Below are 55,499 nucleotides of genomic sequence, written 5' to 3'. Positions count from 1 at the left end.
CGACAGCGCCTTGGCCACATAGAACGCGCCATGGATCAGTAGCACATAGCGCAACTGCACCGCGCCGATGCTCAGGGATTTGCCGTGGGGGCGCAGCAAAAAGCTGGCGCGCAGGGTCGGCAACGCCACCAGCAGCGACTGCACCGCCAGCATGGCTTTGGACCAGGAAGGGGCGGCCGGCAGCATCAGCATGCCCAGCCAGACCACCAGCATCAGCAACCACAGCAGCGACAGCCGTGTTTGGGTGAACCGCGCCACGCCCAGCAAAAACAGGAAGTGCGCGGTCACCAGCAAGCCGTTGGCGAACCAGATGCCAATCGTCAGGTAACCATTAAGGCGCAGCAGGGCCAGGGTGGAACCGACAGTGATGGTGGCGAAACCCGCGCTCCAGCACAGCAACGAGGGTTCGCGCACGCTGCGCCATTCAACGGCCAGGTACAGGGCGGCAGCGGCTGCCAGGGCAACGGTGAGTGCCAAAATCGTAGGAGGGTCGAGCGTCATTTCTTGCCGGGTCTGCCTGGTGTGCGTTTAGAACCGGGATTGTAAGCGCACACGCAGGTTTTTCAGAGCATTCCGTGTGATGGCACACGGCCAGGCGATGATCGGCAGGTCAGGCGCCCTTGGTCGAGGGCAGCAAGATCGTCAGGATGCCCACCAGCGGCAGGAACGAACACAGCTTGTAGACGTACTCGATACCGTGGGTATCCGCGAGCAAACCGAGCAACGCTGCGCCAATCCCGCTGAATCCGAACATCAGGCCGAAGAAGATCCCGGCGATCATGCCCACGTTACCCGGCACCAGTTCCTGGGCGTACACCACGATGGCCGAGAAGGCCGACGCGATGATGAACCCGATCACCACGCTCAATACTGCCGTCCAGAACAGGTCGACGTAGGGCAGGGCCAGGGTGAACGGTGCCGCGCCGAGGATGGAAAACCAGATGACTTTCTTGCGCCCGATCTTGTCGCCGATCGGGCCGCCCGCGAAGGTGCCGACGGCCACGGCGCCGAGGAACAGGAACAGGTACATCTGGGAGCTTGCGACCGACAGCTGGAATTTTTCGATCAGGTAGAAGGTGAAGTAGCTGGTCAGGCTGGTCATGTACCAGTATTTGGAGAACACCAGCACGGCCAGCACCACCAAGGCAAAGGTCACGCGGCCTTTGGACAAACCATGGGTGGCTTTGCCGCCTTGCTTGAGCTTGAACAGGTTGAGGTGATGGCGATACCAGCGGCTCAGACCGTAGAGCACCAGGATGGCGAACACGGCGAATAGCCCAAACCAGGCGATATGGCTCTGACCGTAGGGAATGATAATCGCGGCCGCCAGCAAGGGGCCGAAAGCGCTGCCGGTGTTGCCGCCGACCTGGAAGGTCGATTGCGCCAGGCCGTAGCGACCGCCCGAAGCCAAGCGCGCAACGCGGGAGGTTTCCGGGTGGAAGGTCGACGAGCCGACGCCCACCAGGCCTGCTGCGAGCAGAATCGCCGGGAAGGTGCCGACAAACGCCAGCATCAGAATGCCGATCAAGGTGCAGACCATGCCCGCCGGCAACAGCCACGGCTTGGGATGACGGTCGGTGTGATAGCCGATCCACGGTTGCAGCAGGGATGCGGTCAGCTGGAAGGTCAGGGTGATCAGGCCTACCTGGGTAAATGACAGGCCGTAGTTGGCCTTGAGCATCGGGTAGATCGACGGCAGCACGGCCTGGATCAGGTCATTGATCAAATGCGCCAGGGCGCAGGCGCCGAGGACGCGCATGACCAACGGGCTGGCTTGGGGGGTCTTGGTTGCAGCGGCGGGTGACGCGGTGAGGGTCGACATGCAGGCATTCCATACAAGGCAGCTAATCAGAGGCGGCAACTTCTTAAGGTCGCCATCCATTACAAAATGATTCGGCGTTCATGCTAGATTCGTCGGGAATGCCTGTCTCGCGTAATTAGGGCGACAACTATTGCAAAAAGGGCGAAATGATCAAACCACTCAACGAATTCCTCCAGGAAATCAACGAAGGTGCCTGGGCGGTCATCAGTTCCGCCACGGATTACCCGGAAAACTGGGTGATCCCCGACCACAGCCACGAAAAGCACCAACTGCTCTACGCCATCGAAGGCGTGATGGTGGTGTACTCGGCGCTCAACCAATGGACGGTGCCGCCCAATCGCGGGATCTGGATGCCTGCCGGGCAGGTGCATTCCCTGCGGTGCGTGGGTACGTTGAAGATGCGCAGCGTGTTTGTACGCCCGGATCGCTTCCCGAACATGCCGGGCGAGCCGAAAACGGTGAGTATCTCGCCGCTGCTGAGCGAGCTGATCAAGGCGTCGGTGAGCTTGAAACCGCCGTATGCCGAGGATTCACGGGACGCGCGGATCATGCACCTGATCCTCGACGAACTCGCTATCCTGCCGGCCCTGCCACTGTCCTTGCCGCAGCCCGCCGACCCGCGCCTTCAGCGCATCTGCCTCGCGTTGCAGGAAGAGCCCGGCGATGCCTCTACGGTCGCCCACTGGAGCGAGCGCTTGAACCTGGACCAGAAAACCATCCAGCGCCTGTTCCGCAAGGAAACCGGCATGACCTTCGGCCAGTGGCGCCAGCAGGCGCGGCTGCTGCTGGCCTTGGAGAGGATTGCGGTGGGGGAGAAGGTGATCGATATCGCCCTGGAGCTGGGCTATGAAAGCCCGAGCGCCTTTACCAGCATGTTCAAGAAACAGTTCGGCAAGACGCCGAGCCATTTCTTCAGGTAGGGCTACTGATCCGTGGAGGTCAGGTTGGCGTAGAAAATACAGCCGATCAGCCGTGCGAACAGGCTGAGGGTTTCCGGCAGGTTCGGGTCGTCAAACAGCATGGCGCGCGAGTCCAGCGCACACAACGCACCGTACAAACGGCCGTCGGGCAGGAAGATTGGTGCACCGGCGTAGCTTTCGATCTCGTATTGCTTGACCACCGGGCGCGTGGCAAAACGGCCGTTCTTGCTGATCTCGGGGATGAACAGCGCCTGGGGATTGATGCAGAACTCGCTGCACAGCGTGGTTTCCAGGTCGAGTACATCGTGGACGTTGATGCCCATTTGCAGCGGGTCGTAGACCGAGCACACCACCCATTCCAGGTCGGTGAACTTGGCGATACCGGCGAAGCGCATCCCGGTCAGGCGCGTGACCAGGTGCAGGATGCTGGTGGTGGCTTCGATTTCGGCGATGGCGGCGCGTTCATCTGCGCTGAGTAACGAGGCTGCGGTAACGCTTGGAACCATACGTGAACACTCCTATGGCGTGGCGGCCTCGGCCGCCACGCAGGGTCAGGGCTTAGTTGATACGGGGATGCTGCTCGACCAGGTTTTTGCGCTTGGCTTCCAGTTCGGCAATTTCGGCATCGATGTCTTCGATCTTCTGCTCGATATTGTCGTGGTGTTCCTGCAGCAATTCCTTGGCTTCTTCCATGTCCGAAGCGGCCGGCGCTGCGCCGCGCAGTGGCTTGTTGGCGGTTTCCTTCATGGTCAGGCCGGTGATCAGGCCGACCACGGCAAACACCATCAGGTAGTAGGCGGGCATGTACAGGTCGTTGGTGCTTTCTACCAGCCAGGCCACGGCGGTCGGGGTTACGCCGGCGATCAGCACCGACACGTTGAACGCACTGGCCAACGCGCTGTAGCGCAGGTGCGTCGGGAACATGGCGGGCAACGTCGAAGCCATCACGCCGATGAAGAAGTTGAGGATCACGGCGAGGATCAGCAGGCCCGCGAAGATCAGGCCGATCTTGCCGCTGGTGATCAACATGAACGCCGGGATGGACAGGAACAGCAGGCCGATACTGCCAGCGATGATGAAGGGCTTGCGGCCGATCTTATCGCTGATAAAACCAATGAACGGCTGCACGAACAGCATGCCGACCATGATCGCGATGATGATCAGCACGCCGCTGTTTTCTTTGTAGTGAAGGTTGTGCGACAGGTAGCTCGGCATGTAGGTGAGCAGCATGTAGTAGGTCACGTTGGTCGCCGCCACGATGCCGATGCAGGTCAGCAGGCTGCGCCAGTGCTTGGTCGCCACTTCCTTGAACGAAACTTTCGGGCCGTGGGTCAGGCCTTCGCGGTCGCCTTGCTCCATTTTGTCCATGTGCTGCTGGAAGGCTGGGGTTTCCTCCAACGCATGACGCAGGTACAGGCCGATAATGCCCAAGGGCAGGGCAAGGAAGAACGGCAGGCGCCAGCCCCATGACTCAAAGTCGGCTTCGCCCAAAATGCTTGAGATCAGCACCACCACGCCCGCACCCAGTACGAAGCCGGCGATGGAACCGAAGTCCAGCCAACTGCCGAGGAAGCCGCGCTTGCGGTCCGGGGCGTATTCGGCGACGAAGATCGACGCGCCGGTGTATTCACCGCCCACCGAGAAACCCTGGGCCATTTTGCACAGCAACAGCAAAATCGGCGCCCAGATGCCAATCGAGGCGTAGGAGGGGATCAGGCCGATGGCAAAGGTGCTCAAGGACATGATCACGATGGTGGCGGCGAGGACCTTTTGCCGCCCGTATTTATCGCCCAGTGCGCCGAAGAACAGACCACCCAGGGGACGGATCAGGAATGGCACCGAGAACGTACCGAGTGCAGCGATCATTTGTACGCTGGGCGAGGCGTCGGGGAAGAACACCTTGCCGAGCACATAGGCGACAAAACCGTAGACGCCAAAGTCGAACCATTCCATGGCGTTGCCCAGGGCGGCGGCGGTGATTGCCTTGCGCACCTTGGTGTCGTCGACGATGGTGATGTCTTTTAATCCGATGGGCTTGACGCTTTTCTTACGTAATTTCATGCGGGACACTCTAAAGCAGAACAGGGGAGGTGCCATCGTTGCGATGGCACCGCTCTGTCAGTTCAGATACAAGCGGACATGAAATAATTCACCACTATTTGTGTTTTTTTGCAGATGGCTTGAACTTTACAGATTCACAGGGGAGTAATTCGCATGTCCGCCGTCGCCTCACGTTTGACCTACCGCCGACCACACGCGAGTGACGTGCAGCGATTGTTCGCGATCTACGGCGATCCGCAGACCAACCTGTTCAACCCCGCTGGCTCCATGGCCAGCCTGGAGGTTGCGCAACGCCTGCTCGATCACTGGCTTGCACAGTGGGCATCCCAAGGCTACGGCTGGTGGGCGATTGCACGCGTCGAAGCACCGGATTACATCATTGGCTTTGGTGGCATCGCGCCGATGGACTACCTGACCGACAGGCGCTTAAATCTTGGATATCGGTTTGCGGTGGAAGCTTGGGGGCAGGGCTACGCCACCGAGTTGGGCCGGGATGCATTAACGCTGGCCTTCGAAACACTCGGCTTGCCTGAAGTGTTCGGGCTGGTACGACCGGATCACGCGGCGTCCATCCGCGTGCTGGAAAAGATCGGCATGCAGCCTTTCGGTACGCTTGACGATGTGCCGGGTAAAGCACCCAGCTTGGTACTACGCGTTCGTCGTCCTACAACTGCTTTTGCCTGACATTTCACATACCCGCGCAATACCTCGATAAACGGCAATCTTTCAGATTGACAGCGTTCTGGCGTCCCGATATAAAAGCGACAGTTGTACGACGACATATGACGTTACATATGTCCTACCTAACAAAAATAAAAAGTGATGCCATGAACTTGAACGAGCCCATCAACGCACACCGCGTTGGCCAAGCGGTAGGCAACTATCGCTGGACCATCTGCGCGATGCTGTTTTTCGCGACCACCGTCAACTACCTTGATCGCCAGGTGCTCAGCTTGCTGGCGCCGCAGCTGTCTACGCAATTTGGCTGGAGCAACACCGACTACGCAAACATTGCGGCAGTCTTCCAGTTTGTCTACGCGATCTCCATGCTGTTTGCCGGGCGCTTTGTCGACAAGATCGGCACCAAGGCAGCCTATGTAGTGGCGATTGGCATCTGGTCCACAGGCGCAATCATGCATGCGTTCTCGGTGCCGATGGGCGAGGGCATCGCGGCCATCAGCGGGGCGATTGGCCTGGCGGTGATCCCGGTGTCGATTGCCGGTTTCATGCTGTCCCGTGCGGTACTGGCGATTGGCGAGGCAGGCAACTTCCCGATTGCGATCAAGGCGACCGCCGAATACTTCCCGAAGAAAGAGCGCTCGCTGGCCACCGGTATTTTCAACTCCGGCGCGAACGTGGGTGCGATCCTGGCGCCGATCTGCGTGCCGTTGATTGCCGGTTTGTGGGGGTGGGAAGCGGCGTTTATCGTGATTGGCGGGTTGGGTTTCGTGTGGGTGGCGGTGTGGATCGCGCTCTACAAGAAACCGGATGAGCAAAAACGCCTGTCGCCTGAAGAACTGGCGTATATCCGCAGCGACCAGACGGTGCAGCCTTTCACCCCTGCACCTGCTGGCGCCGTGGAGAAGAAAGTTTCGTGGTTCAAGCTGCTCACTTATCGCCAGACCTGGGCCTTCGCCTTCGGCAAGTTCATGACCGACGGCGTGTGGTGGTTCTTCCTGTTCTGGCTGCCCACCTACCTGTCGGCGCAATACGGTATGAAAGGCGCCGATATCGTTATGCCGCTGGCGGTGCTGTACAGCATGACCATGGTGGGCAGTATCGGCGGCGGCTGGTTCCCCAGCTACTTCATGGCACGCGGCGATGCGCCCTACGATGGCCGCATGAAAGCCATGCTGGTGATCGCGCTGTTCCCGCTGGTGGTGTTGCTGGCGCAGCCGTTGGGCTACATCAGCTTCTGGGTGCCGGTATTGCTGATCGGCGTGGGCGCCTCGGCGCACCAGGCGTGGTCATGCAACATCTTCACCACCGTGTCGGACATGTTCCCGCAGAAAACCGTGGCCTCGGTGGTCGGTATCGGCGGCATGGCCGGCGGCCTGGGTGGCGTGGTCATGACCAAGATCGGCGGTTGGGTGTTCGACTACTACAAGTCCGTCGGCGACATCCACACCGGCTACATGATCATGTTCGCCATCTGCGCGCTGGCCTACCTGGTGGCCTGGAGCGTGATGAAGACACTGGTGCCGCGTCACAAGGAAATCACGGACCTGTAAGGTCCAACGTCCCGCGCCGCAACGGCGCGGGACCGCTTCACAGCGTGAGCGCCCAGGTCTGGCTGACCAGGGATTTGCCGAAGCTGTCTATCGTTTCTTCCTCGATCAACTCGAACCCGGCTTTCTGATAAAGCCTGCGCGCATCGCTGAGGATGTCCACTGTCCACAGCTGCATGCGTTGGTAGCCGACCTGCCGGGCAAAGCGCACGCACTCATCCACCAGGCGTTGGCCGATGCCCATGCCGCGCGCACTGGCGTCCACGTAGAGCATGCGCAGCTGGGCCGTGGTGTCGCCGTGACGGATCACGAACACCGAGCCCACCACGTCGCCGTCCTTTTCTGCGATCCAGCAACGCTCGCAGGTTGGATCAAACGCTCTCAAGTACTTGGCGACCGTCTCCGCCACCAGCGCTTCGAACTCCCAGTTCCAGCCATATTCACGGGCATACAACGCGGTTTGTTGTTGCACCACCACACCCATGTCGCCCGGCTGTGGGTCGCGCAGCAGGTAGCTGGGCGCCGTGCCTTGCAGCAGGGCCTGGATGCGCTTCATGGCGTCGGTGAGTTGCCGCTGTTGGGGTTCCGGCAGGCTGTCGAGCAGGGCGATGACTTCGCTTTGGGTCTGCTGTTCCAGGGGCGCCAGCACTGCACGGCCATGGTCGGTGAGGTGCAGTTGCACCGCGCGGGCGTCGGTGGCGGAGCGGACTTTCTGGATCAGGCCCTTCTTTTCGAAACCGCTGGTCAATCGGCTCAGGTAGCCCGCGTCGAGGCTGAGCATCTGGCACAGGTCGGCGCTGGTGAGATCACCACGGGTAGACAACTCGTACATCACGCGGATTTCGGTGAGCGAATAGTCGCTTTGCAGCAGGTGTTCCTGCAGCACGCCGATCTGGTGGGTGTAGAAGCGATTGAAGCCGCGCACGATGCCGGCGCGTTCGACAAGCAGGGGAGTGGACATGCGGGGATGCTCGAATGGTTGCCTGAAGCAATTATATTGTTGCTTAAGGCAACCATGTCAAACATTTTGCTTAGCGGTTACGCGTCACCCGCCAAAGGGTATTGGCCAGGTCATCGGCAATGATCAGCGCACCTTTGGGGTCCACCGTCACACCGACCGGGCGCCCACGGGTCTTGCCGTCGTCACCCCGAAAGCCGGTGGCGAAGTCGATCGGCTCACCGGACGGCTTGCCATTGCTGAACGGCACGAAGATCACCTTGTAGCCCACCGGGTTGTCGCGGTTCCAACTGCCGTGCTCACCGACGAATACGCCATCAGCGAACTGCTCGCCCATTTGCGGGATGGAGAAGTCCACGCCGAGCGCTGCCACATGGGAGCCCAGGCTGTAATCCGGCTTGATCGCGGCGGCGACCTTGGCCGGGTTCTGCGGTTGGGCGCGCGGGTCGACATTCTGGCCCCAGTAGCTGTAGGGCCAGCCGTAGAAAGCACCTTCACGCACCGAGGTCAGGTAGTCCGGCACCAGGTCGGGGCCCAGTTCGTCGCGTTCGTTGACCACGGTCCACAGTTGCCCTGTGTCCGGCTGGATCGTCAGCGCCGTCGGGTTACGCAGGCCTGTGGCATACGGCTTGTGCGCGCCGGTGGCGGCGTCGATCTGCCAGACCATCGCGCGGTCGATCTCCACTTCCATGCCACGCTCGGTGACGTTGCTGTTGGAGCCGATACCCACGTAAAGCTGGCTGCCGTCGGCACTCACCGCCAGGGACTTGGTCCAGTGGTGATTGATCTGCGCCGGCAGGTCGGTGACCTTGGTGGGCGGGCCAGCGGCCTTGGTCTGGCCGTCGGCGTAGTCGAAGCTCACCAGCGCATCCTGGTTGGCCACGTAGAGCTTGCCGTTGGCAAACGCCAGCCCGTACGGCGCGTTGAGGTTGTCGGCGAACACCGTCTTGAGCTCATAGGTGCCGTCGCCATCGGCGTCACGCAGCAAGGTCAGGCGGTTGCCGCCCTTGACCTTGGTGTTGCCCTCGGCCTTGATCAGGCTGGCGATCACATCCTTGGGTTTGAGCTTGGCCGCGCTGCCGCCACGGCCTTCGGCGACGAGGATGTCACCGTTGGGCAGCACCAGGGTCTGGCGCGGGATCGCGAGGTCAGTGGCAATCGCCGTGACGCTGTAGCCTTGCGGCACCTTGGGTTTCTGATCGCCCCAGGGTGCGGGCTCGGCAATCTTCATGCTCGGCAACAGGCTGCTTTGTTGCTCCGGCAGTTTGGGGTCGGGGCCACGGGCCTGAGTCTTGTCGCCTTCACCGCCGCAAGCGGTCAGCAGCAGGGCGGCGCTCAATAGCGTCAATGTGCTGGACGTTTTCATTTAACACCTCCCGCGCGCAGGCCGGTCCAAGTGGCCGCCAGCGTCAGCAGCAAGACAATCGCCGACAGGATCAAGCCGCCGGGCATCGACGCGTAGGCGTCCTTGGCGTGTTGGAAGGCATTGACCAGGCCGAGTATCCAGGTGGCCAACAGCAGCAGGACATAACGCGTTGGCTGCCCGGCCTTGCGCTCGGCACGGAGCAGGTTGACCAACGCAAACAAAAACGCGAAGCCGGCGAACACCAACGCGCCGGCAATCAGCCAGGCCGAGAAGTTGGCCCATTGAATCTGGTAGGTCTGGGTGTAGGCAATGTCGCTGAGCAAGGCACCGAGAAACAACGGCACGGTACCGGCGAGCAAGGTCGCATGCAGCGGCCCTGGGCCGTATCGGTAGACGGGAAGGGTAGTCATGGGGTGGCGGCTCCTTGTTGTATAACGCCCCTGGACGGGACAGCGCATAGGAAGTGAACGCGTCACGTGTGAGAAAGTTCAGCGTGAAACGTTTCGAAATAGTGGGAACCCTCTAGGGCCGCCCCGGCCTAACGCCGTATCATCCCGTCCTTTTCTCTCGCCAGGCGCCTCCATGACTCAACCTCGCATCGGCTTTGCGTGCCAGTACAAACATCCTGAGCGCCTGCTGTCCGCCAGTGCCTTGAAGCTGATTGAGGGCCCGTTTAACCCACGCACCACCACGTTGCGCTGGATGGACAGCGTCACCCCGCAAGTGGCCCGCGACAAGCTGGTGGAAGTGGTTACGCATAACCTGGCCGCCCAGTTGCGCCTGTTGGCGTATGTGGCCGAGTTACCGCTGACCCTGCGCATGTTGCGCCTGAGCAGTGACCTGCTGCCTTTCTACAGCCACCCGAAAGTTGCCGCCGTGTACCGAGACCCGTCCATCGAGCGCCTGTTGGTGGAAGGGTTCGCCGCCATCGGCGAGTTGGCGCGTGCGTCGGATATCCGCCTGTCCTTCCACCCCGGCCAGTACTGCGTGCTGGGTTCGGAGAACCCTGGCGTGGTGGAGAACAGCCTGGCCGAGTTCGAATACCACGCCGACATGATCCGCATGATGGGCTACGGCCGTCGCTTTCAGGACCTCAAGTGCAACGTGCACATCGCCGGCCGCCTTGGCGTGGAAGGCACCCGCGCGGTGTGGTCGCGCCTGTCGGAGGTGGCGCGCAACTGCATCACCTTCGAGAACGATGAGAAAACCTACGGTCTCGACCATTGCCTGCAAGTCGCTGACCTGGCGCCAGTGGTGTTGGACATCCATCACTGTTGGATCAACGAAAACGACTATATCGACCCCCACTCGGAACGCGTCGCCCGCGTGATTGAAAGCTGGCGCGGCGTGCGTCCGACTATGCATTACTCCCAGCCCCAGGAGAGCTTGCAGGAGCTGGGTTTCGACGCCGAGCACAAGCTTGAAATGGATGCGTTGTTGCAGGTGGTGTCCAAGCGCGACCTCTACGCCCACAGCGCCCAGATGTGGAACCGCTGGACCAACGACTACGCACTGCAGTTTCTCGACCGCTTCGACATCATGCTTGAAGCCAAGGACAAGAACGTCGCCAGCCTGGCGTTCTATGAACACTGGAAGCGGCACAGTGCCTGAATCGCGTCAGCCTTTGCCAGCCAGCGGAATGACCAGGGACAGCCACATATTCCAGCCGTCCGGGCGGTTCTTGGCGTCGAATTCGTAGTAGCCCTTGATATTGGCGTACCACAGCTCATCACCCACCTTGAAGAAGTGCCCGGCCTGGGGCCCGATCCCGGCCACGCGCGACTTGAAATCCCCCAGCACCGCGCCGCTGCCACTGTCGCCGGTGACTTGTCGGAAGTAATAACCCACCAGTCCGGCGTGGGTCTGCGCGGTGAAGAAGTGCGAGGCGCTGAGGTCGATGTGTGCATCGATGCCGTTCTGGTAGTGGGTGTCGCGGTTTTCCCAGTTATAGGTCACGCCCGCCACGGCGGAGAACTCGTTGGTCTTGTCAAAAAACGTGTAGCCGCCGCCCGCATCCAGGGCGGCATGACCCAGGCCGATATTGACCAGGCGATCCGGGTCATAGGCGCCCACGGGTAGGTTGCCCATGGAATAAGCCATAAAGTTGTGCACGCCGTGGTTCCACTTCAGCGTTCCGAGCAGATACAGATCGCTGGCACCTTTGAGAGCATCGTGGGTACCGCCGGAAAACGAGCGCCCGCGTGGGCCGGTCACGGTGGCATCGACACTCGCCTCGGAACGCCCCACGGCCGCCACCGCCGAAATCGCCGCCTGGGCACCGCCCAATACCGGCGTGGCGAAGGTGTAGGTCGGGCTGGCAAACAACAGATCGGCCTTGGCATCCAGCCCCACCACCGTGCGCCCGCCACGCGGGGTGGCCGAGTGCCGACCGTCGCTGGCATTCACATGGTAGTAAACCAGCGGCAGGCTCCAGCCCGGCGTGGTCGGCGCAGCGGCGAGGGCACCGAACTGGCCGGGCAGCCAGAAGCTGATACCGCCGTCGTCGGCCTGCGCCATCGCGATGGGCAGCAGGGTGAGCAGGCTTAAAACGCGGGTCGTTGGGTTCATAGGACTTCCTATCCAATTGGCCATACTGTGCGTGCTGTCAGGGGCCGCTTGAGCATAGTCCAAGGATTGAAGGTCGTTGCGCTGTCAGCCCCTTGCCCGTCATGCTTGCCGGTCTGACTCAAGGAAACAGTGCCCCGTGAATTCATCGCAACCTACTGGTGTCGACGCCCAAGGATGTGTCCTGGCCGTGACCGATTTGCCCCTGCAGCCTGAGTTCCAGCCGTTGCTCAGCGATGTTTGCGCCACCCTTTCACCGGCGCAGTGGGGGCTGGACGGCATTTATGTGTATGGCAGTGTCGCCAGGGCGGAGGCCATTTCTGGTGAGTCCGATCTGGATCTCACGTTGGTATTTCGTGAACTGCCTCAACCCGAATTGCTTGAACAGCTGGAACTGACACGCCTGTCCCTGGAACAGCGGCATCCGGAAGTCACGAAGATCGACTTCGATATCGGTCATTGCGCGCAGGTGCTGTCACCCGAGAACAAAGATCGCTGGGGGTTCTGGCTCAAACACCATTGCCGTGGTGTGTGGGGCAATGATCTTTCGGCGTGTTTCGATGCGTTCCGCCCATCCCGTGAGATTGCCTGGGCGCTGAACGGTGACTTTGAAGCGGTGCTCAAGGGCTATCTCTTGCGCATCGACCAGGCCCGGACTGACGAAGCGCGGCTGCGTTTGCAGCGTGAAGCATCGCGCAAGCTGGTGCGCTCAACGCAGCTGTTTTGCCCGGTCCAGGCTTTGATGTGGCCGCAATCGCTTGAGGACCACGTCAAGCTGTTCCTCCAGCATTACCCGGCGATGGTTGCCCAACTCGCGTTCTTTTTGTTCGAGGCACGCAACCCCAGCGCGGAGGGCGATAAATTCTCCGTTCGACTTCAGGCCTTTCTCGACTGGATGGTTTCCCAACAAAATTAGATAGGTATATTGGCGCTAAACCGCTGATTGCATACGCCAAGCCTATGGAAACGCCATGATCAACTTCCGCCTTATCCGCCACCTCTGGCTGTTCCTTGCCGTCGCCGAAGAACAGAACTTCGGCCGCGCCGCCAAGCGCCTGGGCATGTCGCAGCCGCCGTTGAGCGAGCAGATCCAGGTGCTGGAACAAGCGCTAAAGGTCCAGCTGTTCGAACGCTCCCGGCGGGGCGCCAAGTTGACCCCGGTGGGCGCGGCAATCCTGCCGGCGGTGCGCAAGTTCGCCGAGCAGCTTGAGCGCCTGGAACTGGCGGTGGAAGAGGCGGTGGCGGGGCAGTCGGGCATGCTGACCATCGGCGCGATTTCCACGGCGATGTTTGATGTGTTGCCGGGCCTGATCGACCAACTCAAGCAGCAATACCCGCACCTCACCGTGTCGGTGCGCGAGATCGACAGCGTCGAGGCGCTGCCGGCGCTGGAAGCGGGGGATATCGACCTGGCCTTCGCCCGGCTGGACGGCGACCTGGGCCCGGCGATCCAGTCGTTGCCGGTGCGCGAAGATCGCCTGATGGTGGCGTTGCCGAGCGATCATCCGTTGGCTGCACGTTCGCGCATCAGCCTGTCGAGCCTGGCCAGCGAGCCGCTGGTGATGTTTTCGCGCAAGGTCAGCCCGGTGTATTTCGACAACCTGATCGCCACCTGCCGCGCCAGCGGGTTCTCGCCACGGGTGCTGCATGAAGTGCGCTCGGTAGCCTCGCAGATTGCGTTCGTCAGCTGCGGCCAGGGCATTGCGCTGGTGCCGGCGTCGCTGAAGAAGCTCGCGCCGGACAACGTGGTGCTGCGGCCGCTGACCCAGAAACTCAATGTGGTCACCACGGCGGTGGCCTGGAACAGCGAGCGCCCCAACCCCTTGGTGACCGAGCTGGTCGCGCAATTCCAGGCTCATACGATTGGCGTATGACAACCTTCCGTTATCCGTCATTTACACCGCGCGGCTAACCGCTGAAATTGGCACCTTTTTGGCCAAGGAACTCTTGCATGTCGTTCGTTCATTCCATTATCCCGCTGACCGTAGACGGCACCGCTGTAGAGATAGCGGCGATCCACCGCGACGGTGAGCGGGCGCCCATCCTGTTCCTGCACGGGTTCGGCTCGACCAAGGAAGACTATGCCGATATCGTCCTGCACCCGGCGTTCGACGGGCGTGCTTTTATCGCCTACGACGCGCCCGGCTGCGGTGAGAGCCAATGTGCCGACCTGGCGACCATCAACATCCCCTTCCTGCTGGAAACCGCCTTGCAGGTGCTTGCGCAGTTCAAGGTCGAACGCTTCCACCTGGTCGGCCACTCCATGGGCGGCCTGACTGCCTTGATGCTGGCCCATCGTTTTCCGGAGCGCGTGCTGAGCTTTACCGACATTGAAGGCAATATCGCCCCCGAAGACTGCTTTCTCAGCCGCCAGATCGTGGATTTCCCGACAGAGGATCCCGAGGCGTTTTTCAGCGCCTTCATCGCGCGCACCCGCCAGGCACCCGCGTATGCCAGCGCACTTTACTCGGCAAGCCTGCGCCACAAGGTGCGTGCCGGCGCCGTGCGCGGGATCTTCCAGTCGATGGTCGAACTCTCTGATAGCGCCGACCTGATGGGCAAGTTCCTCGGGCTGCCGTGCCCCAAGATGTTCATGTACGGCGAGCAGAACGCCGGGCTTTCCTACTTGCCGCACATCCAGGCCAACGGCGTGCGCCTGGCGCCGATTGCCCAGTGCGGGCATTTCCCGATGTATTCCAACCCGGTCGCGATGTGGCAGCAGCTCGCTGACTTCCAACAGGGTGCTGTTCATCAGGGTGCGACCACGGCGGCGGTGATCTCTGTATGATCGGTTGATCAACGTATGAGAAGCCCCCATGGACACCACTCCCCACCTCATGGGGCAATCCCCTTTATGGCAACGCCTGCTGTCCGCCCAACGCGAAGCGCTGGAAATGGCGATTGCGCGCAAAAGCCTGGATGAACTGCTGGGCTTCCTGGCACGGGCCGGGAGTGAACACCTGGGTGGGCGTTCGGCGGTGTTCCTGGTCGACCAGAACCGCGAAACCCTGCTGTACGGTGCCTCTTCCGGCCTGGATGCCGGTTACATCACCGCGATCCACGGCTTCGAGATCGGCCCTCATTCGCCGTCCTGTGGTACGGCCGCCTATACCGGCGACCTGGTGATTGTCGGCGATGTGGCCAGCGACCAACTGTGGGCACCGTTCCTGGCATTGGCCAATCAGCACGGGATTGCGGCGTGCTGGTCCAAGCCGCTCAAGGATGCCAACGGCGTGGTCCTGGGGACTTACGCGATCTACCATAACGCCCCACGTCTTCCCTCTGACGATGACCTGGAAGCCATCGAGTTGCTGGCCCACACCGCTGCGCTGATGATCGAGCGCTCGGTGGCCGACGCCACGCTGCAAAAGACCCTGGACGCGCTGCAACGCAGTGAGTTGGCCACCCGCGAACTCAGCCACCGCGTGATGAACACTTTCCATGTGTTCGAAGGCCTGCTGTCGGCCAAGGTGCGCTCCCTGCTTGATCCCGAGGCCAGGGCCGCCACCGCTGAAGCCTTGGAGCGGATCCGCGCGATGTCCCTGGTGCACCGGAAGCTGTTCGCCCTGACCCAGCACAGCGCAGTCGACCTGGACGCCTCGGGCTTCCTCGACGACCTGGTCAATGAGCTGGCCCGCGCCTTCGCCGGTGACAAGAACCTGCGCCTGATCATGTCCAAGGAAGTCGGGATCACGCTGTCCGCCGAGCGCTGTGCCTCCCTGGGCCTGCTCGCGGTGGAGCTGGTGCTCAATGCCATCAAGCATGCGTTCGAGGACGGGCAGGCCGGCATCATCACGGTGACCTTGCACCGTGATGTGGAGTCGGTGGTGTTCTCGGTGCGTGACAACGGCAAGGGCTTGCCCGAAGGGACATTGGTCGGCAAGCACAAGCGCTTGGGCACACGGCTTATTCATTCGTTCGTGGCCGACCTGAAGGCCGATTTGCAGGTGCAGAACCTGGCAAAGGGCGCCGAGTTTTCGGTGCGCTTCCCCTGTTCTGCCTGACCCTTAGGACTTGAAGCGTCCTACCAACCCATTCAACTCATCCGACAGGTTCGACAGCCGCCCAGAATCGTCCTGCGCCGAGTTGGCCAGGCTTTCCACCAGGCGCGCTTCGTCGTAGATCTGTTGGATATGCCGGTTGATCTCTTCGGCCACGCTGTGTTGTTCCTCGGCGGCGGCGGAGATCTGCAGGTTCTGGTCACGGATCTCGTTGACCGAGGTCTGGATCCCTTCAAAGCTGTCCCGCGCGCTTTCGATGGAGGACACACTGGCTTTCGACAGGTCCAGGCAACTGCCCATTTTCTGCGTGACTTCCTGGGTCTTGTTTTCCAGGGTGCCGAGCAGTTGCTCGATCTCGCCGGTGGAGTCGGACGTGCGCTTGGCCAGTGCGCGCACTTCGTCTGCCACCACTGCGAACCCACGGCCCTGGTCACCGGCACGGGCGGCTTCGATGGCGGCGTTGAGCGCCAACAAGTTGGTCTGTTCGGCAATCGCACGGATGGTGCCGAGGATCTGGTTGATACTGCGGCTGCCGGCTTCCAGTTCGACCATGGCCTGGGATGACTCGGTCAGGCGGCGCCCCAGGCGGTTGACGTTGTCGGTGGTGACTTCGATCTGCTGCTTGCCCTCGGCCACGCGGCGGTGCCCGTTCTCGGCGGACTCCGCCGCGCCGCTGCAGGAGCGTGCGACTTCGTTGGCGGTGGCGACCATTTCGTTGAACGCCGTAGAGACCAGCTCGACCGCCTCACGCTGGCGACCGGCCGCCTCGTTCATGTTGTGCGCCACCTCGCTGTTGACCTTGGAGGCGTTCTGCAAATTGGCCGAGGCTGCGCCGATGTGCTGGATCAGTTGGCGGATCGCCGCCAGGAACTTGTTGAACCAGCCGGCCAGTTCGGCGGTTTCATCCTTGCCCTGGACCTGCAATTCGTGGCGCAAGTCGCCTTCGCCCTGGGCGATGGACTGCAAGCCGGTGCTGACCTGGCCGATAGGCTTGACGATGACCTTGGAGAACGCCGCCGCGATCAGCCCGAAGATCAGCACCAGTACCGCGACGATGATGGCGGTGAGGTAGGTCATGCGCGTGGCTTCGGCCATCACTTCACGGTGCTCGATCAGCCCGATATAGCGCCAGCCGAGGCCGGGGGAGGTCCACACGTTGGCCATGTAGCGCACGCCGTCGATCACCACTTCCGTGGGGCCCTGTGCGGTGTCGGCCAACGGCGCATAGGCTGTGCCCAGGTCCTTGAGCGGCTTGAAGTTGTGGGCGGCGTTGCGCGGATCCACCAGCACCACGCCGTCCTCGACCAGCATCACGTAGCCGCTTTCGCCCAGCTTGATGCTCTTGACCAGTTCGGTGAGGTTTTTCAGTGAGACGCTGACCACGAACACGCCCTTGGCCTTGCCGTTTTCCAGCAATGCGCGTGCGGTGCCCACCAGGGCGACGTCGTCTTTGTCGTAGTAATACGCGGGGGTGCGCACGGTCTTGCCGGGGCTGGCCATGGCCGCTTTGTACCAGGGGCGGGTGCGCGGGTCGTACTTGGCCAGTTGCGGGTCATCCGGCCATTTGGCGTAGGTGCCGTCTTCCAGGCCGATGGACAGGATCGCCGCCGCCGGGTGGGTGGCGCCAAAGCGCGCGAAGCGGTCAATCACGGTTTGCGCCTCTGCAGGCATGGGCTGGCTGGCCGCGTCGGCAGGCTGGTAGTTCTTCAGCGTGTTCACGGAGGTGTATACAGGATCGGTGGCCATTTGATCGACGTTTTGCAGCGTGCCGTCGAAGAACTGGCGGATGTTGCCGTCGATCTGACGGATTTCCCGGGTGCTGCCGTCGATGAACTGCTCCACCGCCTGGGTCCGCGTGTTCATGACCGAAATCACGGCCACCAGGCTTACCGGGATGAAAGCAACGGAGACAAATGCGAGTACCAGCTTATTTTTTATTTTCATCGAGACGACCATCATCGTGAAGGGCGGCCAAATCGTCGCGCCTCTCTATGAGGATTGCGGCGATTTGCTATCACTGCTGTTTCGGCCCGACTTCGATAAATCTTTAGGGTTTTTTGTACACAATACAAAGTGCTTATTGTTCTGTATCCAATCAATACACATCACGCAGATAACGCTTCTGCTCACTCAGCTGCCGCCAGTACTCCACGGCACCCTCGACGCCAAGCCCGCCGTGGGTTTGCGCGACTTGGCGCAGGGCCTGGTCGACATCTTTGGCCATGTGGCTGGCGTCGCCGCAGATGTACAGCCTCGCGCCGTCCTGCAACCAGCGCCACAGCTCGGCCCCCTGTTCGCGGATGCGGTCCTGTACGTAGACCTTCTGCGCCTGGTCGCGCGAGAACGCCAGGCTCAAGTGGTTGAGCAGGCCGTCGCGCTGCATGCCTTGCAGTTCGTCTTGATAGTAGAAATCGCTGGCGGCGTGCTGTTCACCGAAGAACAGCCAGTTGCGCCCCTGATGACCCAGCGCGCGACGTTCCTGCAAGAACGCGCGAAAGGGCGCGATACCGGTGCCGGGGCCGATCATGATCATTGGCACGTCGCCGTCAGTGGGCGTGCGGAAGTGTTTGGACGGCTGGATGAACAACGGCACCTCGCCGTCGCCGACCCGGTCAGCCAGGAAGGTCGAGGACACGCCTTTACGTTTGCCGTAACGCACGGCGGCCACGGTGAGGTGCACTTCCTGCGGATACGCCTTGGCGCTGGACGCGATTGAATACAGGCGCGGTTGCAGGCGCTTGAGGGTGCCCAGCAGTTCATCCGCCGAACACTCGATGGGGTATTCCAGCAACACATCCGCCAGTTGCCGGCCCCAGAGCCAGTCATTCAGTTCGGCCTTGTGTTCGGGGTTGAGCAAGTGCTTGAGGCCAGGGTTGGCGCTGCGCTCGGCGATGAACGCCAGGGTGTCGCTGCTGGGCCGGGCGATTTCGAAGTGCTGGGTCAGGGCCTGTTGCAGCGGCACATCGCCGAAGGTGTCGATGTTTACGCTGGTATGGGCGTTCAGGCGGGTGAGGTCGAGCAACTCGCTGACCAGTTCGGGGCAGTTGCGCGGCCGCACACCCAATGCATCACCGGCTTCGTAGGTCAGCCCGGAGTCGGTCAGGTCCAGGGCAAATTGGCGGGTTTCCTTGTGGACGCTGTGCGGGTTCAGGTGTCGGTTGAGCAGCAGGCGTGAGCCGTACAGCTTGGTTTTCCCGGCGGGGGTGGCGGGCGCGACGGGCTTTGCCGGGGCCAGGGTTTGCTGGAAACGCACCAGCCAGGCATCGGCCAGTGCTTCGAATTCGGTATCGCAGTCAACGCGCTCCAGCAGGCGAGTGGCGCCCAGTTCCGACAGGCGCTGGTCGAGTTTTTTACCGTGGTTGCAGAACTGCTCGTAGTTCGGGTCGCCCAGGGCCAGCACTGCGAAGCGCAAGGATTCCAGGCGCGTCTCGGCGGTGCTGAGGCTGTGCCAGAACCCTTCGCCATTGTCCGGTGGGTCGCCGTCGCCAAAGGTGCTGCTGATCAGCGCCAGGGTGTGGGTACTTGCCAGTCTGCTCGCCGGGAAATCCGCCATCGCGCTCAGTTCCACGGTCATACCAGCGTCGTGCAGGCGCTGGGCAAAACGCTCGGCCAAGGCTTCGGCGTTGCCGGTTTGCGAGGCCCACAACAAGGTGACGGCTGGGGAGGGCGCCGCGAGGGATTGCGTATGGCTGTACAAACCGCCGAGCAAGCCGTTCAACCACAGCCGTGACGTATCGGCCAGCGGTGCATTGGCGGGCAGGGTCGGCACGTCTACGGCCTGGCGTGCGGTATTGGCTTGCAAGCCGCTGAGGAAGCCGGCGAGGTAGGTACGCTCACCCTCACTCAGTGGCGGCGCGGGGAGGTTGCGGATGCCGGCGATTTCGGCGAAGGCGTCGAGGCGCGACATGGGAGTGTCCTCAGCTACGGGGGAAGGGCGGTCCAGGAATTGATGGTCGATCAGCTCGACGCGGGCCAGGGCGACGGCGCAGTGCTTGAACTCCGGCTGCAAGGAGATCGGGTCCACGGCGTCGTTGGTCACCGCGTTGATGGCCAGGTGTTCACCGAACACATCGTTCCAGTGGAACGGCGCAAAACAATTGCCTGGCCGCACACGGTCGGTGACCACAGCGGGCAACACGGCGCGGCCGCGCAGGGAGCGTATCTCGACCTGATCCTTGTTTTTGATGCCCAGCGTTGTTGCGTCTTCGGGGTGCAATTCCACAAAGGGGCCGGGGTTGAGCTTGTTCAGGGTGGCGACCTTGCCGGTCTTGGTCAGGGTGTGCCATTGGTGCTGCACGCGGCCGGTGTTGAGCACGAAGGGGAACGCGTCATCCGGCATTTCTGCGGGTGGCATATAGGGGCGGGCGAAGAACTGGGCTTTGCCGTTTTCGGTGGCGAAGGCGAGGGTGCCTGTGTCCAGGTAGCGAATCGGGTTGCGGTCCGCGCCATCCTCCGATGCGCAGGGCCATTGCAGCGGCTGCTCACGCAGGCGCGGGTAGCTCGCGCCACGAAGGTCGTAGCCAGTCTTGGGGTTCCAGGCGCGTTTGATTTCTTCAAACACGTCGGCGGCGGATGCATAGGTGAACGCGTCGGCAAAGCCCATTTCACAGGCGACCCTGGCGATGATCTGCCAGTCGGGCAGGGTCTCGCCAGGCGCGTCGACGGCTTTTTGCATCAAGGTCAGGTTGCGCTCGGAGTTGATCATCACCCCCTCGGCCTCGGCCCACAGCGCGCCGGGCAACAGGATGTCGGCGTAGCGGTTGGTCTCGGTGTCGAGGAAGGCATCCTGGGTGATCACCAGCTCGGCGGTTTGCAGGCCTTTGATCACGGTTTGCCGGTTAGGCACGCTGGCGACCGGGTTGGTGCAGATGATCCAGCAGGCCTTGATCTGCCCGGCGGCCATCTGTTCGAACATCGCCACGGTGCCGTTGCCGGCCTGGCGCGGCAGGCTGTCGTGGGGGATTTGCCACAGCTCTTCGATAAAGGCGCGGTCGGCCTCGACCAACATCGAACGTTGCCCCGGCAGCCCTGGGCCCATGTAGCCCATTTCGCGCCCGCCCATGGCATTGGGTTGACCCGTGAGGGAAAACGGCCCGCTGCCCGGACGGCAAATGGCGCCGGTCGCCAGGTGCAGGTTGCACAGGGCGTTGGTGTGCCAGGTGCCGTGGGTGCTCTGGTTGAGGCCCATGGTCCAGCAGCTCATCCACTCGGCGGCCTGGCCGATCCAGTCGGCGGTTTGGCGGATATCGGCTTCGGCCAGGCCGGTGATAGCGGCGACGTGCTCTGGCGAATAGTCCTCGAGGAATTCGGGCATCGCCTCCCAGCCTTGGGTAAAGGCGGCGATAAAGGCAGGGTCGTTGTGGCCGTTTTTGACCAGCAGGTGCAGCAGGCCATTGAGCAACGCCAGGTCGGTGCCGGGTTTGATCGGCAGGAACAGGTTGGCCTTGTCCGCCGTGGCGCTGCGCCGGGGGTCGACCACGATCAGCTTCGCCCCGGCCTTGACCCGGTCCATCAGGCGCAGGAACAGGATCGGGTGACAGTCAGCCATGTTCGCGCCGATCACGAAGAACAGCTCAGCGCGATCGAAGTCTTCATAGGACCCTGGCGGGCCGTCGGCGCCGAGGGAGAGTTTGTAGCCACTGCCGGCGCTGGCCATGCACAGCCGCGAGTTGGACTCGATGTTAGCAGTGCGGACGAAGCCCTTGGCCAATTTGTTGATCAGGTACTGGGACTCCAACGACATCTGGCCTGACACGTAGAAGGCCAAGGCGTCCGGGCCGTGGGTGTCGAGGGTGTGACGCAGGCGGTGCGCGGTTTCGCGGAGGGCGTTGTCCATGCCGATACGCACCGGGTCATGCTCGCGGGCCTGGCGTACATAGGCGTTTTCCATGCGCCCGGAGTCGGCGATGGCCTGCCCGCAGGTGGTGCCCTTGGTGCACAGGCGTCCAAAGTTGGTGGGATGGGCCTTGTCGCCGATCACCTTGACCACTTTGTTGTCTTGCACCTGCATGACGATGCCACAGCCCACGCCACAATAGGGACACACACTGCGTATGCTTTGGTTGGCCATCTGAAACCTGCGTAAACAAAAAAGGCGCCTTGCAACCCTCCGTTCAGAACGGGGATTACACGGCGCCTTTGTCGTGAGAGGGCAGTCAGCGTTGACTGCTTGGTTGATGTGTTCCTAGCAAGTCACGCGCCAGGTTTTTCAACTGCCCCTTGATACCGAGGCGCCCTCGGCGCGGGGCAAGCCCGCTCACCACAGAAAACCATTCATTCATGGCGAGTCATGCACTTTTATGACGCGAGACGCACCAGTTGGAGGCGCTGGAGGGGGTGCTTGGCATTGCCGACTCACCTGTTGAGCCGTGAACACAGGCCTTGCATCCGCTTGGCACAGACCCTGCAAGCACCCCCTCAACCCACTTCGGTCAACGACGATCGACACCGGGGCATATAGCGGTGAATCCGGCGCAGTCGCCCGATCCGAACCCGCATAAGAACAGGCAAAGACGCCTGGAACCGCAAGGTTTCAGGCGTTTTTTTTTGCTTTTTTTAAAACCGTGATGAGCGTTGTCGGGTGCTAACTATGAACCATCTCAAAACCTTGATCGTCGTCGGCAATGGCATGGTCGGCCACCACTGTGTGGCGCAATTGATCGAGCGCGGCGCGCTGGATCACTTCCGTTTGCATGTGTTCAGCGAAGAGCCGATGCGCGCCTATGACCGGGTGCACCTGTCTGAATACTTCACCGGTCGCGATGCCGAGTCGCTGGCCTTGTCCGACGCCGCGTTGTACCAGACGCCAGGTGTGACCCTGCACCTCGGCGTACCGGTGCTGGAGATCGACCGCGCGCGCTGCGAAGTGATCACCGCCGACGGCTGCGTCGCCTATGACAAGCTGGTGTTGGCCACCGGTTCGTATCCGTTCGTGCCGCCTATCGAAGGCGCCGAAGGCGATTCGCGGCTGGTGTATCGCACCCTTGAAGACCTGGACGCGATTCGCAAGGCCGCCGCCAATGCAAGACGCGGCGTGGTAGTGGGCGGTGGCCTGTTGGGCCTGGAAGCCGCCAACGCCCTGAAAAGCCTCGGCCTTGAAGCCCATGTGGTGGAATTCGCGCCGCGCCTGATGCCGGTGCAACTCGACGACTTTGGCGGTCTGGCGCTCAAGGCGCAGATCGAGCGACTGGGCGTGGGCGTGCATTTGTCGCGCGCCACCCAATCCATCAGCGCGGGTGAGCAGTACCGCTACCGCATGAACTTTGCCAATGACGAGTTCCTTGAAACCGACCTGATCGTGTTCTCCGCCGGTATTCGCGCCCAGGATGCGCTGGCCCGCCAGGCCGGCCTGGACATCGGCCCGCGTGGCGGCGTGGTGATCAATGACGAATGCCAGAGCATCGACCCGAACATCTACGCGATTGGCGAATGCGCGTCCTGGAACGGCAGCCTGTTCGGCCTGGTCGCGCCGGGCTACCAGATGGCCCGTGGGGTTGCCGCGTTGCTGTGCGCGCAAATCGCCGAACCGTTTGTGGGCGCCGACATGTCGACCAAGCTCAAGTTGCTCGGCGTCGACGTGGGCTCCATCGGCGACGCCCATGCCCACACGCCGGGCGCGCGCAGCTATCAGTTCATCGACGAAGCCAGCGCCAGCTATCGGCGCCTGGTGGTGGATGCGTCAGGCAAACACGTGATCGGCGCGGTGTTGGTGGGCGACAACAGCTACTACGACACGCTGCTGCAATACATGCAGAACAGCATCGCGCTGCCGTCCGAGCCGGCCAGCCTGATCCTGCCATCCTCCAGCGGCGCACCGACCCTCGGCCCCGGCGCGCTGCCGGAATCGGCCACCGTCTGCTCCTGCCACAACGTGACCAAGGGCGCGATCTGCTCGGCCATCGACGGCGGCTGCAGCGACCTCGGCCTGCTCAAAGCCCAGACCAAGGCCTGCACCGGTTGCGGCGGCTGCGCCGGTTTGCTGAAACAGGTGTTCGAACATGAACTGATCGCCCGTGGCGTCAGCGTCGACAAGAGCCTGTGCGAACACTTCGCCTACACCCGGCAGGAGTTGTACGCCCTGGTGCGCGTAGAAGGCATCCTCACCTTTGACGAATTGCTGGCCAAACACGGCCGTGGTCATACCGGCTGCGACGTGTGCAAGCCGGCGGTGGGCTCGATCCTGGCGTCGTGCTGGAACCAGCCGATCATGGACGCGTCCCTGGTGCCGTTGCAGGACACCAACGATACGTTCATGGCCAACATGCAGAAAAACGGCACCTACTCGGTGGTGCCGCGTATTCCAGGCGGCGAGATCACTGCGGATAAGCTGATTGTGATCGGCGAAGTGGCGAAGAAATATGAGCTCTATACCAAGATCACCGGCGGCCAGCGCATCGACCTGTTTGGCGCGCAACTGCACGAACTGCCGGACATCTGGAGCGAACTGATCGCCGCCGGGTTTGAAACCGGGCATGCCTATGGCAAATCCACGCGCACAGTGAAGTCCTGCGTGGGCAGCACCTGGTGCCGTTACGGCGTGCAGGACAGCGTGAAAATGGCGCTGTTGATCGAGGATCGCTACAAGGGCCTGCGCTCGCCGCACAAGCTCAAATTCGCTGTGTCCGGCTGTACCCGCGAATGCGCCGAAGCCCAGAGCAAGGACGTCGGCGTGATCGCCACCGAGAAGGGCTGGAACCTCTACATCGCCGGCAACGGCGGCATGCGCCCACGCCATGCGGAGCTGTTCGCCACTGACCTGGATGACGCCACGCTGATCCGCTACATCGACCGCTTCCTGATGTTCTACATCCGCACCGCCGACAAGCTGCAACGCACCTCGGTCTGGCGCGAAAGCCTCGAAGGCGGCCTGGATTTCCTCAAGGACGTGATCCTGCACGACAGCCTGGGCCTCGGCGCAGAGCTGGAAGCGCAGATGCAACTGGTGGTCGACCGCTACGAATGCGAATGGGCCAACGCCCTCGCAGACCCGGAAAAACTCAAGCGCTTCCGCACCTTCGTCAACGACAAACGCCCCGACCCGGACATCCACTTCGTCCAGGAACGCGGCCAACGCCGGCCGATCATGGCCGCCGAACTCAACCTGATTCCCGTCACCGAGGAGATTGCCTGATGAGCCAAACCAACCCACAACGCAACCTGGCCACTTGGAAAAGTGTGTGCAACGAGACCGATTTGGTGAGCAATTCCGGCGTAGTGGTGTGGCTGGACGGCGCGCAAGTGGCGCTGTTCTACCTGCCGGGTGCGCAGGACCAGACGTTGTTCGCCATCGACAACCATGACCCGGAATCCGGCGCGAATGTGATCGGACGCGGCTTGATCGGTAGCATCAAGGGTGACCTGGTGGTGGCGGCGCCGATCTACAAGCAGCATTACCGGCTCGAGAATGGGCAGTGCCTGGAGACGCCTGATCAGAGACTGCGGGTTTGGCCGGTGCGGTTGAATGCTGGGGTGGTGGAATTGGCATTGGATTGATGCTGTGTGGCAAGCGGGCTTGCCCCGCTTGCCACAGGAAACGTGCATGGCCTTAGGAAATGCCCTTCGTCGCACGCACCGAGTCATCCTTGATATCCTCGGCAAACTTGCGCATCAGCCGCACCAGATTGTCGAAGTCGCCTTCATCCCAGGTGGAGAAGATCGACACACCGATCCTCTCCCGCGCGTCGTCGACGCGGTCAGTCATGGCTTTGCCTTTCTCGGTAATCACCGACTCGCGTACGCGGCGGTCGACTGCGCTTGCCTGGCGCAGAACCAAGCCCAGGCTTTCCAGCTTCGCCACCTGCCGGCTCACGGTGGTGTAGTCACGGCCCACGCGGTCAGCCAGTTCGACTACGCCGATCGGCCCCAACCTTTCCACCAGCACCAGCAGCGGAAACAGGGCGCGATCCAGTGAAATCCCGGCTTCGCGCACCATCGCTTCGTCGCGCTGCGGGCGGTTCATCACCCCCACGATCTCAACCAATGAACCATGCAGGTCACGCAGTTGGGCGGATATATGTGCGCTTTGCACATTTTTAATTGACACGGTGTTCGCCTCTCTTAATATGTGCGTATTGCACATATAGGTGATCCAGTATGAAAGCGCAATTCGCTGTCGATGTACTGATTTGCGGTGCCGGTGCCGCCGGCCTGACCTTGGCAATCGACCTGGCGAGAAGGGGTATCACTTTTCGGCTGATCGAAAAAAATGCGCATCCCTTCCAGGGTTCACGCGGCAAAGGTATCCAGCCAAGGTCTCAGGAAGTGTTCGAAGACCTGGGGATGCTCGACCGTCTGATGGCAGTGGGTGGAGTCTATCCGACTGACCGGCGCTACCGCGACGATGGCAGCTACAGCGAAACAGAATTCACAGAATCCAAGGCGTCGATGCCCGCCGAGCCTTACCGACAACCGTTGATGGTGCCGCAGTTTTTGACCGAGCGCGTGATGCGCGAACGTCTGCTTGAGTGGGGGCATCAGCCTGAATTTGCTTGTGAACTGGTAGGGTTTGAGCAGGACGGCAACGCAGTCACCGCACGGCTGATCGGCAACGCAGGTGAAGAGCACATCCGTGTGCGTTGGTTGGTGGGTGCTGATGGGGGGCGCAGTTTTGTTCGACATGCCCTGGATATCGGCTTTCCCGGCAAGACCCTTGGCGTACGCGCTTTAGTGGCGGATGTCGAACTTAGCGGCCTCACGCGTGATGCCTGGCACCGTTTTGGCGACGGCGATATGCAGCACCAGATTGCAATATGCCCCCTGGCCGGCACCGAACTGTTCCAGATTCAGGGGCCGATTCCCGCGGATCTTGACGTCGATCTCAGTGCCGAGGGGCTCACCGCAATCATCGCCCATCGCACCGGTCGCGCCGATATCCAGGTGCACGCGGTGTCTTGGTCGTCGGCCTACACCATGAATGCTCGCCTGGCGGATCAATACCGCGTGGGGAGAGTGCTGCTGGTGGGGGACGCCGCCCATATCCATCCGCCCACCGGCGGCCAGGGTCTGAATACCAGCGTGCAGGACGCTTACAACCTTGGCTGGAAGCTGGCGGCGGTGGTACAGGGGGCGTGTGATGATTTACTGGATAGCTATGAAGAGGAGCGTCGGCCTGTCGCTGCTTCCGTGCTCGGTCTGTCCACCCGACTGCTGGATGAGATGAAGAACGGTGAACTGCGTCGGGGCAGGGAAGTGCATCAGTTGGATATTGGCTATCCCGCGTCCTCGCTGGCGCTGGCACACCCTGTGCGCATCAACGTTTCCCCAGGGAATCGAGCACCGGATGCGCCCGTCCGAGGCGCCGCTGGGCAAGTAGTGCGGCTGTTCAACCTGTTCAAGGGAACGCACTGGACGCTGCTGGGCTATGGCGTAACGCGGGATTCAGTGCAGGCACGGCCAGGCATGCGTGTCCACATCGTTGGGTCAGGGGGTGACCTGCTCGACGACCAGGGTCACTTTCAACAGGCCTACGGGCTGGCAATTGGCGATTGGGTGCTGGTGCGACCTGATGGCTATATCGGCGCGATTGTATCGTCAGCGAATGTCGAGGTCCTGGACGCTTACCTAGAGAGGGTTTTGCAGTGTGCGCACGGCTGACTCCAGCCCGGCTATTGCACTGGTGAGGGGGCGCGGGCCCAAGGTGACATAGCGCGCGGCATCGCTCATTGAGGCCTGTGCCAGCGCAACCACATCCGCGCCATGCTCATAGGCTTGATCAGCAGATTTGGCGATGGCTGCCAGGTAGCCGTCAATGTCACCTGCCTTGAACAAGGTCCATGCTCCCGCCACCAACTGTATATCGATCACTGCATTTGATCGCCGTGCAGCCGTGTGAAAAAGCTGCGAGGTTGGCTCTAAGGTGGTCTCGACGGCGCACAACACCACGACCTTTTTGCCAGCCCCCAGCGCCGTCGCCGCCAGCGCTTCATCAGCTCTCAAGATAGGCACTCGAACATCAGGCGTGATGCTCTCGATCGATGGACCCAAGGTCGAACAGGTCAGCACCACCACCTCCGCGTGTTGGGCGAGGGCGAGCAGTGCCGATTGGGTTGACTCGGCAATCTCTTCGGTGAGGCGACCGGCGTGTTCTGCTGCGGCCAGCAGGTCGGCACGGACTGTATGGTGGATCACGCCTGGGTCGATACCCAAGGTGCTCGCGGCCGTGTCAAACACGCCGATATTGCTGGTTGCGGTGTGCAGGCAGGCGATTCGCATGGAATAGGTCCGGTGCTGTAAGAGCGTTAAGATGCCGCCTGGACTCACTCAGATCAAGGACAATGCATGCCGCTTATCATGGAACGCGTCGCGTTGGCCCGCAATGGCGCCAACGACAAAGTCATCTGCCGCATGGCCTCGGGCTGGGCGGTCATGGGTGATGTACAGTTTCTCCCTGGTTACTGCCTGCTGCTGCCTGACCCGGTCGTTGCCAGTCTGAACGACCTCGATACCGAGGCCCGCACTGCCTACCTGCTGGACATGGCCCGCCTGGGCGATGCGGTGTTGCAGGCCACTGGTGCGCTGCGTATGAACTACGAGATTTTGGGCAATTCCGAGCCGGAACTGCATTGTCACATCTTCCCACGCTACGCCTCGGAGCCGGACGACAAACGCACGATGCCGGCTTGGTTTTACGATTGGAAAAACGCGGTGTTGTATGCGGAAGATGAGCATGGGGCGTTGCGTAAAAAGATTGCGGCTCTGTTAAGCGAGCATCAGCCCGTCGTGAGGTGAGAGAGGATCTCGTCAGTCTCTACGACACGGGCATAGTCCATCGCCAGGTTGCTCAGCGACAGTGCGTGCACGTCTTCAGCAGGCCACAGGCGCCCGGACAAATCGGTTTGATCGAAGGTGTAGCAGGCATCTGAAACCACCGTCACCGTAAAACCCAGGTTGCCGCCGGAGCGCGCCGTGGCCTCGACCGAGTTGTTGGTGATCACGCCGACGATCACTAACTGCCGGATCTCGCGTGCATGCAGCCAGCGCTCCAGCCCCGTGGCGGTGAAGGCGTCTGGAACGTTCTTTTCGACTACATGCTCATGCGCCAGCGGTTGCAGCGCGGGCTGGAATTCGCAGCCCGGTTGACCCGGCCAGAACACCGAGTCGGGCGAGCGGGAGATGTGCCGGATGTGGACGACAGGCCGGCCGGATTGACGCCATGCATTCAGCAGGCGCTGCATCTGCACTTCCGCATCCGGATTGTTGCGTCGCCCCAGCTTGGGCTGGTTCATGCCTTGCTGCATGTCGATGATCAGCAGTGCAGCGTTGGTGGCTAACGATTGCATGGCACCTCCTTTTGCGGTCGAGGGTCGAAACATACCATGAGGGTAAACGGTCATGAAGGTTGGGTTTACTTGAAGGACATTGACTGAATAAGGAATCGATCAATGATCCGCAAAGCGTTACCTGGCGACGCCAACGCCATCGCCCAGGTGCATATCCGCAGTTGGCAGGAAGCCTATCGTGACTTGATACCTGCCGAGTTCTTGAAGGGATTAGACGCAACGCTGGCTCGGCGTGAATCCTTTTGGGTTCGCTCGATTGAGTCGGGCGAGTCCGATGTGTGGGTCGCCGAGCTGGATGGGAAAGTTATCGGCTGGATATCGGTCGGTGCCAGTCGTGACGAAGAAGTTGCCGGAGCAAACACCGGTGAGGTCATGGCCATTTATGTTTTAGCCAAGTATTGGCAAACCGGTGTCGGGCTGGCCTTGTGGAACGCGGGCCTACAGTTCTTGATGGAGCAGGGGTATGAGTGTTTGACGCTTTGGGTCTTGAGCCGTAATGAAAGGGCTATCAGGTTTTATCGCAGGATGGGCTGCGTTGAGGACGCGGGGAGTGAACGTAATCTTCAGAGGGGAGGTGTCACTCTGGAAGAAATGAGATATCGGTTGCCCTTTGGACCCGGTTGAGCGCATTCACATACGCACGAAACATATCCGCCATTCCCTCGGAGTACACCGCAATTTCTTCAGCCGTTCGCGGACTGTTGGAGAACTCTTTCCCCACTGAACTGAGCGTGGTCAGGATCAAATCGCTGGCCAATATCCGCGTTTCAACCGACACCTCAGGCAACAACTCCAGCATGAACCCCTTGAACGCCTGGCGTCCCGCCGCACGCACCTCCAGGGCCTCCGGCGCATCGCGATAGAGCGGCGCCGCGTCGCTCAGCGCGCCGCGCATCTGCGCTTCTTCGCATTCCGACTGGATAAAGGCGTGCACCAACGTGCGCAGGCGGTCCAGTGGCGTTTCGTCGCGTTTCTCCAGGATGTCGCGCAGCATCTGGGTGGTCTGCTGCCACTCATCACTCTGCAACCGGAACAGAATCGCCGCTTTGTTGGGGAAGTACTGGTACACCGAACCCACGCTCACGCCGGCCTTTTCCGCGACCCGTGCAGTGGTAAAACGGGTGGCGCCCTCCTTGGCCAAAACCTGAATAGCCGCTTGCAGAATCGCCGCCACCAACTCGGTGGAACGGGCCTGTTGCGGCTGTTTGCGCGTGGAAATACGCGGGGTCTGGCGGCTGGTCATAAAGGGCTCCTGAAGCAGGGCTAATGCGAATAGCGAAGGATGCGAATCACTCGCATACTTTCAATGCGACGAATTAGTCGCATCTTAGTCCCAACTCACTGGAAATCAATTATGTCGAGCCTGACCACCGCGCCTTTGGCGCCCCTGATTGAACGTCTTTACGCCCAGGCCGATGCGGCCACCAGCCCGCAGCTGAACTCGGTCTCTCAGGCAGAACGCGAACGGCTGATGCACAGCAAAACCGAGTACGTGGCGCTGTATTCGATGCTCAAGGACCTGTGGCTACCCGTGTCCCAGGACACCGGCAAGCTGCTCTACATGCTGGCTCGCAGCAACAAGGCGCGGGCGATTGTCGAGTTTGGCACTTCGTTTGGGCTGTCGACCTTGTTCCTGGCTGCCGCACTGCGCGACAACGGCGGCGGTGTGCTGATCGGCAGCGAATTCGAAGCCTCGAAGATCGCCCTGGCGCGCGAGCATTTCATCGAAGGCGGCGTGAGCGACCTGATCCATATCCGCGAAGGTGACGCGCTGGTGACCCTGGCCAGCGACTTGCCAGAGGTTGTCGATCTGTTGCTGCTGGACGGCGCCAAGACGCTGTATGGCGACGTGTTGAACCTGGTGGAACGCCACCTGCGCCCCGGGGCACTGGTGGTGGCAGACAACACTGATTATTGCCCTGAATACCTGGCCTACGTGCGCGCCCCGGAGAACGGCTACTTGTCGGTGCCGTTTACCGATGACATCGAACTCTCAATGCGCCTGGGCTAATCGAGGACTCAACTCATGCATGTATTTGTCACGGGAGCCACCGGTTGGGTTGGCTCCGAAGTGGTCAAGGACCTGATCAATGCCGGCTACCTGGTGACCGGCCTGGCTCGCGCCGACGACAAGGCGCGGGCGCTTGCCGCCACCGGCGCCAAGGTGCTGCGCGGCACCCTGGATGACTTGGACACCTTGCGCCGCGCCGCCTGGACGGCGGATGCGGTGATTCACACCGCGTTTAATCACGACTTCTCGCGCTTTATCGAAAACTGCGAACAGGACCGCCGGGTGATTGAGGCGTTCGAGTCGGTGTTGAGAGGTTCGGACACGCCGCTGATCGTCACTTCGGGTTTGTCCGGCCTGCCATGCGGTGCGGTCGAGGCAGACCTGCCTAATGCCGCATCGCCACGTCAATCCGAAGCCGCCGCGAGGGCACTGGCTGCACGCGGCGTGCGGGCGGCAACGGTGCGCCTGGCGCCGTCGGTGCATGGTGTGGGCGACCACGGTTTCTTGCCGACCCTGATCCGCCTGGCCCGCGAGACCGGCGTGTCGGCGTATATCGGCGACGGGCAGAACTGCTGGTCGGGGGTGTACCGCACCGATGCGGCGCGGGTCTATCGCCGGGTGCTGGATGATGACCTTAGCCAGCCTGCGTATCACGCAGTCGCGGACCAGGCGGTGCCATTCAAGGCGATTGCCGAGGTGATCGGACGGCGACTGGGCGTGCCGGTTGAATCCCGACCACGCGAACATTTTGGCTGGTTCGCCAATATGGCCGGCGCTGATATGGCCGTTTCCAGTGAGCAGACCCGCGAGCGGCTGCGGTGGACACCGACGGGCCCAAGCTTGTTGGCAGACCTTGATCACGCCGATTACTTCAGGTGTTGAGCGGAGAGTTTTGATGACACAACACAGAACCGTGCTGATGAGTATGTTGCCGATTACGTTGGCGGTGTTCGTCGGTTTCCTGATTATCGGCATGCAGTTACCCGTGCTGCCCTTGCACCTGAATCAGACGCTGGGCATGGGCACGCTGGTGGTGGGCGTGGTGATTGGTGCGCAGTTCGCGGCGGCGTTGCTGTCGCGGGCCTGGGCCGGCAACTTTGCTGATATGCGTGGCCCCAAGCGCGCCCTGTTGCTGGGCATGCTGGTGGCGGCGAGTTCGGGGCTGCTGTACCTGGCTTCCCTGGTGTTTGTCGATGTGCCGGTGCTGTCGGTGTGGGTACTGCTGGCCGGGCGTGTGGTGCTGGCACTGGGCGAAAGCCTGGTCATCACCGGCTCCATGGGCTGGGGCATGGGGCGGGTAGGACCACAGAATACCGGTAAGGTGATGGCCTGGATTGGTATCGCGATCTACGCTGCCTTCGCGCTGGGTGCGCCGTTGGGTGTGGCGATCAACAACCAATGGGGGTTCAGTGGGCTGTCCATTGCCAGCTTGATCATGCCGATGTTGGCGTTTGGCATCGTGATCGGTGCTAAGGGCGTTGCACCGACCAGTCAGCGGCGTACGTCCTTCTACTCGGTACTCGGGGCGGTCTGGCTGCCGGGCTTGGGGCTGGCACTTTCCAGCATCGGTTCTGGCGTGATTGCCGCATTTGTCGCCCTGCTGTTTGCTTCCAAGGATTGGGGCAATGCGTCGTTTGCCTTTACCTCATTCGGGCTGGCGTTTATCGGTGCGCGGATTTTCTTCGGGCATCTGCCGGACAAGCTCGGCGGTGCGAAGGTGGCGCTGGTCTGCGTGCTGATCGAGGCGGCGGGGCAGTTGTTGATCTGGGGCGCGAATGATCCGTTGATGGCATACCTGGGCGCGGCATTTACGGGCTTTGGTTATTCGCTGGCGTTTCCGGGGTTTGGAGTGGAAGCGATCAAGCGCGCGCCGCCGCACACCCGTGGGCTGGCGATGGGGGCCTATGTGGCGTTCCTGGATATTTCCCTGGGCATCGCCAGCCCATTGGCGGGGGCTTTGGCTGGGGCGGCAGGGGTGGCGTCGGTGTATTTGGCAGGCGCGGTCGCGGTGGCGCTGTCGGGGGTGGTCGCTTGGGCGTTACTGACGAGAAAGCCGCTGCTCAACGCTTGCTGAACGCCAGCCGTGCAGCGAACAACACAAAGATCAGGCCGGTGGTGCGGTCCATCCACTGGATGACCTTTTCGCGGCGCAGGAAGCCGGAAAGCGGCTGCGTAGCACCGATCAGTACCAGTGCCCAGATCACGCCAAGCAGCACGTGGATACTGACCAGACCGAACGTCCAGAGGATCAACGGTTGACCCTGGGGGATGAATTGCGGCAGGAACGACACATAGAAAATCCCCACTTTGGGGTTGAGCACGTTGCCCAGCATGCCCTTGATAAACCAGTTGCCGGCAGGTTTGCCCTGCACCTCGGCGCTCGCCAATGAGCGACGTGGACGCAGCAACATGTTCAAGCCCAGCCAGGCCAGGTACGCGGCGCCACAGTACTTGAGCAGGTTGAAGGCGACTTCCGACACCGCAATCAACGCACCCAGGCCAAAGGCAACCGCCGCGCCCCACAGCAGGCAGCCGGCATTGACCCCCAACGTGGCTTGCAACGCCTGGCGCTTGCCTTCCACCGTGGCGGTCCTGAGTACCAGCGCCGTATCGAGGCCGGGCGTGAGCGTCAGCAGCGTGGCGGCGAAGGTGAAGGCGAGGAGGTTGTCGGTGATGGACATGGGGGGATTCATGCAAGGGGCGTGGGAGAACGTTAACCCAAGCCGGGTCGCCCCGCAAAGAGGCGAACCTGCTTAAGGGGTATCAGCGATTGAACCGCTCCACCAACGCATATTGGGTGGACGCGTTGTTCGTCAGCTCCTTGCTCAGGTCCGTGGATTGATGGGCTTGTATCGACGTCTGGTCAGCCAGTTCGGCGATGGTGGTGATGTTGCGGCTGATTTCCTCGGCGACCGCGCTCTGTTCCTCGGTGGCGGCGGCGATCTGGGTGGTCATATCAGTGATATGGGACACCGCTTCGCTGATGCCGACCAGCGCCTGGTCCGCCTCCAGCACCCAGGCCACGCCTTCCTGGGCCTGGCGTTGGCCGTGCTCCATGCTTTGCACGGCATTGTTGGAGGACGCTTGCAGTTGGGTGATCAACCCGTGGATCTGGGTGGTGGACTGGGACGTGCGTTGTGCCAGCTGCCGCACTTCGTCGGCCACCACGGCAAAACCACGGCCTTGTTCGCCGGCACGCGCTGCTTCGATGGCGGCGTTGAGGGCCAGCAGGTTGGTCTGGTCGGCAATGCCTTTGATTACGTCCACCACGCTGCCGATTTCGTCGCTGTCCTTGGCCAGTTGCGCCACGGTCGTACCGGTTTCGCTGACCACCGCAGACAGGCGTTCGATCGCCTCACGGGTGTCGCGTGCCACTTCGCGGCCGCGCCCGGTCAGGACGTTGGCCTGCTGGGTGGCATCGGCGGTGCGTTGCACGTGGCTTGCGACTTCCTGGGTGGTGGCGGCCATCTGGTTGACAGCGGCCGAGACCTGTTCGGTTTCGACGCGCTGGCGGTCCAGGCCCTTGGAGCTGGCGGTGGCCAACTGATCGGATTGCCCGGCCAGGGCGCTCAGTTGCTCGGCGCTGTCTTGCAGGCGGGTGAGGCAGGTTTTCAGGCGTGCGTTCTGGCTGAGAAACGCCGTTTCCAGACGTGCCTGTGGCCCGCTGGCGTCGCTGTACATTTGCGCGATCAACGCATCCGAGGTCGAGGGCTCCACACCCTGCAACAGGCGTATTGTGCTGCCCTGACGCCAGCGTGAGCAGAGCACGCCCGCCGGTACTGCGACTGCAACGGCCACAGCAAAGGCGACGGGCGCACTCAGGAAGATACCGGCGAAGCTGCCGACAAGCCCGGTTGCCACGTATGGCACGCAGCTGATGGCGGCCGGTAGCCAGGCGTCCTGGCGTGGAACGCCCGGCTTGCCCTGGCTGATACGCCGATACAGGGCCTGGGCCCGACGGATTTCATCGGCCGTGGGCTTGACCCGCACAGACTCGAAACCCACTACGTTGCTGCCATCGAATATGGGGGTGACGTAGGCATTGACCCAATAATGGTCGCCGTTTTTCGAGCGGTTCTTGACGATGCCCATCCAGGGCAGGCCTTGCTTGAGTGCACTCCACATGTGCGCAAACACGGCGGGGGGCACATCGGGGTGACGCACGATGTTCTGCGGGGCGCCAATCAAATCGGCGCGTTCAAAGCCGCTGATCTCGACAAAGGCATCGTTGCAGTAAGTGATGACACCTCGTACATCCGTGGCGGAGATGAGTTTTTGCGAAGGCGCGAGGGAAATCTCACGCTGTGTTACGGGCTGGTTATTGCGCATTCCGACTACTCCCTGGTTGCCCACAGTCCATCGGCGCCATCTGCGAAAAGGTTAATCCACATTGGCCAATTCGCCAGCCACTGGTCAAAAGCCTGAAACTTCCCGGTGAAACCCCTCATAATGGCGGCCATTTTTGTTTAGCCGTTATTCTGGTGTGCCCCCATGGAAATCAAGGTCAACTTTCTCGACAACCTCCGGCTTGAAGCCAAGTTCGACGACTTCACGGTGATTGCCGACCAGCCCATCCGCTACAAAGGCGATGGCTCGGCACCGGGGCCGTTCGATTACTTCTTGGCGTCGTCGGCGTTGTGCGCGGCGTACTTCGTGAAGTTGTACTGCCAGACGCGCAATATCCCCACCGAGAATATTCGCCTGTCGCAGAACAACATCGTCGACCCGGAAAACCGCTATAACCAGATCTTCAAGATCCAGGTCGAGCTGCCGGCGGACATTTCCGACAAGGACCGCCAAGGCATCCTGCGTTCCATCGACCGTTGCACGGTCAAGAAAGTGGTGCAGGCCGGGCCTGAGTTCGTCATCGAAGAAGTCGAAAACCTGGACGCCGACGCCCAGGCCTTGTTGATGCCCAATTCCACCTCCGAGGGCGGCACCTACATTGCCGGCAAAGACCTGCCGCTGGAGCAGACCATCGCCAACATGTCCGGCATCCTGGCCGGCCTGGGCATGAAGATTGAAATCGCGTCGTGGCGCAATATCGTGCCCAACGTGTGGTCGCTGCACATCCGCGACGCGCATTCGCCGATGTGCTTCACCAACGGCAAGGGCGCAACCAAAGAGGGCGCCTTGGCGTCGGCACTGGGCGAGTTTATCGAGCGGCTCAACTGCAACTTTTTCTATAACGATCAGTTCTGGGGTGAGGAACTGGCCAATGCACCGTTTGTGCATTACCCGGATGAGCGCTGGTTCCAGCCAGGCCCCAACGACGAGCTGCCAGGTGAAATCCTCGACGCCTACTGCCTGAAGGTCTACAACCGCGAGGGCGAACTGCGCGGTTCGCACCTGTTCGACACCAACTCCGGCAACGAAGCGCGTGGGATTGTGTCGCTGCCGTTCGTGCGCCAATCGGACGGTGAGGTGGTGTACTTCCCGTCCAACCTGATCGAAAACCTCTACCTCAGCAACGGCATGAGCGCCGGCAACACCTTGGCCGAAGCCCAGGTGCAGTGCCTGTCGGAGATCTTCGAGCGCGCCGTGAAGCGTGAAATCATCGAAGGCGAGTTCGCCTTGCCGGACGTACCGGCCAAGGTGTTGGCCAAGTACCCCGGCATTCTCGCCGGTATCCAGGGCCTCGAAGCCCAAGGCTTTCCCGTACTGGTGAAAGACGCGTCCCTGGGCGGCGAATTCCCAGTGATGTGCGTGACCCTGATGAACCCGCGCACTGGCGGTGTGTTCGCCTCGTTCGGCGCGCACCCAAGCCTGGAAGTGGCGCTGGAACGCAGCCTCACCGAGCTGCTGCAAGGTCGCAGTTTCGAGGGCCTAAACGACTTGCCGCAGCCGACCTTCGAAGGCCAGGCGGTGACTGAACCGAACAACTTTGTCGAGCACTTCATCGACTCCAGTGGTGTGGTGTCGTGGCGTTTCTTCAGTTCGCAGTCGGACTACGAGTTTGTCGAGTGGGACTTCTCAGGCGAAGGCGAAGACTCCAATGCCCAGGAAGCCGCGACCTTGTTCGGCATTCTGGAGGGTATGGGTAAAGAGTCCTACATGGCGGTGTACGAACACCTCGGCGCCACCGCGTGCCGCATCCTGGTGCCGGACTACTCGGAAATCTACCCGGTGGACGACCTGATCTGGGACAACACCAACAAGGCGCTGTTTTTCCGCGAGGACATTCTCAACCTGCACCGCCTCGACGAGGAAGCGTTGCAAGCCTTGGTCGAGCGCCTGATCGAAAGCGAGCTTGACGACTACACCGATATCACCACCCTGATCGGCATCGAGTTCGATGACAACACCGCCTGGGGCCAACTGACCATCCTGGAATTGAAACTGCTGATCTTCCTGGCCTTGCAGCAATACGAAGAGGCCAAGGAGTGCGTGGAGATGTTCCTGCAGTACAACGACAACACTGCTGAACGTGGCCTGTTCTACCAGGCGATGAATGCGGTGCTGGAGATGGAGTTGGACGACGACCTGGAACTGGCCGACTACGAAGCCAACTTCCGTCGCATGTTTGGCAATGAGCGGATGGATGCGGTGATTGGCTCGGTGCGGGGTGATGTGCGCTTCTATGGCTTGACGCCGACCAGCATGAAGCTGGAAGGGCTGGACCGGCATTTGCGCTTGATTGACAGCTACAAGAAGCTGCATGCGGCGCGGGCCAATATCACCACAAACTGACACAAACCTCTGTGGGAGCTGGCTTGCCTGCGATAGCATCACCTCGGTACATCTGAAATACCGAGGTGTCTGCATCGCAGGCAAGCCAGCTCCCACAGGGAATCGATGTCTGCTGTTAGATGTGTGCCAGGGCTTGCGCCAAATCCGCGCGCAGATCCTCCACATCCTCAACCCCCACCGACAACCGCACCAACCCATCCCCAATTCCCAGCTGCGCCCGCGTTGCCGCCGGGATGCTCGCATGGGTCATGATCGCCGGGTGTTCGATCAGGCTTTCCACACCGCCAAGACTTTCGGCCAGGGCGAAGATCTTGACGTTTTCCAGGAAGCGTGTGGCGCCGGCCAGGTCGCTGTTCAGGTCAATCGAGATCATCCCGCCAAACCCACGCATCTGTTTGCGCGCCAGGTCATGCTGTGGATGAGACTTGAGGCCTGGGTAATAAACCCGTGCCACTTGCGGCTGTTGCTCCAGCCAGGTGGCCAGGTCGAGGGCGTTGCTGCAATGGCGTTCCATGCGCAACGCCAGGGTCTTCACGCCGCGCAGGGTGAGGAACGCGTCGAAGGGCCCGGCGATGGCGCCCACCGAGTTTTGCAAAAAGCCCAGGCGCTCCGCCAGTTCGGGGTTGTCGCCGACAATGGCGATGCCGCCGATGACATCGGAGTGGCCATTGAGGTATTTGGTGGTGGAATGCACCACCACATCAAAGCCCAGTTCCAGTGGGCGCTGGATCCACGGGCTGGCGAAGGTGTTGTCGGCCACGCAAATGATGCCGCGATCGCGGCAGATTCGGGCGATGGCGCTCAGGTCTGTGAGGCTCAGCAGCGGGTTGCTGGGGGTCTCGACCCAGACCATGCGCGTGTCGTCCTGCAGGCTCGCTTCAAAGGCCGACAAGTCACTCAGGTCGACAAAGCTGAAGCGGTGCCCGGCGCTGCGTTGGCGCACTTTGTCGAACAGCCGGAAGGTGCCGCCGTACAGGTCATTGCCGGAGACGATATGGGCACCGGCATCCAGCAACTCCAACACCGTCGAAATCGCCGCCAGCCCGGAAGCGAAGGCAAACGCCTGGCTGCCGCCTTCCAGGTCCGCCACGCAGCGCTCCAGGGCAAACCGCGTCGGGTTGTGGGAGCGGCCGTAGTCGAAGCCTTTGTGTACGCCGGGGCTGTCTTGCAGGTAAGTGGAGTTGGCGTAGATCGGCGGCATCAGCGCGCCCGTGGTCGGGTCGGGGGACTGTCCTGCATGGATCACACGGGTGGCAAAGGCGCTTTTGTCGGATGGGCTCATGCAAGGGATCTCCGTAGGTGGTTGAGCAGGTCGACGCGGGTGATCAGGCCATGGAAGCCCGAGGCGTCGGCAATAATGGCGACCAGGCCGCGATCCAGCTCCGCCTGCAGTTGCGCGAGGCTGGCGCTGGGGGACAGGGTTTGCAGGGTATTGGTCATGGCGCTGGAGACAATCATGGAGAAATGCGTGGCGTCCTGGTGCAGGCCCAGCAGGATGTCGGATTCATCGATCACACCCACCAGCTTCTGACCGTCCACCAACACTGGCAACTGCGATACATCCGCCAGGCGCATGCGCTGGAAGGCGGTGAGCAAGGTGTCGTCGGGGCTTACGCTGATCACACGACCGTCCTCGAAGCGCCGCGCGATCAGGTCGCGCAGGTCGTCGTAGTGCTTGTAGTGCAAAAGGCCTGCGTCATTCATCCATTGGTCGTTGTAGACCTTCGACAGGTAACGGGTGCCGGTGTCACAGACAAAAGTCACCACGCGCTTGGGCTCGGTCTGTTCGCGACAGTAACGCAGGGCCGCAGCCAGCAGGGTGCCGGTGGATGAACCGCCGAGAATGCCTTCGGCCTTGAGCAACTGCCGGGCGTGGTCGAAGCTTTCTTCGTCGCTGATGGAGTAGGCCTGACGCACGCTGGACAGGTCGGCAATCGACGGAATGAAGTCTTCGCCAATGCCTTCCACCGCCCAGGACCCCGGCGTTTCCATCTTGCCACTGCGGCTGTATTCGGCCATCACCGAGCCCACCGGGTCGGCCAGCACCATCGCCAGTTCGGGTTGTACGCGCTTGAAGAAGCGCGTCAGGCCGGTGAGAGTACCGGCTGAGCCGACGCCGACGACGATCGCGTCCAGATCATGCTGGGTCTGTGCCCAGATTTCCGGCGCGGTGCTGGTTTCATGGGCCAGGGGGTTGGCCGGGTTGTTGAATTGGTCAGCGAAGAACGAGCCCGGAATGTCCTTGGCCAGGCGCGCGGCCACGTCTTGGTAATACTCGGGGTGGCCTTTGCCCACGTCGGAGCGGGTGATATGCACCTCGGCGCCCATGGCCTTGAGGTGCAGTACTTTTTCCGTGGACATCTTGTCGGGCACCACCAGTACCACCCGGTAGCCCTTGGCCCGACCGACCAGCGCCAGGCCCAGGCCGGTGTTGCCAGCGGTGGCTTCAATAATGGTGCCGCCGGGGCGCAAGCGACCGTCGCGTTCGGCGGCGTCGATCATGGCCAGGCCGATGCGGTCCTTGATGGAACCACCGGGGTTCTGGGATTCAAGCTTGAGAAACAACGTGCAGGGGCCGGTATCGAACCGGCTGACCCGAACCAGCGGCGTGTTGCCGATCAGTTCGAGGACGGCGGGGCGGGAAGGGCTGGGCATGGTGTCACCTGGTGCGAGTTGGCGTCGGGGTGGACCGCAAAATGCAACAAAATGCGAAGTGTGCCTTCGACCATAGGCCTGGAACGCGGCACTCGCAACCGGGGAGTCCGCTGTTTATCTTTTTTTGGCGCATTGGCCTTCAGGGTTGCTTTTGCCGCTGGGTCAATGCCGGTGACGAGGCTTGCATCACCTGGTCCATGACCTGGGCTTGCCAGTCGAAATACGGGTTGAAGGTAAGCCGTGCATGCACTTTGCCCGGCTCGCGATAGCCCCAGTCCGAATACCACACGGGTTCGCCTGCGCGGCAACGCGCAAAGTCCTCATCGGTCTGGCCGTTCAGGCACACGCGCTGGCTGCCGCCGGGCCCGTACAGGGGGTTGACGGGTGCGAACAGCACGCCCATGTGGGAGAACCGACTGACCTGTTGGGCCGGCAGGTGGTCAGTGCGCACCAGCAAACGCGGGAGTTGCGGTGACGTGGCGGGCTCGCCGTACCAGATCATGCGTGAGGCCGGGTGGGTGAAGCGCTCAGCGAAGCTCTCCCGTACAAACTCCACATCCACCACTGAGTCATGGGCCGCGCTGACGATCAGCACGGGTCGATCAAACGGCCGGTCTTCCAGCTTGTCGATGACAGACCTGCTGGTCTGGTAGAACTGGGCAAAGCCATTGGTAGGCACATTCTGGTAGCGCAACGGCGTTTGTTGCTGGCGCGGACCGTCCGGATCACGCAGCCATGGCTTGATGTGGGCCAGCCAGGGCAGTAACCAGATATAGCGATTGCGCGCCTTGAAAGCCGGGGAAAACATCAGCAGCCCGGCAATATCCGGATTGTCCATGGCGTACTCCAGCACCAGGTTGGCGCCGGTAGAGAAGCCGCCCAGGTAGACCTGGTCCGTCTCCCGACGCAGCAGCTCCACCTGTTGGGCCACGGTCCGGCGCCAATCCTCTATGTCCACGTCCAGCATGTCCGACGGTTGCGTGCCATGCCCTGGCAGCAACAGCGTGCGTACTCGATAGCCCCGCGAGGCCAGATGCGCGCCGATATCGCTGAAAGAACCCGGCGAATCGCCCAAGCCGTGCACCAACAAAACGCCGTGGCCATTGGGCGTTTGCGCGACCCATTCGCGTGGTGCATTCCAGTCCAGCTCCAAGCGGTGATCCGTATCTTGAAAGCGTCGGTCGCGCTCAAGGTCCAACAGGGTTTGCTGGCGGTAGTGTTCAAAACTGTCAGGCGCGGGTGACGGCAGTACTGCCGAGTGGGCAGAGCAACCCGCCAGGCTGAGCAGTATCAGAAAACGCAGTGATTTCATCCAGATCCCCCGACCGATGCAATATGCAGCCGACCTTACGCGGCCGTCTGCGCTATCGCCAACCAAAAATATGACCATTAGTAACCGCTGTGTGAGGCGATCAGATCGCCTCTGTCAGCCGGTTCCTATAATTGCGTCAGCCGGGTGACAACCGCATCGCTGGCGCGCTGCATCGGCGCGCGCAACTCGCTGCTGATCAACCCCTGCAACGCCAGGGCCGCTTTTACCGGCGCCGGGTTGGGCTCCATGAACAGCGTGTTGATCAAGGGCAGCAACTGGAAAAACGTCTCCCGTGCCTCAGCCAGTTGGTTGTCCCGCACCTGCTGCCACAGCGCCACAAACCGTTCGGTGTGCAGATGGGCCGACGCCGCAATCGCCCCGGTCGCGCCCAGGCACAGCGCGTTGAAGATCTGGATATCCTCGCCGCACAACACCGCCACGTTGCCACTGGCCAGCAGCGCCAGGGTATTGCCCAGGTTGCCGCCACAGTCCTTGATCGCGACGATCCGCTCATGGGCGACGATGTTGAGCAAAGTGGCCTGCTCGAAGGTCGACCCGGTGCGGTAGGGAATGTCATACAGGATGATCGGCACGCTGGACGCATCGGCCACGGTGCGGAAGAACGCTTCCAGGCCGGCCTGGGACGGGCGGATGTAGCTGGGCGCCGGCACCAGCAAACCGGCGACCGGGCGTTGCAGGATTTCGCGCTGGAAGTGCAACAGCTCAATCTGGTTGTAGCCCGCCAGGCCCATCACCACACGGTTTGCCGGCACCCATTGCAACACCGCATCGAGCACCGCCAACTGTTCCTGGCGACTCAGCGCCGCCGCTTCCCCGGTGGTGGTGCACACCATGATCCCGGCCACGTGCTTTTCCAGCAGATGGCTGACCAGGCGATGCAGACTGATGAAATCGATGGCGCCATCCTGGAACGGCGTGACCACGGGAACCCAGATACCTTGAAACGCTGACATGCACTTTCTCCTGATGATTGACCGCTGGAGTCACCGTCAGAAGGGCAGAGGGAATTGTGCAAGGGAGGGAGACCGCCGCGCTCAATGTCCTGTCAGCTCATCTGACGGGACAGCGCGCCCCGGTCACATGAGCGACTGTTTCTTCGATTTGAGGGCGTGCGCAACGCAACCTTGCGCCTTGGCAATGGAGCCAATGACGGAAAGGTTAACGGGAGACGTTGCAGTCATGAGATGACACACCCTGAATAAGGCCTCCATCTTCATGGAAGATTACAGAGTGTGTCAACGGGGCTTACTCGAACGGGGCTTACTCGAATCTATCGATACGCGAGTCGGAGTAGAAAAACTCGTTCTTGTCGGTGCTCGATTCAAAGAAGTAGGCGTAGTCGGTCAGGAAGTACAGGTGGTTCACACGGTTGTACTTGTCACCGTCGCTGCGGCAGGACAAGGCCTTGGCGGTGCCCGACAGTTTCGCGTTGAGTTCACTGGCTTGCAGTTCACGTTCAACCTGGCAACGCGTGGTGAGTGACGAATTGCTGCTGCCAATCAGGCTGTTGAGGCTGGAGCGTGTGGTGGTGTAGGTCACCGTTTCGCCCAGGGGCAAGGCCTTCCAGTTACCGGTGAAACTCAGCTGGGTCAGGGTCGAGCTTTCTGCCATGCCTGAGCCGCCGTAGGTGGCTTTCGACACCAAGTGGAACAAGTTACGCCAGCTCACCGCCTGGCTTTCATAGCCGTCGCCACGCGTCGCCAGGGCCAGTTGCCCGCTCGGCGCATCCTGGCTGATGAACTGGGTGCTTTTGTTATCGCTGGTCTTGCCGCGGTAGTTGCTGGTGCCGACAAACTGTATGTACTTGAACGAATGGGCGGGCTTGTCCAGGTTCAACTGCGTGATGGCCGCCAGCACTGCGGGTTGCACCGACGTCAGGGCGATGGTGGTCGGTGCCTTCATGCGGGGCTTGAAAGCAGGCAATGTGGCGACCTTTTCCGGGCTGGTACAAACGTTGTTGAACAGCAACGCATAGTCGGCATTGCTGCCGGCGATGTTCTGTGGCGTGGGGAAGCTGTCGACACGGCCGTCGCTGACGCGGTTGTTGGCGTCGATGTCGTAGCCGGCCAATTCCATGTAGGTGCCGTCCTTGCACGACACCGCGAAGCGTTCGCGTTTTTGCGCGTAAGGGGCGTTGTACGGCAGGTCGTTGAGCACTGTCGGGTTATCGAAGGCCGCCCAAAAGCGTGTTTCTCCGTTGACGGTTTTGATGCTGTTGGCGTCGATCAACACCTCATCGCCACGCTCATTAGCCTGTACCAGGCGCCAGTTGGGCTTTGGCGTTTCGGCACAGGCGCGTACGAACGTCTGGTTGGTGGCCAGGGTTGCGTGCAACTCCGGCGACAGCTTTTGCGCGCTAGCGTAGCGGCCTACGCTGCCTGGATACAGGCGCTTGACCGCGTCCATGTACAGCAGGTGCAACTGGGTGGAAGAACAAGCAGCCTCAAATTGCAGGGTGCGACGCACGGGGTTGTTTGGGAGCGTGGGCATCAGCACCTCGAAGCTCAACGTATCGCCTTCGCGCACGATGCTGTTCTCAACCAGCGGTTGGCTCAGGGCCAGGGCAAACATTTGATCGATCTTGGCTTTCTGGGTGGCGCAACCGGCCAGGGTGGCGATGCCACCGATCAGCAAAAGGGGAGTGATAAAGCGCACAGGAGCCTCACTTGAGTCCATTCAGGGATTTAAGGGTGACGGCAGGGGCGGCCGGATCTTTAGCCGGATGTTGCTGGTGGAGCGCCAAACCTGGTCGCAAGCCCCGGCACAGCAAGGGTGTAGCCGTCGCCGGATATGTGCGCGTCGCAATCGTCCTGCCGTGCTTTCAACCAGCCGGTAGTCTATTCGCACCTTCCGGGAGAACCTCGATGATCCGACGCGCGTGTTTGGCCGCCTTGCTGACCCTGTCTGTGTCGACCGCCTTTGGCGCTTCGGCCTACGATCACTTGTATGCCTTTGGCGACAGCTACTCCGACAATGGCGCGGGCGACGTGCTCACCACAAGGCTTGCCGCGCAGAAGGTCAAGGACGCCCAGGCACTGCCCGGCCCGTTGTACTGGAAGGGGCGCTGGAGCAATGGCCCAACCGCCGTTGAAGGCCTGGCCCAGGCATTAAAGACACCGCTGACCGACTACGCGGTGGGCGGCGCAAAAAGTGGCCACGGCAACTACTACACGTGGATGATGCCGACTCAGGACACCGGCGTACTCGGCCAGGTTGCCGAGCATTTGCAGGCCGCCAAGTCCCACAAGGCCGATCCCAAGGCGCTGTATTTCATTTTCACCTCGGCCAACGATTTTTTCGAATGGGCCGACTTCTCCCATCCTGAAACCATCGAAGCCCTGAGCGAATCCAGCCTGGCCAACATCCGCAATGCCACCGAGCAACTGGTGGCAGCGGGGGCCAGGCACGTGATGGTGGTGGGCACCACGGACCTCAGCCACGTGCCCGCCGTGGTGCAGGGCAACCAGGTCGACAACGCCAAGCACTACCAGCAGTTGCTCGCACAGAAACTGCCGGCCGTGTTGGCACAGATCGGCGAGGCGAAGATCACTTACTTCGACCACCTGGCGTTCAGCGACGCACTACGCGCCAATCCGCAATCCAATGGGTTCACGGATATGGACACGCCATGCCAGCCCACTTACCCCGACGTGAAACCGGCGTGCGCCAACCCCGATAGCCATTACTACTGGGACGAATGGCACCCCACCCGCAAGGTCCACGCCCTGGCGGCAAAGGCGATGCTCAAGGCGTTGCCTTAGCCAGCGGACACCGCCGCTTCAATGGCGGCGATGTCGATCTTCTTCATGGTCATCATCGCGTCAAAGGCGCGCTTGGCGACGGCCGGATCGGGGTGGGTGACCGCGTCGGTCAGCACGCGCGGTGAGATCTGCCACGACAACCCCCATTTGTCCTTGCACCAGCCACAGGCGCTTTCCTGGCCGCCGTTGCCGACGATGGCGTTCCAGTAACGATCCGTCTCGGCTTGGTCATCGGTGGCCACCTGAAATGAAAACGCCTCGGTATGGGGGAAGATCGGCCCACCGTTGAGGCCGATGCAAGGGATGCCCAACACGGTGAAGTCCACGGTCAACACGTCGCCTTGTTTGCCGGACGGGTAATCACCGGGCGCCAGGTGCACGGCGTTCACCTTGCTGTCGGGGAAGGTCATGGCGTAGAAGGTGGCGGCCTCCAGGGCGGTGCCGTTGTACCAGAGGCAGAGGGTGTTCTTGCTTTTCATGGTCGGTCTCCACAGGAAAAGGGCCGTGTAGAGTCTAGACGGCCAGTTGCTGCTCGATGGCCCCCTTGTCGATAACCGACCACACGTGGACAAATTTACCGTCCAGCACTTCGTAGAACACATTTTCGTCGAACGTCACCGTGCGCCCATTGATCGGCAGCCCGAAGAACTCGCCCTTGGGCGTCACACTGAAATTCAGGCGGCTGGCAACCGTCGGCGGATCGGCGGCCAGCAGCTGGATCCGGAACACCAGGTCCGGTATCTCGCGAAAATCCCGTTCCAGCATGGCGCGGTAGCCGGCGAGGCCGACTCGTTCGGCGTTGTAGGTTACGTCCGGGTGCACAAAGTCGCCCAGGTGCTCCCAATCCTGACGGTTCAGGCAGTCTATATAGCCTTGGTAAAAGGCGGCGAGTTCGTCTCTGCTCATGTCGCGTGCTCCTGGGTCAAAAACGCTCGTCCAGTATCGCCGGCAAGGTGATGTCCTTGACGAAGCTGGCCGAGGACAGGCTCAACGTCATGCGTACCACCTGCACCACATCGTGCACGGGGATCGAGTGGCCTTCATCCCGCTGCGCGGCCTGCTCGCGTGGCGTGCTCAGGGGATCTTCAGTGTTCAAGTAACCCAGGTTCAGGCAAGTAACGGCCAGGCGCTGCTGGCGATAACCTTCACGCAGCGCATCGGCAATCCCGCGCAAGGCAAACTTGGAAGCCCCGAAGGCAACCTCCGGACGGCCACTCTGCGGCAGGCCGGAAGTGGAGCCGGTCAGGATGATCCTCGGGCTTTGGCTTTTAAGCAGCACCGGCAACAGGCGCTTGATCAGCAGCAGGGTAGCGGTGATGTTGCAGGTGACGATGGCCTCGATCTGTTCATCGTCGTCGGCCAGGAAGTTGTAGGCCGGGTCGAAGGCGAACGCTTCCCAGATGCCCAGGTTGTAGACCAGCGTGTCCAGGCCGTTATCGGCAATCGCCTCGGCGATGACGTGCGCGGCCTGGGTGGGTTTGGCGAGGTTGGCCTCGATCCACTGCACCTTTACACCGTCCTTGTGATCCAGCTGCTCAGGGCGGCTGCGAGACACGCCGATCAGCGTATCCCCAGGCTCACCGAGCCCCTCGATCAGGGCTTTGCCCAATCCTTTGCTTGCACCTACCACCAGGGTTTTCATTGTGTGTCTCCTTGACAGTCAAACCGTTATTCAAGCCCTGCGCGCCATCAACAACACCGTCGCCGCCGCCGACAGCAACCCCGCGCAGCACCGATTGAAAATCCGCTTGCCCCGCGGCTCGGCAAACCAGCGCCGCATATGCAGGCCCATATAGGCGTAGGCACTGATGGCGATCCACTCCAACGCCAGGAACATCGCGCCGAGCAGCGCGAATTGCGGGGTGATGGGCTCGCCGGGCACCACGAATTGCGGCAGGAAGGCGGTGAAGATCAGGATTGCCTTCGGATTGCCCGCCGCCACTAAGAACTCCTGCCGCGCCAACGCCCACAATCCTACCTTGGCTGTGGCCGAATCTGCCTCGGCCTCCGGATTAGCCCGCCACAACTGAAACGCCAGATAAAACAGATACGCCGCGCCCAGGATCTTGATCCCATAGAACAACAACTCCGACGTTTGCAGCACCACCGCCAAACCCGCAGAGGCAAGGGCGATCATGCCGGCGAAGGCCAGCAAGCGGCCGAGACCGGCCAGGCACGAGGTGCGGTAGCCGTAGCGGGTGGAGTTGCTCACGGACAGCAGGTTATTGGGACCCGGCGCCATGTTCAGGGCGAAGCAGGCGGGTAGGAAAAGGGCGAGGGTGGCGAGGTCCATGGCGGCTCCGGGGTCGCGGGGGGCGGGGAGGTGTGAGGATAAGGGGAGTGGAGGTCGTTGGACAGCCTCAGCCGTTCGTGTTGTGAGCCATCGCGGCGTTTGCGCCATCAGCGGCCATCTGTTCAGCACTGCGCATCCCGTCAATCCTTAAGACCGGAGCCGTCTGCTGTGATAACCACGCCTCATGCCACGCCCGGTTGCGGCCCGAGAAATCCGGGTCGTCATACTGCGAAGCCCATTCCCGGAAGCCCACGTGTATCGCGTGCATATCACCACCGGGTGCGATCCGCTCGCCAAAACGGGCCTTCTCGCGGGCAACCAGGCGTTCGAGGCGAACGGGCGTGGGGGTGACCACAAAGACAATCAGGTCGGCATCAGCAATCAGCGCATCGCCCCAGACCATGCAGGAACCACTCAGCACCCAGCCGTCGTCACCGCATGCTTGCTGCATCAATGACACGCGCTCAGCGGGAGGTCGCTTGGTTGTGAAGGGAGGGTTTGTGGGCATCCAGTAAAAGTCATCGACGTCGACTTGTCGTATACCCAGCCGCGTGGCGAGGTTGTGACCCAGCGTGGTGACGCCGGCGCACGATGCACCTGTGATGTAGATCCGCATTTTTCCTCCATGAACACACGCCGGGTCCCAGGTCAGGGAGATGTGCTGCCCAGGCAGTTCAGGGCAAAGGTTTCGGGGTGACGGTGTACCAACCCGACGGGGTTTTGGCACACACCTGCGGCCGAAGCGGTGTTTCAACCGTGTTGTTGCCCTGAATGGAAAGTTGGCGAACGGCAATCACGCAACCTGCCTTGAACGTGCTGATTTTGACCATCTGCAGTTCCATTTCATAGTCTTTGCCGGGCTCGGGGATGAGTGTGACAGGCGCGGGAAAGCAGGACATTTGCGAACCGCCCATGGCGAACCCTGCAATAAAGGGTTTACCCGCCGCAATGACGTGCTCGTCAAACACTTTAGGCGACTGGTTGATGGCTTTGCTCGCCTTGCTGGCAGGTATGCCAATCACGCTGTTCTGGCTGTCGGTGGCTCTGAAAGGGTAGAGGCCCGCTGAGTCGACATGCGCTTTTTGCCATCCGGCTTCTTCAGGCGTTTTGGTCAGCAGGGACCCGTTGTAAAACGCTTCGCAGGTCTGGCCACTGAGGAAGCCCGCGTTGGTGGTGTCACCCGTGATCAGGCGGACGCGGGCTGAGTTGGCCGGGTCGTATTGGCTGATCTGGGCTTCGTTGCGCACGTCGGTTTTGGTGGTGGCGCAGCCGATCAGGGTCAAGCTGAGCGCCAGGGGAAAGAGAGAACGCATGGGTAACCTTCATATCCTGTGAGGGTGGGGCTTGAGGGGGAGACCTATTGATCAGCGTTCCACACCGCCAGTTCATAGCCATCCGGATCGGTGAAGTGGAACCTGCGTCCACCCGGGAATGAAAATGTCTCGCGGGTGATGACAGCCCCCAGGGCTTTGAGTCGCTGCTGCGTGGCATCGAGGTCATCCGCGTACAAAATGACCAGGGGGCCACCCGGCCGAACCGGCTCCCCCGTGGTGAACCCGCCTGTCAGACGCCCATCGCTGAACTCGGTATAGGTGGGGCCGTAATCAACAAACGTCCAACCGAACGCGCCGCCGTAGAAGGCTTTGCTGCGGGCAATATCGCTGACGTTGAATTCGATATTGTCGATTTGCCGGTCTTTACCTTGAGTGCTCATGCTTGCCTTCCTGGCTGATCTTTTCGAGCGGCGAGTGTAGCGTGAACGTCCGTCTGCATGAAGACGGCAATCATGCCTATGATGCAGCCGACTACAGAATTGATCGGAGTGGACCGCGTGCTGAACATTGGAATCCTGGGCGTCGGTGAACTGACGGAAAAGGTGGTGATCGGCCTGCGGCGCAGCGGCTTTGGCGGGCGGGTGCTGCTGTCCCCGCGTAACCACGAACGTGCGCAGCAACTCAGTGCGCAATGGGACTGTGAGGTGATGGCTGACAATCAACAGGTGGTCGATGGGGCGGATTTGTTGGTCCTGGGCGTGCGCCCGGAGGTGGTCGGTCAGCTCTGCGATGAAGTGCAGCTCAGACCTGAGCAAACGCTGGTATCGCTGGTGGCGGGATTGCCGCTGGCCGAGTTGCAACGCCGGTTCCCGCAGGCACGTGTGGTGCGCGCCATGCTGTCCTATGCCGCGCAGATCAACCAGACAACCGTGGTGGTCACACCGGGTGGCGAGCCCCATGCAACGCTGCTGGGAGCGCTCGGTTCCTTGGTTGTATTGGATCAGGAAGAGGCGTTCGAACTGGCCACCGTCGCGGCTTGCATGAACGGCTGGTTCTATTTCTTCCTGAGTGATCTTCAGCAGTGGTTCACCGACAAAGGCCTGTCCAAGGATCAGGCCGCCCAACTGGTGATGGGCAACCTGCAAGACTGCCTGGCCAGCGCACGCCATCAGCCAACGGCCAGTCTCGAAGCGTTGGGTAGCGCCATTGCCACGCCAGGTACCTTTACGGCGGTTGGGCTGGAGGTGCTGAGACATAAAGGTGCGACGCAGGCATGGCGAGACGCCGCTGATGAGGTGCTTGAGCGGCTGCACACGCCTGCGCGTTTATAGCCGGTGATGCTCCAGCAGAAAGTCCACAAACACGCGGATCCGCGCCGGCATGCTCGCACCGCCGACAAACACCACGTGGATCGGCTCCCTGTCGCCGGGGTTCCAGGATTCCAGCAGGCGCACCAGGTCACCGCGTTGCAGGTCTTCTGCCACCGTGAACTCGCCGATGCGTGCAATACCGGCGCCCAGTCGCGCCAGTTGCGCGAGCGCTTCGCCACTGCTGCATTCGATATTGCCGTTGATCTTCAGCGAAAACTCGTGGCCACCACGGGCGAAGGGCCAGTCGGATTGGGCACGACGAAAGTTGAAACGCAGGCAGTTGTGTCGCAGCAAGTCGTTTGGTTCCAGCGGTGTGCCGTGTTGCTGGAGGTACGCAGGCGACGCCACCAGCGCTTGGCCGGTGTCACCGATGCGGCGCGCTGTCAGCGGGCTGTCTGGCAGGTCGCCAAAGCGGATCGCCACGTCCGCTTGGCCGCCGAGGACGTCGACCACTTCGTCGCCCAAGGTCAGGTCCACCACAATGTTCGGGTAGCGGGCGCTGAATGCCGCCACCAAGGGCACGATGGCCATGCGACCGTGGCCCAGGGCCGCACTGACCCGCAACCGGCCTTTGGGGGCGCCCTGGTCGGCGATGGCCTCTTCGACTTCGGCCATGTCGGCCAGGATGCGCCGGGCGCCGCGAAGGTACACCTCGCCTTCGGCCGTGAAGGCGAGGGCGCGGGTCGTGCGAATCAGCAGGCGGGTGCCCAGGCGCTGTTCCGTGCGTGCGATAACGCGGCTGACGGCCGAGGGCGTCAGGCGTAACGCCCGCGCCGCCGCCGACAGGCTGCCTTCCTGCGCGACCATTGCGAATACTGCCATCTCACCCGACCTGCCGTTGAAATCCATTTTTGCCTCGCGCGCAAAGGTGATTGCCAATTAAACGGTCTAGTGCCGTTAAAGCGTTGATCGTAGCATTTGCGGCATAAATGAGGAGTCTTCCATGCGTATCAATCCACCCCTTGTAGCCCTTGCCGTCGGTGCCTTTGGCATTGGCGTCACTGAGTTCGCGCCCATGGGCATGTTGCCCACCATCGCCAATGACCTTGGCGTGTCTATTCCCACCGCTGGGCTGTTGGTCAGCGCCTATGCCCTGGGGGTATTGCTCGGCGCGCCCCTGATGATCTTGACCACCGGCAAGATTCCCCGGCGTTACCTGCTGGTGGGGCTCATGGCTATTTTCACCCTGGGCAACGTGATGTCGGCGCTTGCCACCGGCTATTACGACCTGTTGATCGCCCGCGTCATCACTTCGCTTAACCACGGCGCGTTTTTTGGTGTGGGGTCCATCGTCGCCGCCAGCGTGGTCGCGCCGGACAAGCGCGCCGGAGCCGTCGCCGCGATGTTTATGGGCCTGACCCTGGCGACCATTGGCGGTGTGCCGCTGGCGACCTGGTTTGGTGAACTGCTTGGCTGGCGTACGGCGTTCTGGGGCATTGGCGGATTGGGCCTGGTGACCATGGTCGCGCTGTGGTTTGCGCTGCCTAACCTGCCACTGCCGAAAAGCGACGGCGTGCTGGCCGAAATCAAGGTGTTGGGGCGTGGTTCGGTACTGGCGGCGCTGGCCCTGACCGTGGTGGGTTCGGGTGCGATGTTCACCGTGTTTACCTATATCGCGCCGATCCTGAGCAATGAGACCCATGCGTCTACCCCGTTTATCACGGCCATGCTGGTGCTGTTCGGCGTCGGGTTGACCCTGGGCAATATGTGGGGCGGCAAGGCGGCAGACCGCTCGATCGACCGGACCCTGATCGTCTCGCTGAGCGCACTGATCCTGGTCCTGCTGGCCTTTGCATTTTTGATGCGCTGGCCGATTCCGGCTGCGGTGAGCATCCTCATCTGGGGTATCGCCAGCTTCGCCGTCGTGCCGCCGTTGCAGATGCGCGTGATGGAAGCAGCCAAGGATGCGCCGAACCTGGCCTCGGCCGTGAACATCGGCGCTTTCAACTTCGGTAACGCGATTGGTGCAGCAGTGGGTGGCGCAGTGATCAACGCAGGGCTGGGCTATCCGGCGATTTCCCTGGCCGGCGCCGCGATGGCGGGCTTGGGGTTGCTGATGGTCGTGAGCTTTGCCTGGAGCTCCAGGACTCGCATGGCTGCGGCGGTTTAGGAAATCGAGTATCGTTGGCCGCCTCAGCTGCCAGCCTGTTGCAGGCGCAGCGCATGATCGATGGTTCAGGGAAGACGGGCATGGCACTCAGGGTGATGGTGATCGGCGGCTACGGCAATTTCGGCAGCATCGTGTGCCGACATCTGGCCGTAGCACCGGGCATTGAACTGGTGATCTCGGGCCGTGATCCACACAAGTTGCAGCGCAAACTCGACGCGTTGAACGCGCAGCCCGGCACGGTGTGCGAAGGCTGGTGCGGCGATGCGATGGCGGCGGGATTCGCGGGTGTTTTACAGTCCAAGCGCATCCAGTTAGTGATTCATACCGGCGGGCCGTTCCAGGGGCAGTCCTATGCGGTGGCCCTGAGCTGCATCGAGGCGGGTGTTAACTACTGCGACCTGTCCGACTGCCGCACCTTCGTCAATGGCGTGGGCGTGCTGGATGCGCAGGCCAAGCAGGCGGGCGTGGCCATTCTCAGTGGTTGCAGTTCGGTGCCGACACTGTCATCGGCGCTCATCGACCAGTACCGGTCGCGCTTTACGCGCATCGACTCGATCGAGCATGGCATTTCCTCTTCGGCCAAGATGCCGGGCCTGTCGACGATCGAAGGGGTGCTGGCCTATGCGGGCAAACCGATCAAGCAACTCAGGAATGGCCAGGTACACGAAGTGCTGGGTTGGCAGGACCTGACGCTGCGCAAAATGCCTGGGCTGGGCACACGGGTGCTGGCCAACGTAGATGTGCCGGACATGGATATTTTCGCCAGCCGCTACGGCGCCCACACCTTGCGCTTCAAGGCGGGCGCGGGGCTCAAGCTGGGTGGTGTCGCCAACGGGTTGCTGGCCCAGGCTCGGCGGCTTGGGGTCGTGCGCGATCATGTCGCCTGGGCCGCGCGCCTGCATCGGTTGGGCACCTGGTTCGAGCGATTTGGCGACGGTAAAAGCGCGATGTACATCGATGTGCAGGGCGTGGGGGCTGACGGTCAGCCTTTGTCACTCGCCGTGCAACTCACGGCCTTGAATGACAAAGGCCCGGAAATCCCCAGCTGCGCTGCTGTTGCGCTGGCCGTCAAGATCGCCCAGGGCTACCGGCCCGAACCCGGCGCGCGGCCGTGTGTCGGTGAGATCACCGTCGACGAGTACATGGCCGCCATCAACGACCCGGCGAACCTGAGTCTGTCTATACGGTTCTCGGACTAGCGCACCACGCTACCGCGCACAACGCCACCCCGGCCACGTTGAGCGACACAGGGTTGAATGCCTCCCTGAGCATCGCCGGGCTGACAATCGCCACGTCTACCAGCAGGCCCGACAGCGCCGCCGCAGCCACTGCAACGGGCCAGACACTGCGCGGTGAAAGCACGATCCATAGCGCCAGGACGATCTCCCCAATTCCGGCCAGCGTGGCGAACAGCTGCACCTGTTCGATGCCATGCGCCTCAATCATTACCCGCTCGCCCTGGCTTAGCCACAGTAGCTTTGGCACCAGCCCATGATAGGCAAACATGAACGCCAGGCCGCCTCGGGCGATCCAGTTGATACGCACCAAGGGAGTCATCGCGGTGCCTTCAAGAAACGCCGCTCATGGTCTGGATGCGGCAACAGGCACGTGTCGTACCGCCCGAAAATCCGATAGCGATTGCGTGCGATGCGGTCGTAAGCCCAATCCCGCAGCCCGCGCGGGATGATGCGCAACAGCAGCAATGGACGCCACGCGGCAGGCAGTTGCGCAATGATTTCGAACACGGCGTCCGAACGCACCCAGTAGTGGTGATTACGAATGACCGCCAGGGTGTCGAACTGATCCAGGGGCAACCCTGCCCAGGCCAGCAACGCCTGGCCCTCGGGGGATTGCACCGCCGCCAAGCGTATGCGTTGTTGGCGGTCATGACGGATCAGGAACCTCGCCCAACCATTGCACAGCTTGCACACGCCGTCGAACAGCACCACGGTTTCGCCAGGTTCGAGCAACGGCGCGGGGGAAGGGCGGGTTTGAGATACGGGCATGAGGGTGGGTCCAATCGGGCCGGTTTAGCCTGGATCATACCTGCGTTCAGCGGCTTCCACCCTCGCGCCGTTTACCTTGATAGCAACGGCGCGGTGCTTTTGTCCTCCGGCCCCACGTCATGCAAGGAAATCCTCGACGTCTCCGGCAACGCCAACCCACCTGCCAACGCCAGCAACGCCACGGCAATCAGGTAGAACGCTGGTGACAGATTGCTGCCCGTGGCGCTGATCAACCAGGTCGCCATCAACGGCGCGGTGCCGCCGAAGATCGTGTAGGCCAGGTTGTAGGTGATCGCCGAGGCGGTGTAGCGCGTGCGGGTCGGAAAGGTTTCCGACAGCAAGGCGGCCGTAACCACGCCACACAGCACGGCCCCTACCGCCAGCAGCATCACGCCGACGATGGAGGCGGCGAACGAACCGGAACTGGCCATCAGGAACGACGGATACACCACCACCATCAACAACACACAGGCGGTCATCACGGTGACACGACGGCCGACTCGATCCGAATACAACCCCGCCAGTGGGCAGATCGCCGCCGCGAAGATCAGCGCAATCAGCGACACCAGCAACGCCATCGCCCGACTCAAGCCGCCGGCCACTTGCAGGTAGGTCGCGAAATACGTGGTGAACATATAAAACGACAGCGCCGTCAGTGACACAAAAGCGCCCAGGCAACAGATCGCCGCACCATGGTTGCGCAGGGTTTCCTTGAGCGGGGAGTGGGCCACGGTGTGTTCCTCTTTCACCGCCTGGAAAGCGGGCGTCTCGTCCAGCTTCCAGCGCAGGTAAAGCCCC

At 61.7% G+C, this 55,499-nt stretch carries 53 protein-coding genes and 2 pseudogenes (2 of these 55 running past the window's edge); 21 read left to right on the top strand and 34 right to left on the bottom strand.

Annotated elements, in window-relative coordinates:
• Window positions 1-501, bottom strand: the 5' end (the start) of a protein-coding gene (locus tag ACP7BX_RS18880) for a GGDEF domain-containing protein (protein WP_426128562.1). 666 nt of this gene lie to the left of the window's left edge; 501 of the gene's 1,167 nt are visible here — the first part of the coding sequence; it begins with the start codon at window positions 499-501; its stop codon lies beyond the left edge, outside the window.
• 109 nt (window positions 502-610) lie between these two features.
• Window positions 611-1,822: an MFS transporter gene (locus ACP7BX_RS18875; protein WP_426128564.1), complete on the bottom strand. Its 1,212-nt coding sequence runs from the start codon at window positions 1,820-1,822 to the stop codon at window positions 611-613.
• A gap of 146 nt (window positions 1,823-1,968) precedes the next feature.
• On the opposite strand from ACP7BX_RS18875, the gene ACP7BX_RS18870 reads away from it, so the two are divergent.
• Complete coding sequence (locus tag ACP7BX_RS18870; RefSeq protein WP_177096153.1) at window positions 1,969-2,742, top strand: AraC family transcriptional regulator; 774 nt, start codon at window positions 1,969-1,971, stop codon at window positions 2,740-2,742.
• Between the two features lie 2 nt (window positions 2,743-2,744).
• Here ACP7BX_RS18870 and ACP7BX_RS18865 read toward each other — a convergent pair whose 3' ends face one another.
• Together ACP7BX_RS18865 and proP are read right to left on the bottom strand one after the other, a co-directional pair.
• Complete coding sequence (locus ACP7BX_RS18865; protein WP_269130786.1) at window positions 2,745-3,248, bottom strand: GAF domain-containing protein; 504 nt, start codon at window positions 3,246-3,248, stop codon at window positions 2,745-2,747.
• Between the two features lie 52 nt (window positions 3,249-3,300).
• Entirely contained in the window at window positions 3,301-4,803 is a 1,503-nt protein-coding gene (proP, locus tag ACP7BX_RS18860; protein WP_033896594.1) for a glycine betaine/L-proline transporter ProP, read from the bottom strand.
• 153 nt (window positions 4,804-4,956) lie between these two features.
• Between proP and ACP7BX_RS18855 the strand changes: the two genes are divergently transcribed.
• Together ACP7BX_RS18855 and ACP7BX_RS18850 are read left to right on the top strand one after the other, a co-directional pair.
• Window positions 4,957-5,487, top strand: coding sequence for a GNAT family N-acetyltransferase (locus ACP7BX_RS18855; protein ID WP_426128567.1), 531 nt, complete (start codon window positions 4,957-4,959; stop codon window positions 5,485-5,487).
• Between the two features lie 143 nt (window positions 5,488-5,630).
• Window positions 5,631-7,034, top strand: a complete 1,404-nt coding sequence (locus ACP7BX_RS18850; protein WP_033896592.1) for an MFS transporter — start codon at window positions 5,631-5,633, stop codon at window positions 7,032-7,034.
• A gap of 37 nt (window positions 7,035-7,071) precedes the next feature.
• Here ACP7BX_RS18850 and ACP7BX_RS18845 read toward each other — a convergent pair whose 3' ends face one another.
• From ACP7BX_RS18845 to ACP7BX_RS18835, 3 genes are all read right to left on the bottom strand, one after another.
• The gene (locus tag ACP7BX_RS18845) at window positions 7,072-7,992 is read right to left on the bottom strand and encodes a bifunctional helix-turn-helix transcriptional regulator/GNAT family N-acetyltransferase (RefSeq protein ID WP_033896590.1); all 921 of its coding nucleotides are present in this window, start codon (window positions 7,990-7,992) and stop codon (window positions 7,072-7,074) included.
• 70 nt (window positions 7,993-8,062) lie between these two features.
• Window positions 8,063-9,355, bottom strand: a complete 1,293-nt coding sequence (locus ACP7BX_RS18840) for a sorbosone dehydrogenase family protein (RefSeq protein WP_314526153.1) — start codon at window positions 9,353-9,355, stop codon at window positions 8,063-8,065.
• Complete coding sequence (locus ACP7BX_RS18835) at window positions 9,352-9,765, bottom strand: DUF2231 domain-containing protein (RefSeq protein WP_177003632.1); 414 nt, start codon at window positions 9,763-9,765, stop codon at window positions 9,352-9,354. Before ACP7BX_RS18835 ends, ACP7BX_RS18840 begins: the two co-directional genes overlap by 4 nt.
• Window positions 9,766-9,937: 172 nt before the next feature.
• Here ACP7BX_RS18835 and ACP7BX_RS18830 point away from each other — a divergent pair, with 172 nt between their 5' ends.
• On the top strand, window positions 9,938-10,966 hold the full coding sequence (locus ACP7BX_RS18830; protein WP_426128571.1) for a UV damage endonuclease UvsE: 1,029 nt from the start codon (window positions 9,938-9,940) through the stop codon (window positions 10,964-10,966).
• A gap of 6 nt (window positions 10,967-10,972) precedes the next feature.
• Here the strand turns inward: ACP7BX_RS18830 and ACP7BX_RS18825 are convergent, their stop codons facing one another.
• Window positions 10,973-11,923, bottom strand: a complete 951-nt coding sequence (locus tag ACP7BX_RS18825; RefSeq protein ID WP_061437197.1) for a SphA family protein — start codon at window positions 11,921-11,923, stop codon at window positions 10,973-10,975.
• A gap of 136 nt (window positions 11,924-12,059) precedes the next feature.
• Between ACP7BX_RS18825 and ACP7BX_RS18820 the strand changes: the two genes are divergently transcribed.
• The 4 genes from ACP7BX_RS18820 (at window position 12,060) to ACP7BX_RS18805 (ending at window position 15,924) form a co-directional block, all read left to right on the top strand.
• Entirely contained in the window at window positions 12,060-12,836 is a 777-nt protein-coding gene (locus ACP7BX_RS18820; RefSeq protein ID WP_426128573.1) for a nucleotidyltransferase domain-containing protein, read from the top strand.
• 55 nt (window positions 12,837-12,891) lie between these two features.
• Entirely contained in the window at window positions 12,892-13,794 is a 903-nt protein-coding gene (locus ACP7BX_RS18815; RefSeq protein ID WP_016979969.1) for a LysR family transcriptional regulator, read from the top strand.
• A gap of 77 nt (window positions 13,795-13,871) precedes the next feature.
• Window positions 13,872-14,708, top strand: coding sequence for an alpha/beta fold hydrolase (locus ACP7BX_RS18810; RefSeq protein ID WP_426128575.1), 837 nt, complete (start codon window positions 13,872-13,874; stop codon window positions 14,706-14,708).
• Between the two features lie 28 nt (window positions 14,709-14,736).
• Entirely contained in the window at window positions 14,737-15,924 is a 1,188-nt protein-coding gene (locus ACP7BX_RS18805) for a sensor histidine kinase (RefSeq protein ID WP_426128577.1), read from the top strand.
• A 3-nt stretch (window positions 15,925-15,927) separates the two neighbouring features.
• Here the strand turns inward: ACP7BX_RS18805 and ACP7BX_RS18800 are convergent, their stop codons facing one another.
• The 3 genes and pseudogenes from ACP7BX_RS18800 to ACP7BX_RS18790 form a co-directional block, all read right to left on the bottom strand.
• Entirely contained in the window at window positions 15,928-16,695 is a 768-nt protein-coding gene (locus ACP7BX_RS18800; protein ID WP_426129112.1) for a methyl-accepting chemotaxis protein, read from the bottom strand.
• 87 nt (window positions 16,696-16,782) lie between these two features.
• Window positions 16,783-17,784: pseudogene (locus tag ACP7BX_RS18795) on the bottom strand (cache domain-containing protein); the annotation flags it as partial.
• A gap of 232 nt (window positions 17,785-18,016) precedes the next feature.
• The gene (locus ACP7BX_RS18790) at window positions 18,017-21,991 is read right to left on the bottom strand and encodes a molybdopterin-dependent oxidoreductase (RefSeq protein WP_426128579.1); all 3,975 of its coding nucleotides are present in this window, start codon (window positions 21,989-21,991) and stop codon (window positions 18,017-18,019) included.
• A gap of 519 nt (window positions 21,992-22,510) precedes the next feature.
• Between ACP7BX_RS18790 and nirB the strand changes: the two genes are divergently transcribed.
• The gene (gene nirB, locus ACP7BX_RS18785) at window positions 22,511-25,051 is read left to right on the top strand and encodes a nitrite reductase large subunit NirB (RefSeq protein WP_426128581.1); all 2,541 of its coding nucleotides are present in this window, start codon (window positions 22,511-22,513) and stop codon (window positions 25,049-25,051) included.
• A complete protein-coding gene (gene nirD, locus ACP7BX_RS18780; protein WP_426128583.1) occupies window positions 25,051-25,413 on the top strand; it encodes a nitrite reductase small subunit NirD in 363 nt (120 codons plus the stop codon). The genes nirB and nirD overlap by 1 nt, the downstream gene beginning before the upstream one ends.
• Before the next feature lie 52 nt (window positions 25,414-25,465).
• On the opposite strand, the gene ACP7BX_RS18775 is transcribed toward nirD, so the two are convergent.
• Entirely contained in the window at window positions 25,466-25,963 is a 498-nt protein-coding gene (locus tag ACP7BX_RS18775) for a MarR family winged helix-turn-helix transcriptional regulator (protein ID WP_338567950.1), read from the bottom strand.
• A gap of 50 nt (window positions 25,964-26,013) precedes the next feature.
• On the opposite strand from ACP7BX_RS18775, the gene ACP7BX_RS18770 reads away from it, so the two are divergent.
• Complete coding sequence (locus tag ACP7BX_RS18770) at window positions 26,014-27,513, top strand: FAD-dependent oxidoreductase (protein WP_177114431.1); 1,500 nt, start codon at window positions 26,014-26,016, stop codon at window positions 27,511-27,513.
• On the opposite strand, the gene ACP7BX_RS18765 is transcribed toward ACP7BX_RS18770, so the two are convergent.
• Window positions 27,481-28,131 (bottom strand): aspartate/glutamate racemase family protein, encoded by a 651-nt coding sequence (locus ACP7BX_RS18765; protein ID WP_178952512.1) that lies wholly within the window; start codon window positions 28,129-28,131, stop codon window positions 27,481-27,483. The two genes, ACP7BX_RS18770 and ACP7BX_RS18765, sit on opposite strands and share 33 nt — an antisense overlap.
• A gap of 66 nt (window positions 28,132-28,197) precedes the next feature.
• On the opposite strand from ACP7BX_RS18765, the gene ACP7BX_RS18760 reads away from it, so the two are divergent.
• Window positions 28,198-28,647, top strand: coding sequence for an HIT family protein (locus ACP7BX_RS18760; RefSeq protein WP_426128587.1), 450 nt, complete (start codon window positions 28,198-28,200; stop codon window positions 28,645-28,647).
• Here the strand turns inward: ACP7BX_RS18760 and ACP7BX_RS18755 are convergent.
• The gene (locus tag ACP7BX_RS18755; RefSeq protein WP_426128589.1) at window positions 28,629-29,198 is read right to left on the bottom strand and encodes a cysteine hydrolase family protein; all 570 of its coding nucleotides are present in this window, start codon (window positions 29,196-29,198) and stop codon (window positions 28,629-28,631) included. The genes ACP7BX_RS18760 and ACP7BX_RS18755 overlap by 19 nt on opposite strands.
• 102 nt (window positions 29,199-29,300) lie before the next feature.
• Between ACP7BX_RS18755 and ACP7BX_RS18750 the strand changes: the two genes are divergently transcribed.
• Window positions 29,301-29,822: a GNAT family N-acetyltransferase gene (locus ACP7BX_RS18750; RefSeq protein ID WP_426128591.1), complete on the top strand. Its 522-nt coding sequence runs from the start codon at window positions 29,301-29,303 to the stop codon at window positions 29,820-29,822.
• Here the strand turns inward: ACP7BX_RS18750 and ACP7BX_RS18745 are convergent.
• Entirely contained in the window at window positions 29,776-30,441 is a 666-nt protein-coding gene (locus ACP7BX_RS18745; protein WP_426128593.1) for a TetR family transcriptional regulator, read from the bottom strand. The two genes, ACP7BX_RS18750 and ACP7BX_RS18745, sit on opposite strands and share 47 nt — an antisense overlap.
• 111 nt (window positions 30,442-30,552) lie before the next feature.
• On the opposite strand from ACP7BX_RS18745, the gene ACP7BX_RS18740 reads away from it, so the two are divergent.
• Genes ACP7BX_RS18740 through ACP7BX_RS18730 form a run of 3 tightly spaced genes read left to right on the top strand, consistent with a single transcriptional unit; the run spans window position 30,553 to window position 33,283 of the window.
• Complete coding sequence (locus ACP7BX_RS18740; protein WP_426128595.1) at window positions 30,553-31,209, top strand: O-methyltransferase; 657 nt, start codon at window positions 30,553-30,555, stop codon at window positions 31,207-31,209.
• A gap of 15 nt (window positions 31,210-31,224) precedes the next feature.
• On the top strand, window positions 31,225-32,091 hold the full coding sequence (locus tag ACP7BX_RS18735; protein ID WP_426128597.1) for an SDR family oxidoreductase: 867 nt from the start codon (window positions 31,225-31,227) through the stop codon (window positions 32,089-32,091).
• Between the two features lie 13 nt (window positions 32,092-32,104).
• Complete coding sequence (locus ACP7BX_RS18730; protein WP_426128599.1) at window positions 32,105-33,283, top strand: arabinose transporter; 1,179 nt, start codon at window positions 32,105-32,107, stop codon at window positions 33,281-33,283.
• Here the strand turns inward: ACP7BX_RS18730 and ACP7BX_RS18725 are convergent.
• The 3 genes and pseudogenes from ACP7BX_RS18725 to ACP7BX_RS18715 all read right to left on the bottom strand — a co-directional run.
• A complete protein-coding gene (locus tag ACP7BX_RS18725) occupies window positions 33,270-33,890 on the bottom strand; it encodes a LysE family translocator (RefSeq protein WP_426128601.1) in 621 nt (206 codons plus the stop codon). The genes ACP7BX_RS18730 and ACP7BX_RS18725 overlap by 14 nt on opposite strands.
• Window positions 33,891-33,972: 82 nt before the next feature.
• Window positions 33,973-35,007, bottom strand: coding sequence for a methyl-accepting chemotaxis protein (locus ACP7BX_RS18720; RefSeq protein WP_426129114.1), 1,035 nt, complete (start codon window positions 35,005-35,007; stop codon window positions 33,973-33,975).
• A 258-nt stretch (window positions 35,008-35,265) separates the two neighbouring features.
• Window positions 35,266-35,538 (bottom strand): annotated as a pseudogene (locus tag ACP7BX_RS18715) (PAS domain-containing protein); the annotation flags it as partial.
• A gap of 162 nt (window positions 35,539-35,700) precedes the next feature.
• On the opposite strand from ACP7BX_RS18715, the gene ACP7BX_RS18710 reads away from it, so the two are divergent.
• Entirely contained in the window at window positions 35,701-37,899 is a 2,199-nt protein-coding gene (locus ACP7BX_RS18710; RefSeq protein ID WP_426128603.1) for an OsmC domain/YcaO domain-containing protein, read from the top strand.
• Window positions 37,900-38,014: 115 nt separating this feature from the next.
• Here ACP7BX_RS18710 and ACP7BX_RS18705 read toward each other — a convergent pair whose 3' ends face one another.
• The 5 genes from ACP7BX_RS18705 to ACP7BX_RS18685 all read right to left on the bottom strand — a co-directional run bounded on the left by ACP7BX_RS18705 (window position 38,015) and on the right by ACP7BX_RS18685 (window position 44,542).
• A complete protein-coding gene (locus tag ACP7BX_RS18705) occupies window positions 38,015-39,181 on the bottom strand; it encodes a cystathionine gamma-synthase (protein WP_426128605.1) in 1,167 nt (388 codons plus the stop codon).
• Window positions 39,178-40,554, bottom strand: a complete 1,377-nt coding sequence (locus ACP7BX_RS18700; RefSeq protein WP_426128607.1) for a pyridoxal-phosphate dependent enzyme — start codon at window positions 40,552-40,554, stop codon at window positions 39,178-39,180. Before ACP7BX_RS18700 ends, ACP7BX_RS18705 begins: the two co-directional genes overlap by 4 nt.
• Before the next feature lie 139 nt (window positions 40,555-40,693).
• Window positions 40,694-41,866 (bottom strand): alpha/beta hydrolase, encoded by a 1,173-nt coding sequence (locus tag ACP7BX_RS18695; RefSeq protein WP_426128609.1) that lies wholly within the window; start codon window positions 41,864-41,866, stop codon window positions 40,694-40,696.
• Window positions 41,867-41,991: 125 nt separating this feature from the next.
• Window positions 41,992-42,840 (bottom strand): 4-hydroxy-tetrahydrodipicolinate synthase, encoded by an 849-nt coding sequence (dapA, locus tag ACP7BX_RS18690; protein WP_426128611.1) that lies wholly within the window; start codon window positions 42,838-42,840, stop codon window positions 41,992-41,994.
• 307 nt (window positions 42,841-43,147) lie between these two features.
• Window positions 43,148-44,542: a hypothetical protein gene (locus ACP7BX_RS18685; RefSeq protein WP_426128613.1), complete on the bottom strand. Its 1,395-nt coding sequence runs from the start codon at window positions 44,540-44,542 to the stop codon at window positions 43,148-43,150.
• Window positions 44,543-44,751: 209 nt separating this feature from the next.
• On the opposite strand from ACP7BX_RS18685, the gene ACP7BX_RS18680 reads away from it, so the two are divergent.
• Window positions 44,752-45,648 (top strand): SGNH/GDSL hydrolase family protein, encoded by an 897-nt coding sequence (locus tag ACP7BX_RS18680; protein WP_426128615.1) that lies wholly within the window; start codon window positions 44,752-44,754, stop codon window positions 45,646-45,648.
• Here the strand turns inward: ACP7BX_RS18680 and ACP7BX_RS18675 are convergent.
• From ACP7BX_RS18675 to ACP7BX_RS18645, 7 genes are all read right to left on the bottom strand, one after another.
• A complete protein-coding gene (locus ACP7BX_RS18675) occupies window positions 45,645-46,127 on the bottom strand; it encodes a VOC family protein (protein ID WP_314526233.1) in 483 nt (160 codons plus the stop codon). The two genes, ACP7BX_RS18680 and ACP7BX_RS18675, sit on opposite strands and share 4 nt — an antisense overlap.
• Before the next feature lie 34 nt (window positions 46,128-46,161).
• Window positions 46,162-46,554: an ester cyclase gene (locus ACP7BX_RS18670; RefSeq protein WP_426128617.1), complete on the bottom strand. Its 393-nt coding sequence runs from the start codon at window positions 46,552-46,554 to the stop codon at window positions 46,162-46,164.
• Window positions 46,555-46,570: 16 nt separating this feature from the next.
• Complete coding sequence (locus ACP7BX_RS18665) at window positions 46,571-47,290, bottom strand: SDR family NAD(P)-dependent oxidoreductase (RefSeq protein WP_426128619.1); 720 nt, start codon at window positions 47,288-47,290, stop codon at window positions 46,571-46,573.
• 30 nt (window positions 47,291-47,320) lie between these two features.
• Window positions 47,321-47,941 (bottom strand): LysE family translocator, encoded by a 621-nt coding sequence (locus tag ACP7BX_RS18660; RefSeq protein ID WP_426128621.1) that lies wholly within the window; start codon window positions 47,939-47,941, stop codon window positions 47,321-47,323.
• A gap of 67 nt (window positions 47,942-48,008) precedes the next feature.
• Window positions 48,009-48,557 (bottom strand): adenylate kinase, encoded by a 549-nt coding sequence (locus ACP7BX_RS18655; RefSeq protein ID WP_426128623.1) that lies wholly within the window; start codon window positions 48,555-48,557, stop codon window positions 48,009-48,011.
• Between the two features lie 58 nt (window positions 48,558-48,615).
• Complete coding sequence (locus ACP7BX_RS18650) at window positions 48,616-49,254, bottom strand: hypothetical protein (RefSeq protein ID WP_426161315.1); 639 nt, start codon at window positions 49,252-49,254, stop codon at window positions 48,616-48,618.
• A 44-nt stretch (window positions 49,255-49,298) separates the two neighbouring features.
• On the bottom strand, window positions 49,299-49,655 hold the full coding sequence (locus ACP7BX_RS18645) for a VOC family protein (RefSeq protein WP_095016425.1): 357 nt from the start codon (window positions 49,653-49,655) through the stop codon (window positions 49,299-49,301).
• Window positions 49,656-49,772: 117 nt separating this feature from the next.
• Between ACP7BX_RS18645 and ACP7BX_RS18640 the strand changes: the two genes are divergently transcribed.
• A complete protein-coding gene (locus ACP7BX_RS18640) occupies window positions 49,773-50,546 on the top strand; it encodes an NAD(P)-binding domain-containing protein (RefSeq protein ID WP_426128627.1) in 774 nt (257 codons plus the stop codon).
• Here ACP7BX_RS18640 and ACP7BX_RS18635 read toward each other — a convergent pair.
• A complete protein-coding gene (locus ACP7BX_RS18635; protein WP_426128629.1) occupies window positions 50,541-51,434 on the bottom strand; it encodes a LysR family transcriptional regulator in 894 nt (297 codons plus the stop codon). The genes ACP7BX_RS18640 and ACP7BX_RS18635 overlap by 6 nt on opposite strands.
• A 94-nt stretch (window positions 51,435-51,528) precedes the next feature.
• On the opposite strand from ACP7BX_RS18635, the gene ACP7BX_RS18630 reads away from it, so the two are divergent.
• Window positions 51,529-52,695, top strand: coding sequence for an MFS transporter (locus tag ACP7BX_RS18630; RefSeq protein WP_177049883.1), 1,167 nt, complete (start codon window positions 51,529-51,531; stop codon window positions 52,693-52,695).
• An 80-nt stretch (window positions 52,696-52,775) separates the two neighbouring features.
• A complete protein-coding gene (locus ACP7BX_RS18625) occupies window positions 52,776-53,894 on the top strand; it encodes a saccharopine dehydrogenase family protein (protein WP_426129116.1) in 1,119 nt (372 codons plus the stop codon).
• On the opposite strand, the gene ACP7BX_RS18620 is transcribed toward ACP7BX_RS18625, so the two are convergent.
• The 3 genes from ACP7BX_RS18620 to ACP7BX_RS18610 form a co-directional block, all read right to left on the bottom strand.
• The gene (locus ACP7BX_RS18620) at window positions 53,875-54,252 is read right to left on the bottom strand and encodes a DoxX-like family protein (protein ID WP_426128631.1); all 378 of its coding nucleotides are present in this window, start codon (window positions 54,250-54,252) and stop codon (window positions 53,875-53,877) included. The genes ACP7BX_RS18625 and ACP7BX_RS18620 overlap by 20 nt on opposite strands.
• Entirely contained in the window at window positions 54,249-54,701 is a 453-nt protein-coding gene (locus ACP7BX_RS18615) for a thiol-disulfide oxidoreductase DCC family protein (protein WP_426128633.1), read from the bottom strand. The genes ACP7BX_RS18620 and ACP7BX_RS18615 overlap by 4 nt, the downstream gene beginning before the upstream one ends.
• A gap of 71 nt (window positions 54,702-54,772) precedes the next feature.
• A protein-coding gene (locus ACP7BX_RS18610) for an MFS transporter (RefSeq protein ID WP_426128635.1) crosses the window boundary here: on the bottom strand, window positions 54,773-55,499 show its 3' portion. It continues 611 nt past the right edge of the window; the window shows 727 of its 1,338 coding nt (coding positions 612-1,338); the start codon falls outside the window, past its right edge — the gene reads right to left on this strand; the stop codon is at window positions 54,773-54,775.

It is taken from the genome of Pseudomonas sp. DWP3-1-3b3, from assembly GCF_049896305.1.
In the GTDB taxonomy this organism is placed as follows: domain Bacteria; phylum Pseudomonadota; class Gammaproteobacteria; order Pseudomonadales; family Pseudomonadaceae; genus Aquipseudomonas; species Aquipseudomonas azotoformans_A.
This window is presented reverse-complemented; position numbering and strand designations above follow the sequence as displayed.

Excerpts from the sequence above, each read along its gene's own strand:
- ACP7BX_RS18735 (WP_426128597.1), top strand. The coding sequence starts at position 31,225 with ATGCATGTATTTGTCACGGGAGCCACCGGTTGGGTTGGCTCCGAAGTG.
- ACP7BX_RS18700 (WP_426128607.1), bottom strand. The coding sequence starts at position 40,554 with ATGCCCAGCCCTTCCCGCCCCGCCGTCCTCGAACTGATCGGCAACACG.
- ACP7BX_RS18850 (WP_033896592.1), top strand. The coding sequence starts at position 5,631 with ATGAACTTGAACGAGCCCATCAACGCACACCGCGTTGGCCAAGCGGTA.
- ACP7BX_RS18865 (WP_269130786.1), bottom strand. The coding sequence starts at position 3,248 with ATGGTTCCAAGCGTTACCGCAGCCTCGTTACTCAGCGCAGATGAACGC.
- ACP7BX_RS18815 (WP_016979969.1), top strand. The coding sequence starts at position 12,892 with ATGATCAACTTCCGCCTTATCCGCCACCTCTGGCTGTTCCTTGCCGTC.
- ACP7BX_RS18675 (WP_314526233.1), bottom strand. The coding sequence starts at position 46,127 with ATGAAAAGCAAGAACACCCTCTGCCTCTGGTACAACGGCACCGCCCTG.
- ACP7BX_RS18680 (WP_426128615.1), top strand. The coding sequence starts at position 44,752 with ATGATCCGACGCGCGTGTTTGGCCGCCTTGCTGACCCTGTCTGTGTCG.
- dapA (WP_426128611.1), bottom strand. The coding sequence starts at position 42,840 with ATGTCAGCGTTTCAAGGTATCTGGGTTCCCGTGGTCACGCCGTTCCAG.
- nirD (WP_426128583.1), top strand. The coding sequence starts at position 25,051 with ATGAGCCAAACCAACCCACAACGCAACCTGGCCACTTGGAAAAGTGTG.
- ACP7BX_RS18755 (WP_426128589.1), bottom strand. The coding sequence starts at position 29,198 with ATGCAATCGTTAGCCACCAACGCTGCACTGCTGATCATCGACATGCAG.
- ACP7BX_RS18750 (WP_426128591.1), top strand. The coding sequence starts at position 29,301 with ATGATCCGCAAAGCGTTACCTGGCGACGCCAACGCCATCGCCCAGGTG.
- nirB (WP_426128581.1), top strand. The coding sequence starts at position 22,511 with ATGAACCATCTCAAAACCTTGATCGTCGTCGGCAATGGCATGGTCGGC.
- ACP7BX_RS18855 (WP_426128567.1), top strand. The coding sequence starts at position 4,957 with ATGTCCGCCGTCGCCTCACGTTTGACCTACCGCCGACCACACGCGAGT.
- ACP7BX_RS18650 (WP_426161315.1), bottom strand. The coding sequence starts at position 49,254 with ATGCGTTCTCTCTTTCCCCTGGCGCTCAGCTTGACCCTGATCGGCTGC.
- ACP7BX_RS18830 (WP_426128571.1), top strand. The coding sequence starts at position 9,938 with ATGACTCAACCTCGCATCGGCTTTGCGTGCCAGTACAAACATCCTGAG.
- ACP7BX_RS18870 (WP_177096153.1), top strand. The coding sequence starts at position 1,969 with ATGATCAAACCACTCAACGAATTCCTCCAGGAAATCAACGAAGGTGCC.
- ACP7BX_RS18695 (WP_426128609.1), bottom strand. The coding sequence starts at position 41,866 with ATGAAATCACTGCGTTTTCTGATACTGCTCAGCCTGGCGGGTTGCTCT.
- ACP7BX_RS18665 (WP_426128619.1), bottom strand. The coding sequence starts at position 47,290 with ATGAAAACCCTGGTGGTAGGTGCAAGCAAAGGATTGGGCAAAGCCCTG.
- ACP7BX_RS18630 (WP_177049883.1), top strand. The coding sequence starts at position 51,529 with ATGCGTATCAATCCACCCCTTGTAGCCCTTGCCGTCGGTGCCTTTGGC.
- ACP7BX_RS18725 (WP_426128601.1), bottom strand. The coding sequence starts at position 33,890 with ATGTCCATCACCGACAACCTCCTCGCCTTCACCTTCGCCGCCACGCTG.
- ACP7BX_RS18740 (WP_426128595.1), top strand. The coding sequence starts at position 30,553 with ATGTCGAGCCTGACCACCGCGCCTTTGGCGCCCCTGATTGAACGTCTT.
- ACP7BX_RS18835 (WP_177003632.1), bottom strand. The coding sequence starts at position 9,765 with ATGACTACCCTTCCCGTCTACCGATACGGCCCAGGGCCGCTGCATGCG.
- ACP7BX_RS18760 (WP_426128587.1), top strand. The coding sequence starts at position 28,198 with ATGCCGCTTATCATGGAACGCGTCGCGTTGGCCCGCAATGGCGCCAAC.
- ACP7BX_RS18705 (WP_426128605.1), bottom strand. The coding sequence starts at position 39,181 with ATGAGCCCATCCGACAAAAGCGCCTTTGCCACCCGTGTGATCCATGCA.
- ACP7BX_RS18615 (WP_426128633.1), bottom strand. The coding sequence starts at position 54,701 with ATGCCCGTATCTCAAACCCGCCCTTCCCCCGCGCCGTTGCTCGAACCT.
- ACP7BX_RS18765 (WP_178952512.1), bottom strand. The coding sequence starts at position 28,131 with ATGCGAATCGCCTGCCTGCACACCGCAACCAGCAATATCGGCGTGTTT.
- ACP7BX_RS18635 (WP_426128629.1), bottom strand. The coding sequence starts at position 51,434 with ATGGATTTCAACGGCAGGTCGGGTGAGATGGCAGTATTCGCAATGGTC.
- ACP7BX_RS18660 (WP_426128621.1), bottom strand. The coding sequence starts at position 47,941 with ATGGACCTCGCCACCCTCGCCCTTTTCCTACCCGCCTGCTTCGCCCTG.
- ACP7BX_RS18625 (WP_426129116.1), top strand. The coding sequence starts at position 52,776 with ATGGCACTCAGGGTGATGGTGATCGGCGGCTACGGCAATTTCGGCAGC.
- ACP7BX_RS18730 (WP_426128599.1), top strand. The coding sequence starts at position 32,105 with ATGACACAACACAGAACCGTGCTGATGAGTATGTTGCCGATTACGTTG.
- ACP7BX_RS18845 (WP_033896590.1), bottom strand. The coding sequence starts at position 7,992 with ATGTCCACTCCCCTGCTTGTCGAACGCGCCGGCATCGTGCGCGGCTTC.
- ACP7BX_RS18790 (WP_426128579.1), bottom strand. The coding sequence starts at position 21,991 with ATGGCCAACCAAAGCATACGCAGTGTGTGTCCCTATTGTGGCGTGGGC.
- ACP7BX_RS18805 (WP_426128577.1), top strand. The coding sequence starts at position 14,737 with ATGGACACCACTCCCCACCTCATGGGGCAATCCCCTTTATGGCAACGC.
- ACP7BX_RS18770 (WP_177114431.1), top strand. The coding sequence starts at position 26,014 with ATGAAAGCGCAATTCGCTGTCGATGTACTGATTTGCGGTGCCGGTGCC.
- ACP7BX_RS18745 (WP_426128593.1), bottom strand. The coding sequence starts at position 30,441 with ATGACCAGCCGCCAGACCCCGCGTATTTCCACGCGCAAACAGCCGCAA.
- proP (WP_033896594.1), bottom strand. The coding sequence starts at position 4,803 with ATGAAATTACGTAAGAAAAGCGTCAAGCCCATCGGATTAAAAGACATC.
- ACP7BX_RS18645 (WP_095016425.1), bottom strand. The coding sequence starts at position 49,655 with ATGAGCACTCAAGGTAAAGACCGGCAAATCGACAATATCGAATTCAAC.
- ACP7BX_RS18840 (WP_314526153.1), bottom strand. The coding sequence starts at position 9,355 with ATGAAAACGTCCAGCACATTGACGCTATTGAGCGCCGCCCTGCTGCTG.
- ACP7BX_RS18810 (WP_426128575.1), top strand. The coding sequence starts at position 13,872 with ATGTCGTTCGTTCATTCCATTATCCCGCTGACCGTAGACGGCACCGCT.
- ACP7BX_RS18710 (WP_426128603.1), top strand. The coding sequence starts at position 35,701 with ATGGAAATCAAGGTCAACTTTCTCGACAACCTCCGGCTTGAAGCCAAG.
- ACP7BX_RS18620 (WP_426128631.1), bottom strand. The coding sequence starts at position 54,252 with ATGACTCCCTTGGTGCGTATCAACTGGATCGCCCGAGGCGGCCTGGCG.
- ACP7BX_RS18800 (WP_426129112.1), bottom strand. The coding sequence starts at position 16,695 with ATGAACGAGGCGGCCGGTCGCCAGCGTGAGGCGGTCGAGCTGGTCTCT.
- ACP7BX_RS18825 (WP_061437197.1), bottom strand. The coding sequence starts at position 11,923 with ATGAACCCAACGACCCGCGTTTTAAGCCTGCTCACCCTGCTGCCCATC.
- ACP7BX_RS18670 (WP_426128617.1), bottom strand. The coding sequence starts at position 46,554 with ATGAGCAGAGACGAACTCGCCGCCTTTTACCAAGGCTATATAGACTGC.
- ACP7BX_RS18655 (WP_426128623.1), bottom strand. The coding sequence starts at position 48,557 with ATGCGGATCTACATCACAGGTGCATCGTGCGCCGGCGTCACCACGCTG.
- ACP7BX_RS18875 (WP_426128564.1), bottom strand. The coding sequence starts at position 1,822 with ATGTCGACCCTCACCGCGTCACCCGCCGCTGCAACCAAGACCCCCCAA.